42 protein-coding genes, 6 tRNA genes and 1 pseudogene are annotated in these 42,995 nt (G+C 72.5%); 32 read left to right on the top strand and 17 right to left on the bottom strand.

Going from position 1 to position 42,995, the window contains the following annotated elements:
- From ACFVQG_RS23095 to ACFVQG_RS23115, 5 genes and pseudogenes are all read right to left on the bottom strand, one after another.
- A pseudogene (locus tag ACFVQG_RS23095) lies at positions 1-237 on the bottom strand (FMN-binding protein); the annotation flags it as partial.
- 60 nt (positions 238-297) lie between these two features.
- Positions 298-1,680 (bottom strand): ferric reductase-like transmembrane domain-containing protein, encoded by a 1,383-nt coding sequence (locus ACFVQG_RS23100; RefSeq protein WP_383386475.1) that lies wholly within the window; start codon positions 1,678-1,680, stop codon positions 298-300.
- A 74-nt stretch (positions 1,681-1,754) separates the two neighbouring features.
- On the bottom strand, positions 1,755-2,054 hold the full coding sequence (locus tag ACFVQG_RS23105) for a hypothetical protein (RefSeq protein WP_383386478.1): 300 nt from the start codon (positions 2,052-2,054) through the stop codon (positions 1,755-1,757).
- A gap of 73 nt (positions 2,055-2,127) precedes the next feature.
- Positions 2,128-2,817 (bottom strand): L,D-transpeptidase, encoded by a 690-nt coding sequence (locus tag ACFVQG_RS23110; protein WP_383386480.1) that lies wholly within the window; start codon positions 2,815-2,817, stop codon positions 2,128-2,130.
- A gap of 60 nt (positions 2,818-2,877) precedes the next feature.
- Complete coding sequence (locus ACFVQG_RS23115; protein ID WP_383386483.1) at positions 2,878-3,465, bottom strand: pyridoxamine 5'-phosphate oxidase family protein; 588 nt, start codon at positions 3,463-3,465, stop codon at positions 2,878-2,880.
- Positions 3,466-3,600: 135 nt separating this feature from the next.
- On the opposite strand from ACFVQG_RS23115, the gene ACFVQG_RS23120 reads away from it, so the two are divergent.
- The 11 genes from ACFVQG_RS23120 (at position 3,601) to ACFVQG_RS23170 (ending at position 15,720) form a co-directional block, all read left to right on the top strand.
- Positions 3,601-4,794, top strand: a complete 1,194-nt coding sequence (locus tag ACFVQG_RS23120; protein ID WP_383386485.1) for an argininosuccinate synthase — start codon at positions 3,601-3,603, stop codon at positions 4,792-4,794.
- Between the two features lie 115 nt (positions 4,795-4,909).
- On the top strand, positions 4,910-6,343 hold the full coding sequence (argH, locus tag ACFVQG_RS23125; protein WP_383386488.1) for an argininosuccinate lyase: 1,434 nt from the start codon (positions 4,910-4,912) through the stop codon (positions 6,341-6,343).
- A gap of 150 nt (positions 6,344-6,493) precedes the next feature.
- Positions 6,494-7,465, top strand: coding sequence for an aldo/keto reductase (locus tag ACFVQG_RS23130; protein WP_383386490.1), 972 nt, complete (start codon positions 6,494-6,496; stop codon positions 7,463-7,465).
- 87 nt (positions 7,466-7,552) lie between these two features.
- Entirely contained in the window at positions 7,553-8,104 is a 552-nt protein-coding gene (locus tag ACFVQG_RS23135; RefSeq protein ID WP_383386492.1) for a TetR/AcrR family transcriptional regulator, read from the top strand.
- Positions 8,101-9,648: an MFS transporter gene (locus ACFVQG_RS23140; protein WP_383386495.1), complete on the top strand. Its 1,548-nt coding sequence runs from the start codon at positions 8,101-8,103 to the stop codon at positions 9,646-9,648. The genes ACFVQG_RS23135 and ACFVQG_RS23140 overlap by 4 nt, the downstream gene beginning before the upstream one ends.
- A 112-nt stretch (positions 9,649-9,760) precedes the next feature.
- Positions 9,761-10,738, top strand: coding sequence for an AAA family ATPase (locus ACFVQG_RS23145; RefSeq protein ID WP_383386497.1), 978 nt, complete (start codon positions 9,761-9,763; stop codon positions 10,736-10,738).
- The gene (locus tag ACFVQG_RS23150) at positions 10,735-11,655 is read left to right on the top strand and encodes a DUF58 domain-containing protein (RefSeq protein WP_383386500.1); all 921 of its coding nucleotides are present in this window, start codon (positions 10,735-10,737) and stop codon (positions 11,653-11,655) included. Before ACFVQG_RS23145 ends, ACFVQG_RS23150 begins: the two co-directional genes overlap by 4 nt.
- The gene (locus ACFVQG_RS23155) at positions 11,652-12,602 is read left to right on the top strand and encodes a VWA domain-containing protein (RefSeq protein WP_383386502.1); all 951 of its coding nucleotides are present in this window, start codon (positions 11,652-11,654) and stop codon (positions 12,600-12,602) included. The genes ACFVQG_RS23150 and ACFVQG_RS23155 overlap by 4 nt, the downstream gene beginning before the upstream one ends.
- Positions 12,603-12,825: 223 nt before the next feature.
- Entirely contained in the window at positions 12,826-13,788 is a 963-nt protein-coding gene (locus ACFVQG_RS23160) for a S1C family serine protease (protein ID WP_383386505.1), read from the top strand.
- A gap of 10 nt (positions 13,789-13,798) precedes the next feature.
- Positions 13,799-14,476 carry a response regulator transcription factor gene (locus ACFVQG_RS23165; protein WP_383386508.1) on the top strand — a complete coding sequence of 226 codons (678 nt, stop codon included), beginning with the start codon at positions 13,799-13,801 and terminating at the stop codon, positions 14,474-14,476.
- Positions 14,464-15,720 (top strand): sensor histidine kinase, encoded by a 1,257-nt coding sequence (locus ACFVQG_RS23170; RefSeq protein WP_383386511.1) that lies wholly within the window; start codon positions 14,464-14,466, stop codon positions 15,718-15,720. The genes ACFVQG_RS23165 and ACFVQG_RS23170 overlap by 13 nt, the downstream gene beginning before the upstream one ends.
- An 85-nt stretch (positions 15,721-15,805) precedes the next feature.
- Here the strand turns inward: ACFVQG_RS23170 and ACFVQG_RS23175 are convergent, their stop codons facing one another.
- The gene (locus ACFVQG_RS23175; RefSeq protein ID WP_383386513.1) at positions 15,806-16,480 is read right to left on the bottom strand and encodes a lysophospholipid acyltransferase family protein; all 675 of its coding nucleotides are present in this window, start codon (positions 16,478-16,480) and stop codon (positions 15,806-15,808) included.
- Between the two features lie 366 nt (positions 16,481-16,846).
- Here ACFVQG_RS23175 and ACFVQG_RS23180 point away from each other — a divergent pair, with 366 nt between their 5' ends.
- The 3 genes from ACFVQG_RS23180 to ACFVQG_RS23190 all read left to right on the top strand — a co-directional run bounded on the left by ACFVQG_RS23180 (position 16,847) and on the right by ACFVQG_RS23190 (position 19,160).
- Positions 16,847-18,031: a glycerophosphodiester phosphodiesterase gene (locus tag ACFVQG_RS23180; protein WP_383386515.1), complete on the top strand. Its 1,185-nt coding sequence runs from the start codon at positions 16,847-16,849 to the stop codon at positions 18,029-18,031.
- Between the two features lie 74 nt (positions 18,032-18,105).
- Entirely contained in the window at positions 18,106-18,621 is a 516-nt protein-coding gene (locus tag ACFVQG_RS23185) for an RNA polymerase sigma factor (protein ID WP_383386518.1), read from the top strand.
- Between the two features lie 44 nt (positions 18,622-18,665).
- On the top strand, positions 18,666-19,160 hold the full coding sequence (locus ACFVQG_RS23190) for a GNAT family N-acetyltransferase (protein ID WP_383386520.1): 495 nt from the start codon (positions 18,666-18,668) through the stop codon (positions 19,158-19,160).
- Here the strand turns inward: ACFVQG_RS23190 and ACFVQG_RS23195 are convergent.
- Both ACFVQG_RS23195 and ACFVQG_RS23200 read right to left on the bottom strand, forming a co-directional pair.
- Entirely contained in the window at positions 19,157-19,585 is a 429-nt protein-coding gene (locus ACFVQG_RS23195) for a hypothetical protein (RefSeq protein WP_383386523.1), read from the bottom strand. The two genes, ACFVQG_RS23190 and ACFVQG_RS23195, sit on opposite strands and share 4 nt — an antisense overlap.
- A gap of 1 nt (position 19,586) precedes the next feature.
- Entirely contained in the window at positions 19,587-19,946 is a 360-nt protein-coding gene (locus ACFVQG_RS23200) for a hypothetical protein (protein WP_383386526.1), read from the bottom strand.
- Between the two features lie 412 nt (positions 19,947-20,358).
- Here ACFVQG_RS23200 and ACFVQG_RS23205 point away from each other — a divergent pair, with 412 nt between their 5' ends.
- From ACFVQG_RS23205 to ACFVQG_RS23240, 8 genes are all read left to right on the top strand, one after another.
- Positions 20,359-21,393, top strand: a complete 1,035-nt coding sequence (locus ACFVQG_RS23205) for a methionine ABC transporter ATP-binding protein (protein ID WP_383386529.1) — start codon at positions 20,359-20,361, stop codon at positions 21,391-21,393.
- Positions 21,390-22,127 (top strand): methionine ABC transporter permease, encoded by a 738-nt coding sequence (locus ACFVQG_RS23210; protein WP_383386532.1) that lies wholly within the window; start codon positions 21,390-21,392, stop codon positions 22,125-22,127. Before ACFVQG_RS23205 ends, ACFVQG_RS23210 begins: the two co-directional genes overlap by 4 nt.
- A 73-nt stretch (positions 22,128-22,200) precedes the next feature.
- The gene (locus ACFVQG_RS23215; RefSeq protein WP_383386535.1) at positions 22,201-23,028 is read left to right on the top strand and encodes a MetQ/NlpA family ABC transporter substrate-binding protein; all 828 of its coding nucleotides are present in this window, start codon (positions 22,201-22,203) and stop codon (positions 23,026-23,028) included.
- A 123-nt stretch (positions 23,029-23,151) separates the two neighbouring features.
- On the top strand, positions 23,152-23,778 hold the full coding sequence (locus tag ACFVQG_RS23220; protein WP_383386538.1) for a GNAT family N-acetyltransferase: 627 nt from the start codon (positions 23,152-23,154) through the stop codon (positions 23,776-23,778).
- A gap of 117 nt (positions 23,779-23,895) precedes the next feature.
- Complete coding sequence (cbiE, locus tag ACFVQG_RS23225; RefSeq protein ID WP_383386541.1) at positions 23,896-25,125, top strand: precorrin-6y C5,15-methyltransferase (decarboxylating) subunit CbiE; 1,230 nt, start codon at positions 23,896-23,898, stop codon at positions 25,123-25,125.
- A 347-nt stretch (positions 25,126-25,472) separates the two neighbouring features.
- Positions 25,473-28,997, top strand: a complete 3,525-nt coding sequence (gene cobT / locus ACFVQG_RS23230) for a nicotinate-nucleotide--dimethylbenzimidazole phosphoribosyltransferase (protein ID WP_383386544.1) — start codon at positions 25,473-25,475, stop codon at positions 28,995-28,997.
- 188 nt (positions 28,998-29,185) lie between these two features.
- Entirely contained in the window at positions 29,186-30,430 is a 1,245-nt protein-coding gene (cobA, locus tag ACFVQG_RS23235) for a uroporphyrinogen-III C-methyltransferase (protein WP_383386547.1), read from the top strand.
- 64 nt (positions 30,431-30,494) lie between these two features.
- Entirely contained in the window at positions 30,495-31,313 is an 819-nt protein-coding gene (locus ACFVQG_RS23240) for a TrmH family RNA methyltransferase (RefSeq protein WP_383386550.1), read from the top strand.
- Here ACFVQG_RS23240 and ACFVQG_RS23245 read toward each other — a convergent pair.
- Complete coding sequence (locus ACFVQG_RS23245; RefSeq protein WP_383387073.1) at positions 31,291-32,667, bottom strand: serine/threonine-protein kinase; 1,377 nt, start codon at positions 32,665-32,667, stop codon at positions 31,291-31,293. The genes ACFVQG_RS23240 and ACFVQG_RS23245 overlap by 23 nt on opposite strands.
- 195 nt (positions 32,668-32,862) lie before the next feature.
- On the opposite strand from ACFVQG_RS23245, the gene ACFVQG_RS23250 reads away from it, so the two are divergent.
- From ACFVQG_RS23250 to ACFVQG_RS23265, 4 genes are all read left to right on the top strand, one after another.
- The gene (locus ACFVQG_RS23250; RefSeq protein ID WP_383386553.1) at positions 32,863-33,105 is read left to right on the top strand and encodes a hypothetical protein; all 243 of its coding nucleotides are present in this window, start codon (positions 32,863-32,865) and stop codon (positions 33,103-33,105) included.
- 198 nt (positions 33,106-33,303) lie between these two features.
- Positions 33,304-33,471, top strand: coding sequence for a hypothetical protein (locus tag ACFVQG_RS23255; RefSeq protein WP_383386556.1), 168 nt, complete (start codon positions 33,304-33,306; stop codon positions 33,469-33,471).
- 582 nt (positions 33,472-34,053) lie between these two features.
- Positions 34,054-34,989: a phosphotransferase gene (locus ACFVQG_RS23260; RefSeq protein ID WP_383386558.1), complete on the top strand. Its 936-nt coding sequence runs from the start codon at positions 34,054-34,056 to the stop codon at positions 34,987-34,989.
- A gap of 80 nt (positions 34,990-35,069) precedes the next feature.
- Positions 35,070-35,399: a zf-TFIIB domain-containing protein gene (locus ACFVQG_RS23265; RefSeq protein WP_383386561.1), complete on the top strand. Its 330-nt coding sequence runs from the start codon at positions 35,070-35,072 to the stop codon at positions 35,397-35,399.
- 57 nt (positions 35,400-35,456) lie between these two features.
- On the opposite strand, the gene ACFVQG_RS23270 is transcribed toward ACFVQG_RS23265, so the two are convergent.
- The 5 genes from ACFVQG_RS23270 to ACFVQG_RS23290 form a co-directional block, all read right to left on the bottom strand.
- A tRNA-Val gene (locus ACFVQG_RS23270) sits at positions 35,457-35,528 on the bottom strand.
- A 49-nt stretch (positions 35,529-35,577) separates the two neighbouring features.
- Positions 35,578-35,649, bottom strand: a tRNA-Val gene (locus tag ACFVQG_RS23275).
- A 19-nt stretch (positions 35,650-35,668) separates the two neighbouring features.
- Positions 35,669-35,740, bottom strand: a tRNA-Val gene (locus ACFVQG_RS23280).
- A 1-nt stretch (position 35,741) separates the two neighbouring features.
- Positions 35,742-35,815 (bottom strand) — tRNA-Cys (locus ACFVQG_RS23285).
- Positions 35,816-35,855: 40 nt separating this feature from the next.
- Positions 35,856-35,928 (bottom strand) — tRNA-Gly (locus tag ACFVQG_RS23290).
- Positions 35,929-36,108: 180 nt separating this feature from the next.
- Here ACFVQG_RS23290 and ACFVQG_RS23295 point away from each other — a divergent pair.
- The 3 genes from ACFVQG_RS23295 to ACFVQG_RS23305 are packed head-to-tail and all read left to right on the top strand — an operon-like array spanning position 36,109 to position 38,859.
- Positions 36,109-37,161 (top strand): chorismate-binding protein, encoded by a 1,053-nt coding sequence (locus tag ACFVQG_RS23295; protein WP_383386564.1) that lies wholly within the window; start codon positions 36,109-36,111, stop codon positions 37,159-37,161.
- A gap of 1 nt (position 37,162) precedes the next feature.
- The gene (locus ACFVQG_RS23300; RefSeq protein ID WP_383386567.1) at positions 37,163-37,984 is read left to right on the top strand and encodes an aminotransferase class IV; all 822 of its coding nucleotides are present in this window, start codon (positions 37,163-37,165) and stop codon (positions 37,982-37,984) included.
- Positions 37,985-38,037: 53 nt separating this feature from the next.
- Complete coding sequence (locus ACFVQG_RS23305) at positions 38,038-38,859, top strand: GNAT family N-acetyltransferase (RefSeq protein WP_383386570.1); 822 nt, start codon at positions 38,038-38,040, stop codon at positions 38,857-38,859.
- A gap of 126 nt (positions 38,860-38,985) precedes the next feature.
- Here the strand turns inward: ACFVQG_RS23305 and ACFVQG_RS23310 are convergent, their stop codons facing one another.
- Positions 38,986-39,492: a DsbA family protein gene (locus ACFVQG_RS23310; protein WP_383386573.1), complete on the bottom strand. Its 507-nt coding sequence runs from the start codon at positions 39,490-39,492 to the stop codon at positions 38,986-38,988.
- A 230-nt stretch (positions 39,493-39,722) separates the two neighbouring features.
- Between ACFVQG_RS23310 and ACFVQG_RS23315 the strand changes: the two genes are divergently transcribed.
- A complete protein-coding gene (locus ACFVQG_RS23315; RefSeq protein ID WP_383386576.1) occupies positions 39,723-40,178 on the top strand; it encodes a hypothetical protein in 456 nt (151 codons plus the stop codon).
- A 391-nt stretch (positions 40,179-40,569) separates the two neighbouring features.
- Here the strand turns inward: ACFVQG_RS23315 and ACFVQG_RS23320 are convergent, their stop codons facing one another.
- Positions 40,570-41,130 (bottom strand): CGNR zinc finger domain-containing protein, encoded by a 561-nt coding sequence (locus tag ACFVQG_RS23320; protein WP_383386579.1) that lies wholly within the window; start codon positions 41,128-41,130, stop codon positions 40,570-40,572.
- A 421-nt stretch (positions 41,131-41,551) separates the two neighbouring features.
- On the bottom strand, positions 41,552-41,965 hold the full coding sequence (locus ACFVQG_RS23325) for an SsgA family sporulation/cell division regulator (RefSeq protein ID WP_004002642.1): 414 nt from the start codon (positions 41,963-41,965) through the stop codon (positions 41,552-41,554).
- Between the two features lie 191 nt (positions 41,966-42,156).
- Between ACFVQG_RS23325 and ACFVQG_RS23330 the strand changes: the two genes are divergently transcribed.
- Both ACFVQG_RS23330 and ACFVQG_RS23335 read left to right on the top strand, forming a co-directional pair.
- The gene (locus ACFVQG_RS23330) at positions 42,157-42,609 is read left to right on the top strand and encodes a TIGR02611 family protein (RefSeq protein WP_383386582.1); all 453 of its coding nucleotides are present in this window, start codon (positions 42,157-42,159) and stop codon (positions 42,607-42,609) included.
- 96 nt (positions 42,610-42,705) lie between these two features.
- A tRNA-Val gene (locus ACFVQG_RS23335) sits at positions 42,706-42,777 on the top strand.
- Positions 42,778-42,995: the final 218 nt, after the last annotated feature.

Below are 42,995 nucleotides of genomic sequence, written 5' to 3' on the forward strand. Positions count from 1 at the left end.
GCCGCCTTCGACGGTGATGCGGACCTGCACCGGCCCGTACTGCGTCTGCACCACGCTCCCGGTGAGCGTGCCGCCGTCCGGGGACTGGCCCGCCGCGGTCCGCTGCGGTGCCGCGCCGCCCACCGCCGCCGGGGAGCCCGGGTCGCTGCCCGGCTTCAGCGACAGCAGCAGCACGATCCCGGACACGGTGGCGGCGGTGGTGAGCACGATCCGCCGGAGCGGGTGACTCTTCCTCATCTTGCGGGGCTCCTGATTCGCGAAGGACGTGGGCGGCAGGTGTGGGTGAGGCGGCGTCGCTCACATCTCGAACGACTCGTGATGGATGCGGCGGGCCGGAACACCCGCGCCGCGCAGCGCCTCGTACACCGACTGCGCGAAGCCGGGCGGCCCGCACAGGAAGACGTCGTGGCGTTCGATGTCCGGGACCTTCCGGCGCAGCGACTCCGCGGAGATGTCCGGGCGCGCCCCGTCCGGGCTGTTGACCGCGTACATCAGCCTGGCCCCCCGCTCGTCGGCGATCGCGGCCAACTCGTCCCACAGGGCCAGGTCCTGGGTGCTGTTGGCCCGGTACAGCAGCGTCAGGTCACCGGAGGCGCCCGGCAGCGTCTCGAACAGCGCCCGCATGGGCGTGATGCCGACGCCGCCCGCGACCAGCAGCACCTTGCCGCGGCTGCGCCGGGCGGCGGTCAGGGCGCCGTAGGGGCCCTCGGCCCAGACCTTGGTGCCGGGCTCCAGCTCCCGCAGCCGGGAGCTGTGGTCGCCGATCGCCTTGACGGTGATCCGCAGCATGCCCGGGCGGGGCGCCGCCGACAGCGAGTACGGGTGGGAGCTGAACCGCATGCCCGGCGCGAGGAACCGCCACCGGAAGAAGTGCCCCGCCTCCGCGCCCATCCGGTGCAGCTTGCGCCCGCCGATGAGCACCGACACGATCCCCGGCGTCTCCTCGATCACCGCCTCGACCCGCATCCGGTGCCGCACGTTGAGCCGGATCGGGGTGACGACCCGGTACCAGAGCACCAGCGCGGTGACGGTGCCGTACAGGCCGTACCAGAAGGTCTTCGCCAGCGGCTCCACGGCGAACTCGTGCCCGGCGGCGATCTGGTGCCAGAACGTCAGGAACACCGCCACGTACATCAGGACATGGATGTGGTACCAGGCGTCGTACGGCAGCCTGCGCCGGATGCCGCCGATCGACACCAGCCCGATGAACAGCAGCAGACCGGTCCCGATGCCCGCCTTGCCCACGTCCGGCAGCTCGGTCACCAGGCTGACGAACTGCTGCACGAGATAGCCGAGGTCCCGGCCCGCCTGCAGGGCGTACCCCCAGGTGATGAGGAAGACATGGGCGATGACCAGGCACAGCGTGTAGCGCCCGGTCATCGCGTGCCAGCGGGCCACCCGGTCCGAGCCCACCCGCCGCTCCAGCGCGGGCACCCGCGCCATCTGGAGCACCACCAGCGCCATCAGATACCCGGCGAGCAGCCCGGTGATCCGCCCCGCGCCCAGAACCTGCCCCGTCCGGTCGGCGACGGACGGGGTGTTCTGCCACCACAGCCACAACACCCCGGCCGCCCCCGCCCACAGGCCGAGCAGCAACGGGACGGCGGGGTTCCGGCGCGGGCGAATACGGCGCATCGTCTGACGCCGGGCGGCCCGGCCGCTGGCGAGCGTGCTGGTCACTGTTCCTCCGGGGCGGGGGAAAGGGTGTGTCGTGGTCCCTCGGCCCAGAGATACGTGCGGGGCGGGCCGTGCGTTCAGCCCGCCCGCCGCCGTGTGCCGCGAACGGCCTGGCTACGGGCAGGCGGGGAGACCGGCACCACCGACGTCACCGTGGATCCGGGCCGCACCGCCCGCTCCTCGCCGCCGGTGCGCAGCACCACCCCGCCCGGCCCCGAGCCCAGGAACTCCCCGCACCGCTCCCCGCTGGTGGTCACCACCCGCACGAGACGGTCCGGCGGCGCGGCCGTCGCCGTCCAGACGACCACCACCGCGACGGCGGCCAGCGTCACCCCCGACACACCGCACACGGCGGCGTACCGAAGGGACCGGGTCACCCGGACGCTCTCCTGCCGCGTCCAGTCACGCAGGGCCTGACCCGCCAGCAAGCAGGCACAGCACGGTGCCCTCTCAGTAGCGGACGACGGCGGTCGGCCCGCTCTCCGTCCCGATGGCGATGTGCGGACGCCCCGCCGGATCCGCCCACGCGAGAATCCGCCGCATCGCGTCTGCGGGCACCGACACACACCCCGCCGTCGCCCCGCGCCCGTTGACGTGCAGGAAGATCCCGGCGCCCCGGCCGCGCACCGGGTGGCGGTAGTTGAAGCCGATGACGAGGGCGTGCGCGTACTGGGTGCCGTAGGAGACGAGGTGCTCGGCCTCGGTGGGGCGGCAGTGGGCCGGGCGGGGTTCGGCCCAGCGGTTGTAGGCGGGGGAGTCGTTGTCCTGGCACCACCAGGAGTGCTGGCGTACGGGCCGGTAGGGGTACGTCGTCCCGGGCGGCGCCTTCTTGATGCCGAAGGCGTACGGGAGGTCGTACAGGCCGGTCGGGGTGGTGTGCGTGCCCTGGTGCCGGGAGCGGCCCTCGGCCAGGCCGTTCGCGCCGAAGCGGGCCGGTGCCGAACCGGTGCGCACCCAGCGGCCGTCGGTCAGGTCCCACCAGGTGACCGTGCCCGTCGTGGAGCCCGGCTCCGGTGCCACGGCGGTGATCAGCTGACGGCCGCCGCCGGTGTCCGCCATCCGGTCGGGCAGCGTGCCCGGGTCGGCGGGGGCGGCGCCGGTCAGCAGGAACACGAGGGCCACGACGGCAGCGGTGCGCATGGCACCGACGCTAGCGGGCGGTGGTCGCGCCGCCAGCCCGGCTGCTCCGGACGGGGTCGCTCAACCGCTCCGGGGCGGGAGCGGCAGGGGCAGCCCGGGCAGGCCGTCGATGCTGGTGGCGATGTGCTCCTTCTTGGCGAAGTACTCGCTCAGCGAGGCGTCGTCCTCGCGGGCGAAGCGCCTGGCATGCAGGTCGCGCTCGCTCTCGTACGCCATGAAGGGCACCGCGTAGCCGCAGCTGTCGCGGATGTGGTCGGCGGTGACGAGGATGATCGCGCGCAGGCCGTGCGAGTCCGGGTCGATGTCGGGGAAGCGGGCGAGGAGGTCGCCGAAGCGCGGGTCGTCCAGGAAGACCGGCTCGCCGCGCCCGTGGACGCGGACGATGTTCGGCGGCCCCTGGAAGGCGCACCACATCAGCGTGATCCGGCCGTTCTCGCGCAGATGGGCGACCGTCTCGGAGGTGGAGCCCGCGAAGTCCAGATAGGCGACGGTGCGGTCGTCGAGCACGACGAGGGAACCCTTGAGTCCCTTGGGGGAGAGGTTGACCGTGCCGTCGCCGGAGAGCGGGGCGGTCGCGGTGAAGAAGAGCGGCTGCTCCTCGATGAAGGCCCGGAGCCTGCCTGCTATGCGCTCATGAGTCTTTCCCATGCGGAGCATTATCCAGCTACTTGATTTGTTTGTCTAAAGAAATATTTCCCCCTGGAGGCAGGGGGCTGATTGACGAATCATGCGGGGTACTGCATACTCATGCATGTCAGCGAATGCAGTGTGAGGAGAAACCCCGTGACCGAGCGCGTCGTACTCGCCTATTCCGGCGGTCTGGACACCTCCGTCGCCATCGGCTGGATCGCCGAGGAGACCGGCGCCGAGGTCATCGCCGTTGCCGTGGACGTCGGCCAGGGTGGCGAGGACCTGGACGTCATCCGCAAGCGCGCGCTCGCCTGCGGGGCCGTCGAGGCCGAGGTCGCCGACGCCAAGGACGAGTTCGCCGAGGAGTACTGCCTCCCCGCGATCAAGGCCAACGCGCTCTACATGGACCGCTACCCGCTGGTCTCCGCCCTCTCCCGGCCCACCATCGTCAAGCACCTCGTCGCCGCCGCCCAGAAGCACGGCGCCGACACCGTCGCGCACGGCTGCACCGGCAAGGGCAACGACCAGGTCCGCTTCGAGGCGGGCATCGTCGCCCTCGCCCCCGGCCTGAAGTGCATCGCCCCGGTCCGCGACTACGCCATGACCCGGGACAAGGCCATCGCCTTCTGCGAGGAGAAGGGCCTGCCGATCGCGACCACCAAGAAGTCGCCGTACTCCATCGACCAGAACGTCTTCGGCCGCGCCATCGAGACCGGCTTCCTCGAGGACATCTGGAACGCCCCGATCGAGGACATCTACGAGTACACCCAGAACCCGGCCGCCGCCCGCGAGCCCGACGAGGTGATCATCACCTTCAAGGAGGGCGTCCCGGTCGCCATCGACGGCAAGCCCGTCACCGTCCTGCAGGCCATCCAGCAGCTCAACGAGCGCGCGGGCGCCCAGGGCATCGGCCGCATCGACATGGTCGAGGACCGCCTCGTCGGCATCAAGTCCCGCGAGGTCTACGAGGCCCCCGGCGCGATCGCCCTGATCACCGCCCACCAGGAGCTGGAGAACGTCACCGTCGAGCGCGAACTCGCCCGCTACAAGCGCGGCGTCGAGCAGCGCTGGAGCGAGCTGGTCTACGACGGCCTGTGGTTCTCCCCGCTCAAGCGCGCCCTGGACGGCTTCATCGCCGAGGCCAACCAGCACGTCAACGGCGACATCCGGATGACCCTGCACGGCGGTCGCGCCGTCGTCACCGGCCGCCGCTCGGAGTCGTCGCTGTACGACTTCAACCTCGCCACCTACGACACCGGCGACAGCTTCGACCAGGCCGCGGCCAAGGGCTTCATCGACATCTACAGCCTGTCGTCGAAGATCGCCGCCAAGCGGGACCTGGCGTGAGCGGCTGACGCCCTCTCACACGCACTAGCCTGACAGCCGCCTCCTCACTCGCCGTGGGGAGGCGGTCGCACATCGGCATCTGTCGCACATCGCCATCTTCCGAGGAGCAACGCAAGTGAGCAGCAACAGCGGTGACGTACGGCTCTGGGGCGGCCGTTTCGCCGACGGTCCCGCCGAGGCCCTGGCCAAGCTGTCCGCGTCCGTCCACTTCGACTGGCGGCTCGCGCCCTACGACATCGCCGGATCGCGTGCCCACGCGCGCGTGCTGCACACGGCGGGGCTGCTCACCGAGGACGAGCTGACCCGGATGATCGCCGGGCTCGACCAGCTCGAGGCGGACGTGGCGTCTGGCGCCTTCGTGGGCACGATCGCGGACGAGGACGTGCACACCGCCCTGGAGCGCGGCCTGCTGGAGCGCCTCGGACCCGACCTCGGCGGCAAGCTGCGCGCGGGCCGCTCCCGGAACGACCAGGTCGCCACCCTCTTCCGGATGTACCTGCGGGACCACGCCCGTGTCATCGGCGGTCTGGTCGCCGACCTCCAGGACGCCCTGATCGGCCTGGCCGAGGCCCACCCGGACGTGGCGATGCCCGGCCGCACCCACCTCCAGCACGCCCAGCCGGTGCTTTTCGCCCACCACGTCCTCGCCCATGTGCAGTCCCTCACCCGGGACGCCGAGCGGCTGCGCCAGTGGGACGAGCGCACGGCCGTCTCGCCGTACGGCTCGGGTGCCCTGGCCGGTTCCTCCCTCGGCCTCGACCCGGAGGCGGTCGCCCGCGACCTCGGCTTCGAGCACGGCTCCGCCGCCAACTCCATCGACGGCACGGCCTCCCGTGACTTCGTCGCCGAGTTCGCCTTCATCACCGCGATGATCGGGGTGAACATCTCCCGGATCGCCGAGGAGGTCATCATCTGGAACACGAAGGAGTTCTCCTTCGTGACCCTGCACGACGCCTTCTCCACCGGCTCGTCGATCATGCCGCAGAAGAAGAACCCGGACATCGCGGAGCTGGCGCGCGGCAAGTCCGGCCGCCTCATCGGCAACCTGACGGGCCTGATGGCCACGCTCAAGGCGCTGCCCCTCGCCTACAACCGCGACCTCCAGGAGGACAAGGAGCCGGTCTTCGACTCCATCGACCAGCTGGAGGTCCTGCTCCCCGCCTTCACCGGCATGATGGCCACCCTCACCGTCCACCGCGAGCGGATGGAGGAACTGGCCCCGGCCGGGTTCTCCCTGGCCACCGACATCGCCGAGTGGCTGGTCAAGCAGGGCGTCCCGTTCCGCGTCGCGCACGAGGTCGCCGGGGAGTGCGTCAAGGTCGCCGAGGCCGAGGGCAAGGAGCTGGACGGCCTCACCGACGAACAGTTCGCGAAGATCTCCGCCCACCTCACCCCCGAGGTCCGCACGGTCCTCAACGTCCCGGGCGCCCTGGCCTCACGCGACGGCAGGGGCGGTACGGCGCCGAGCGCGGTCGCCGTACAACTGGCGGAGGTCAGGACGGACGTGGCGGCGCAGCACGCGTGGGCGGACGCGAAGAAGCGCCCTTGAGGGCGGCGCCCCGGGGGCGCGGGGAACCGCGCGACAACCCACGACGCTCCCGCACTCGCCCACGCACCGCGCCAGCCGAGCCCTGAAGCGACGGTCATCGCGGGTTACTTTGGTCGCACGCCTCACCGCAGCGACCGAACGGAGCCCGCGATGCCCTTCGCCCGACTGGCCACAGCCACGACCCCGACCTGCCACATCGGCCTCGGTCTCGCCGCCGTCGGCCGCCCGGGCTACATCAACCTCGGCCGCGACCACGACCTCGGAGAGGACCGCAGCGTCGAGACGCTGCGCACCCGCACCCACGACCTCCTGGACGCCGCCTACGCGCAGGGCGTGCGCTACTACGACGCCGCCCGCTCCTACGGTCTCTCCGAGGAGTTCCTCGCCGACTGGCTGAGCACCCGCCCCGACGTCGACGACGTCGTCATCGGCAGCAAATGGGGCTACACCTACACCGCCGACTGGTCCACCGACGCCGAGCGCCACGAGGTCAAGGACCACAGCCTGGCGGCGTACGAGCGACAGCGCGCGGAGAGCGTGGAACTGCTCGGCGACCGGCTCGACCTCTACCAGATCCACTCGGTGACCCCGGACAGCCCAGCCCTCACCGACAAGGAACTGCACGCCCGGCTCGCCGAGGCCGCCGCCGCGGGGCTGACCGTCGGCTTCTCCACCAGCGGCCCGGCGCAGGCCGACGCGATCCGTGCCGCGCTGGAGGTGACGGTCGACGGCGAGCCCCTCTTCCGTACCGTCCAGTCCACCTACAACGCCCTGGAGACCTCGGCCGCCCCCGCGCTCGCCGAGGCGCGTGACGCCGGGCTCACGGTGATCGTCAAGGAGGGCATGGCCAACGGACGGCTCGCCGGGGAGAACGCCCCCTCCGCCCTGGTGTCGGTGGCCGAGGAGACCACCCTCGGCTGTGACGCCGTAGCGCTCGCGCTGATCCTGCGGCAGCCCTGGGCCGGTGTCGTCCTCTCCGGCGCCGCGACCGTCAGCCAGCTCGCCTCCAACCTGCACGCGCCGGTCGTCGACCTCGACGAGGACCAGCTCGCCCTGCTCGCCACGCTGGCGGAGGAGCCGCGGGTGTACTGGGAGCGGCGCGGACAGCTGCCCTGGCACTGAGACTCACCCGAGTGACTGACCCACGATCCGTGAGTCACGTATGCCCAGCATGAGACATGCACGTCTCATATGGTCTATGGTTGTCTCATGGCTGTCGATCGTGACCACGTACTGCGCACCGCCGCAGCGCTGCTGACCCACAAAGCCACCGCGACCATGGACGAGGTTGCCAAGGCCGCCGGGATCAGCCGCGCCACCCTGCACCGGCACTTCGCCGGGCGGGACGCCCTGGTCCGCGCGCTGGAGGCGCTGGGCATCGCCGAGTGCGAGGCCGCCCTGGACTCGGCCCGGCTGGACGGAGGCAGCGCCAGTGACGCCGTACGGCGGCTGGTGCGGGAGATCGAACCCTCGGCCGGGCTGCTCGCGTTCCTCGTCACCGAGAACCAGCTGTTCGAGGGCGAGGAACAGCACGAGGGCTGGTCCCGCCTCGACGCCAGGATCGCCGCGCTGTTCCGGCGCGGCCAGCAGAGCGGCGAGTTCCGCATCGACCTCACGCCCGCCTGGCTCACCGAGGCGCTCTACGGCCTCGTCGGCTCCGCGGCCTGGGCCGCGCAGAACGGCCGGGTCGCCGCCAAGGACTTCCAGCACATGATCGTCGAGCTGCTGCTCGGCGGAGCGCTCCGAAGAGAGGAACCATGACCAGCACCATGCGGCACGTCGACACGGCCGAGGCGGTGCGGCGCCCGGGCCGCTGGCTCGCGCTGTCCGTGCTCGTGCTCGCCGTGCTGCTGGTGGCCGTCGACGCGACCGTCCTCGGCCTCGCCACCCCGTACATCAGCGAGGACCTCGACCCGACCGGCACCCAACTGCTGTGGATCGGCGACGTCTACTCGTTCGTGATCGCCGGTCTGCTCGTCTCCATGGGCAGCCTCGGCGACCGGATCGGCCGCAAGCGGATCCTGCTCGTCGGCGCCACCGCCTTCGGCGCGGTGTCCGTGCTCAACGCCTACGCCACCACCCCCGAGCTGATGATCCTGGCCCGGGCCCTCCTCGGCGTCGCGGGCGCCACCCTGATGCCCGCCACGCTCGCCCTGATCCGCAACCTCTTCCACGACCCGCGCGAGCGCAGCCTCGCCGTCGGCATCTGGGGCGCCACCGCCTCCGCGGGCACCGCCGTCGGCCCGATAGCGGGCGGCCTGCTCCTGGAGCACTTCTGGTGGGGCTCGGTCTTCCTGATCAACCTGCCCGTGATGGCGGTCCTGGTCCTGGTCGGCGCCAGACTGCTCCCCGAGTCCCGCGACCCCAGCCCCGGCCCCTGGGACCTGCGCGGCGTCCTGCTGTCGCTGGTCGGCATGGTCGCGGTCGTCTACGCCGTCAAGGAACTCGCCGCCCACGGGCCCGGGTGGCAGCCGCTCGCGGTGGGCGCGCTGGGCGCCGCCGCCCTCCACGGCTTCGTCCGGCGGCAGCTCACCCTGCCCGCCCCGCTGCTGGACATGCGGCTGTTCCGGCACCGCGGCTTCAGCGGGGCCGTGCTCGCCGACCTGCTGACCATCCTCGGCCTGTCCGGGCTGGTGTTCTTCCTCTCCCAGTACCTGCAACTCGTCCAGGGCAGGCGCCCCTTCGAGGCGGGCCTCGCCGAACTCCCCGCCGCCGTCGGCGCGGTGGCGGCCGGGCTGGTCGCGGGCCACGCCGCCCGGCGCTTCTCGGTACGGGCCGTGGTCTCCGGCGGACTCGCCGCGGTCGGCCTGGCCCTGGCCGCGCTGACCCTGCTCGACCAGCACACCGGGTACCCGCTGCTCGGGGCCGCCCTGCTGGTCGTCGGCGTCGGCGCCGGGTTCTCCTTCACCGTCACCGCCGACGTCATCCTGACCGCCGTACCGAAGGAACAGGCGGGCGCGGCCTCCGCGGTCTCCGAGACGGCCTACGAACTGGGCGCGGCCCTCGGCATCGCCCTGCTCGGCTCCATCGTGACGGGCGTGTACAAGGGCTTCACCGCCCCCACGGGCACCCCGGCCGCCGCCCACGAATCCCTGGGCGGCGCGGTGGAGGCGGCGACGGAACTGCCCGCGCACACCTCGGCGGTGATGCTGGACGCGGCCCGCCAGTCCTTCGTGGACGGCCTGACGCTGGCGGCGGGCGTAGGGGCAACGGTCCTGCTCATAGCGTCAGCGGCGGCATGGTGGCTGCTTCGCGGCCAACGTCTGGACAGTGCCGCTCAGGGGCGCGGGGAACTGCGCGACTAGCCACCGGCGACCCGCACTCGGCCCCCCGGCCCAGCCACCCCCTTTAAGTACATTTTCGGCTCCGCCTGATGGTCTTGGCTCCACACCCCGACGACCAAAGGAGCCACCGCCCATGACCGAGGGCAAACTCCTCGAAGAGGCCCTCTTCGAGGTCAAGCGGGTCATCGTCGGCCAGGACCGCATGGTGGAACGCATGTTCACCGCGGTCCTGGCCCGCGGCCACTGCCTGCTGGAGGGCGTGCCCGGCGTCGCCAAGACGCTGGCCGCGAAGACGCTCGCGCATGTCGCGGGCGGCCACTTCGCGCGCCTCCAGTTCACCCCCGACCTGGTTCCCTCCGACATCACCGGCACCCGGATCTACCGCCCCTCCCAGGAGGCCTTCGACATCGAACCGGGCCCGGTGATGGCCAATGTCGTCCTCGCCGACGAGATCAACCGCGCTCCCGCCAAGGTGCAGTCGGCGCTCCTCGAGGTGATGGGCGAGCACCAGGTCTCCATCGGCGGCACCACCCTCCCCGTCCCCGAGCCGTTCCTCGTCCTCGCCACCCAGAACCCGATCGAGTCCGAGGGCGTCTACCAGCTCCCCGAGGCCCAGCGCGACCGCTTCCTGCTCAAGGTGGACGTCGCCGCGCCGAGCGAGTCCGAGGAACTCGCCATCCTCTACCGGATGAGCGTCGACCCGCCCCGCCCGCGCCGCGTCCTCACCCCCGAGCGGCTCGTGGCGCTCCAGCGCTCCGCCGACGAGGTGTTCGTGCACCACGCCGTCGCCGAGTACGCCGTACGGCTCGTCGTCACCACCCGGGAACTCGCGGGTCCCGACAGCCGGGTGGCGCACGGCGCGGGCCCGCGCGCCACGCTCGGCCTGGTGGCCGCCGCCCGCGCCCTCGCCCTGCTGCGCGGACGCGGCTACGTCCTGCCCGACGACGTGCACGACCTGGCCCACGAGGTCCTCGCCCACCGGCTGGTCCTCTCCTTCGACGCGCTCGCCGACGGGGTCAGTGCCGCCGCGATCGTCGACGAGGTGCTCGCCGCCGTACCCCGTCCCCTGATCAGCCCGCGCCAGGCGGCCACCGAGGAGGGCGCCGCATGAGCGACAGCACCCCCTCCCTGCGCGAACTCACCCCCGAACAGGCGCTGAAACACCTGGAGTTGCTGTTCACCCGCCGCCCCGACGGCCTCCTCCAGGGCGACCACCCCTCCCTCCTGCCCGGCCCCGGCAGCGAGGTCTCCGAGACCCGTCCCTACGTCATCGGCGACGACGTCCGCCGGATGGACTGGAACGCCACCGCCCGCACCACCGTCCCGCACGTCCGCCGCACCCTCGCCGACCGCGAACTCACCACCTGGATCGTCCTCGACGCCTCCGCCAGCATGGACTTCGGCACCGCCCGGATGGAGAAGCGGGACCTGGCCGTGGGTGCCGCGGCGGCGGTCGCGTTCCTCACCGAGCGCGCCGGGAACCGGCTCGGCGCCCAGCTCACCGGCCCGTACGGGATCCGCCGTATCCCGCCCCGCGGTGGCCGGGGCCAGCTGCTGGCGATCCTGCGGGCCGCGCTGGAGCGGCCCCGGGTGGAACCGGGCGTCCCGGAGCAGAGCCTCGCCGACGCGCTGCACGCCCTGCGGGTGCTGCCGCCGCGCGGCATGGTCGCCGTCATCTCCGACTTCCTGGAGAGCGGCTGGGAGCAGCCGCTGCGCACCACCACCCGCCGCCACCAGGTCCTCGCCGTCGAGACCGTCGACCCGCGCGAGCTGGAACTGCCCGACGTCGGGCTGCTCACCGTGGTCGACCCCGAGACCGGCCGCCGCCGTGAGATCCCCACCCACGCCCGCCGGTTCCGCGAGCGCTACGCCGCCGCCGCGCTGGAGCAGCGGGCCCTGATCCGGCAGTCCATCCGTCACTCCGGCGCCGCCCACCTCCAGCTGCGCACCGACCGGGACTGGGTGCGCGACATCGTCCGGTACGTGTCCGGCCAGCGGCGGCGGGCGGGCGCGAAGGGGGCACCATGAGTCTGCGTTCCCCCGGCTGGCTGGCGCTCCTGCTCCCGCTCGCCGGACTCGTCGCCGCCTATGTGCTGGTCCAGCGCAGGCGCGGTCGCTACGCCGTCCGGTTCACCAACCTCGACCTGCTGGACAAGGTCGCCCCCGCCCGGCCGGGCAGGCGGCGGCACATACCGGCGGCGGCCTTCTGCGGCACGCTCGCCCTGCTGGTCGTGGGCTTCGCCCGGCCGACCACCGAGGTCCAGGTGCCCAGGGAACGGGCCACGGTCGTCGTCGCCTTCGACGTCTCCGCGTCGATGGAGGCGACCGACGTCCAGCCGACCCGGTTCGCCGCCGCCCGCACCGCCGCGCTCGCCTTCGTGGACCAGCTGCCCGAACGGTTCAACGCCGGACTCGTCCCGTTCAGCGGCACCGCCACGGTCGCGGTCCCGCCGACCACCGACCGCGAGCTGCTGCGCGCCGCGATCGAGGGGTTGCAGACCGGCGCGGGCACCGCCATCGGGGACGCCGTGACGGCCGCCCGCGACGCCATCCGCACCCTCGACGAACAGGCCGACACCGAGCCGCCGCCCGCCCACATCGTGCTGCTCTCCGACGGCTCCAACACCACCGGCCGCCCGGTGGAGTCGGCGGCCAGGGAGGTGGCCGCCGACCGGATCCCGGTCTCCACGATCGCCTACGGCACCCAGGACGGCACCATCGACCTGCCCTCCGGCAACTCCGTCCAGGTCCCCGTCGACGGACCCGCCCTGGAGGACCTGGCCGCCGCCACGGGCGGCGACTACCACGAGGCGGCCACCGGAAAGGAACTCGAGGCCGTCTACGACGACATCGGCAGCTCCGTGGGCCATCGCACCGAGGAGCGCGAGATCTGGCAGTGGTTCGTCGCCGCCGCCCTGCTCACCGCGCTCGCCGCCGCCGCGACGTCGCTGCTGTGGTTCTCCCGGTTGCCGTGAACTCGGCTGCCCTGAACCCGGCTGCCGTGAACTCGGTTGCCCTGAACCCGGTTGCCGTGTATCCGGCTGCCTCGAACTCGGTTGCCGTGAACCCGGCTGCCGTGAACTCGGTTGCCCTGAACCCGGTTGCCCTGAGCACGGCCGCGGTGACCCCGCCCCGACCCGCGGTACCCGTCACCGGCCCGTCCACCGCCCCCGGTTCCACCGACCAAGGAGGCACCCCGTGACCGAAGACACCCATCCCGCGGCCCCGGCCCTCGACGGAGCCGTCCCCACCCGGCCGCCCGGCCGTACGGACCCCTCCGGGCCCGGGAGCCCGCTGGACGAACCCGTCTCCCACCCCGGCCTCGGCACCCCACGCGGCCCCGCCTTCCTCGCCGCGCCCCCACCCGCCCCACGGCACCACCCCGCCTCGACCAACCCTGTCGGCAACCCGGTCGTCACCCCCGCCCCGGCCCAGGGGAAGCCCTCGCGGCCCCTCACCGCCACCCTGCTCGCCGCCGTGCTCGCGGGCGGGTTCGCCGGGTACGCGGCCGGGGCGTGGGGGGACCAGGACCCGGCGGCCATCACCACACCGCGGGACGCGGGCGGTGACCTGGAGGCCGTCGCCGCCCGGGTGCTGCCCAGCGTGGTGTCCGTGCGGACGGCCGAGGGACAGGGATCGGGGTTCGTCTTCGACGAACGGGGCCGGGTCCTCACCAACGCCCATGTCGTGCGGGGCAGTTCCGAGGTGACGCTGGAGCTGCAGGACGGGCGGCGGCTGCGTGCCGAGGTGATCGGCGACGACCCCGCCCGCGACGTCGCCGTCCTGGAGCCGGAGACCGCCCGCGGCCTGGACGCCGCCGAACTGGCCACCGGCGTCCGGCCCGCCGTCGGGGACTCTGTGCTCGCGATCGGCTCACCGCTCGGTCTGAGCGGTACGGTCACCTCGGGGATCGTCAGCGCCCTGGACCGCCCGGTCCGCCTCGGCGACGGCGGCGGCCAGCGGCGCGCGGTGCAGACCGACGCGTCGATCAACCCGGGCAACTCCGGGGGACCCCTGGTCGACACCGAAGGCCGCGTCATCGGCATCAACACGGCCATCGCGACGTTGGACCAGCAAAGGGGCGGCTCCATCGGCATCGGCTTCGCGATACCCGTGGGCGACGCGCTGGACGCCGCGGAGACGATCATCGACGGCGGTTAGGGGGCCGTACATGAGACTGCTGGTGGTCGAGGACGAGGAGGACCTGGTCGTCGCCCTCAGGGTCGGCCTGGTCCGGGCGGGCTACGCCGTCGACGTCGCCCCCGACGTCGACACCGCGACCGAGAAGCTCGCGGTCAACGACTACGACCTCGTCCTGCTGGACCTCAACCTCCCCGACGGCGACGGCTTCGCGGTCTGCCGGGACATCCGCGCCACCCCGGGCGGCCCGCGCATCCTGATGCTCACCGCCCGCGACCGGCTCGCCGACCGGGTGCGCGGCCTGGACGAGGGCGCCGACGACTACCTCGTCAAGCCCTTCGCCCTGCCCGAACTCCTCGCCCGCATCCGCGCCCTGCTGCGCCGCGAGGACGGTGGCACCGCCGTGCTCGAGGTCGGCGAACTCCGCCTGGACACCGCCCGCTTCGAGGCCTACCGCGGCGACCGCCGACTCCAGCTCACCCCGAAGGAGTTCGGCGTGCTGCACTACCTGATGACCCGCCCCGGCCGGGTCGTCCCGGCCGAGGAACTCCTCGAACACGTCTGGGACGAGCACGCCGACCCGTTCACCAACACGGTCCGGGTCACCGTCGGCTCCCTGCGCCGCAAGATCACCGGGGAGCAGGAGCCCCTGATCGAGACGGTGATACGGCAGGGCTACCGCCTGAAGGAGACCCCATGCGACTCGTGAGACCGATGAGCCGCATGAGCCTCGTCAGCAGGCTCCGGCCCCGGCTGCCCGCCTTCACCCACACCATCCGCTTCCGGCTGACGGTCCTGTACTCCGGTCTGCTCTTCGTCTTCACCGCGCTCGTCCTCGGCGCCACCTACCTCGCCGTCGAACGCAGCGGCGAGGCCCACCCCGTCAGCAAGGAGTTCCGCGCGGAGAAGTACGTCAACAACGTCTACATGGGTGAGTTCGACGTCGTGAAGCTCCAGGAGGTGGAGGCCGCCGTCAACTACGAGACGCTCGGCAACCTGCGCAACTTCTCCTACGCCGTGCTCGGGGTCCTCGCCGTCGCCAGCCCCGTCATCGGCTGGATCCTCTCCGGCCGCGCCCTGCGCCCGGTCCGCGCCATCTCCCGTACCGCCGCCGACATTCAGGCCACCGACCTCTCCCAGCGCATCCGCCTCACCGGTCCCAAGGACGAGCTGCGCGAGCTGGCCGACACCATCGACTCCATGCTGGACCGGCTCGACGAGGCCTTCCGCGCCCAGCGCCAGCTCATCGACGACGCCTCCCACGAACTGCGCAGCCCGCTCGCCATCATCCGCGCCAACCTCGACGCCGTGCTCACCGCCGAGGACTCCGACGAGGCGGAGCGGCGCGCCGCGGCCCATGGCGTCGACCGGGCCACCACCCGCATGACCCGACTGGTGGAGGACCTGCTCGCCACCGCCCGGCGCAGCGCGCCCGCGCTCGCGGACGCCGACGTCGACCTCGCGGCGGCGGCCGGTGAGGCCTGCGAGGAGTACGCCCCCCTCGCCGCCGAACGCGGCCTCACCCTGCAGCGCCGACTGACCCCCGGCCTGACCGTCATCGGCGACCACGACGCCCTGCGCCGCTCGGTGGGCAACCTGCTCTCCAACGCCGTACGCCTGGCCCCACCCGGCACCCGCATCACGGTCACCGCGGGCCGCAGCGGCGGCTGGCTCTGGACGGCGGTCCGCGATGAGGGCCCCGGCATCCTGGACGACGACCAGACCCGCGTCTTCGACCGCTTCTGGCGAGCCAGGCCGGGCAGCGGCAACCGAGACCGCCACGCCGGACTGGGCCTGGCGATCGTCCGCCAGATAGTGGAGTCCCACGGGGGCCAGGTCCGCCTGTTCTCAAGGGTGGGCGAGGGCTCTACGTTCGTCCTGTGGTTCCCGGCCCCAGGGGAGTCCCACAAAAACGGCGGCCCTCCGGAGACGGCCGGACCCATGCCGACCTAGGGGCGCGCGGAACTGCGCGACAAGCCACAACGAAACCCGCATGCGGCGGAGAACCCGCACCCCCACCCCGTCACCCGGCGGAGCCCTACGCCGCCTTCTTCGCCTTGGTCGCGTACATGTCCACGTACTCCTGCCCGGACAACCGCATGACCTCGGCCATCACAGAATCCGTCACCGCCCGCAGCACATACCGGTCCCGCCCCATCCCGTCATACCGGGAGAACTCCATCGGCTCACCGAACCGCACCGTCACCCGCCCAGGCCGCGGCATCCCCGCCCCACCCGGCTGCAACTTGTCCGTGCCGATCATCGCGAACGGCACCACCGGCGCCCCCGTCATCAACGTCAGCCGGGCGATCCCGGTCCGCCCCCGGTACAGCCGCCCGTCGGGGGAGCGCGTCCCCTCGGGGTAGATGCCGAACATCCGCCCCTCCTCCAGCACCCGCCGCCCGGTCATCAGCGCCGCGACCCCACCGCTGGCCCCGTCCCGGTCGACGGGGATCATGCCGACCCCGGTGAAGAACCACGCCATCAGCCGCCCCTTGAGGCCCTTGCCGGTGACGTACTCGTCCTTGCCGATGAAGAACACCTGCCGCTTGGTGACCAGCGGCAGGACGATGGAGTCGATGAAGGTCAGGTGGTTGCCCGCGAGGATGACCGGGCCCTCACCCGGGATGTGCTCCAGGCCCTCCACCCTCGGGCGGAACATCAGGCGCATGATCGGGCCGAGCACTGCCTTGATGAGCGCGAAGCGGGACAACGGGCCCTCCGGTGTCAAGGGGTCGATATGAGTCTGTGCAGGTGAGGACGATACTCGCGGCCCGGTCGCGGCGCACATCGAGGGCCTTGGGTTCACCGATGTCTTACGCACTGTTGACCCGGCTTTACCTGCGGTGCCGCGCCGGGCGCCGCTCGTAACCCGCACGCCACGATGTGACGGACATCGCGCCCGGGGGACCGCCGTCCGGGTACCCGGCACCGCGACCGGCGAACCGACGGTTCGTCACCTCTTCACTCCCTCACGACATCCAGCGTCACCTCCGTGTTCCCGCGCGGGTCTCCCGCCCGTCATCACGGCACACCTACCATCGGCGCGCATCGAACGGGCGCACGGCAGGAGGGGCACATGGCCAACCAGGAGTCGCACCACAGCGGTCAGGACGGACAGCAGGCCACGGGGCGGCGGGCCCTGCTGGGCGCCGCCGTGCTCGGCGCGGGCGGAGCCGTCCTCGGGCTGTCCGGCACGGCGAGAGCCGCCTCGGACGGGCAGCGCGGTCACGGCGGCGGGCTGGGCAGCCTGCCCGTGCCGACGATCGTCGCCCACCGCGGCGCCAGCGGCTACCGCCCCGAGCACACCTTCGGCGCGTACGAGCTGGCCCTGGACATGGGCGCCGACATCGTCGAGGCGGGCGACCTGGTGGTCACCAGGGACGGTCACCTCGTCTGCCGCCACGAGCCGGAGATCGGCGGCACCACGGACGTGGCGGACCACCCGGAGTTCGCCGACCGCAAGCGGACCAAGACGCTCGACGGGGTCCCCGTCACCGGCTGGTTCACCGAGGACTTCACGCTCGCCGAGCTGAAGACCCTGCGCGCCGTCGAACGCATCCCGGCCAACCGCCCGAACAACACCCTCTACGACGGCCGCTGGGAGATCCCCACCTTCGAGGAGGTGCTGCGCTGGCAGGACGAGCAGAGCCGCAGGCGCGGCAAGCAGGTGTGGATCTACCCCGAGCTGAAGCACCCCACCTACTTCCGGGGGCAGGGCCTGCCTCTGGAGGAGCGGGTCGCGAAGCTGCTGCGCAAGTACCGCAAGGACCGCTTCAACTCGCCGGTCATCCTCCAGTCCTTCGAGCCGACCAGCATCCAGCGCCTGAACAAGCTGGTCGACACCCCGCTCGTGGTGCTGCTGTCCGGCCCCACCAGCCGCCCGTACGACTTCGTCGAGAACGGCGACCCGCGCACGGTCGCGGACCTGGTCAAGCCCGCGGGGCTGCGGGAGATCGCCTCGTACGCGCAGGGCATCGGCCCCACCCTCGACCTGGTCATCCCGAGGGACGCCACCGGACGCCTCACCCGGCCGACGACCCTGGTCGCCGACGCGCACAAGGTGGGCCTCAGGCTGCACCCCTGGACGGTGCGCAACGAGAACCCCTTCCTGCCCGCCGACTTCCGCAAGGGCACCGACGCGGACGCCTACGGTGACGTGTTCGCCGCCTACCGGACCTACTTCGCCACCGGGATCGACGGTGTCTTCACCGACCACCCGGACACCGGCCTGCTGGCCCGCGAGGACTTCGTCAACGGCTGAGTCCCCGCACCCCGTTCGGGTGTAAGCACGGCCGCCCGGGCAACCCTCGCCCGGGCGGTCCTGTCGTGTGGCACATGACGCACGACTTGCTCACGACCTGGCGCCCCCTGCTCGCCCTGCTCGCCGCGGAGGCGTCCGCCGAGGCCGGGGCCGCCGGAACCGAGGCGGGCGACCTCGAACAGGCGGTCTGGCTCCGCCTCCTGGAGCGCCTCGACACGAACGGCCCTCCGCCCGACCCCGAGCGCTGGCTGCGCCGCGCCGTCCGCTCCGAGGCGCGCCGAGGCCGCCGTACCACCCGGCTCGAACGGCCGTACGAGATCGAACCCGTCGCCGACCGCGAGGACGGCCCGGAGCAGCTCGCCCTCGCCGCCGCCCGCCGCCGCGCCCTGCGGGACGCGGTGCGCCGCCTCCCCGGCCGCTGCCCCGGTCTGCTGGAGGCGCTGCTCTCCCCGAGAGACCTCACATACCGGGAGATCGCGGGGGAGTTGGGTATCTCACAGGGCAGTCTTGGGCCGGAACGCTCCAAATGCCTGGGATGTCTGCGCCGATTGCTCACACCGGAGGTTGCGGGGCGGGGAGCACGGGGATAGGAGTGAGGGACAACAGGCGACAGGTGAGCGGGAGGCGTGCACACATGGGCATGAGCGTGACCATCTCCGAGGCGACCGACCAGGACGTCGAGCAGATCTTCAGGCTGCAGTACCTGTGCTTCCAGAGCGAGGCCGCGCTGTACGGCAACTACCGCATCGACCCGCTGGTCCAGACCCTCGACTCCGTACGTACGGAGGTCGCCGAGGACTGCGTCTTCGTCGCCCGGCTCGGCGACGAGGTCGTCGGCTCGGTGCGCGGCACCATCACCGAGGACGGCGCCGCCGCCATCGGCAAGCTCTGCGTCCACCCCCGCCTCCAGGGCCACGGCATCGGCGCCCGCCTGCTGCGCGCCGCCGAGTCCGCCCTCGCCGAACAGCGCGGTGCCGTGACGTTCCGCCTCCACACCGGCCACCGCAGCGAGAGCAACCTCAACCTGTACCGCAAGGTCGGCTACCAGGCGGTGGGCACCTCCCAGGGCGCCGACGGGGTACCGATGATCGTCCTGGAGAAGCAGGGCACCTACGCCGCGACGGCCTAGGCTTCCTGGACCGCCGCCCCGGACCGCGCCCTGCGCAGCCAGTACAGGGCCGAGACAGGCAGCAGCACCGGGATGAACAGGTAGCCCATGCCGTACTCCGACCACACGGTGGCGTCGGGGAAGGCGGACGGGTCGGCCAGGGTCCAGGTGCCGACCACCAGCACGCCCACCAGCTCGGCGGCGCAGCACACCACCGCCGCCCGCCGGGCCGTCTCCCCGCCGCGCACCAGTGTGTAGGTGATGAAGCCGTAGACCAGCCCCGCCAGCGCCGACAGCGAGTAGGCGAGCGGGGCCCGGTCGAACTCGGTGGCGATCTGGTAGACGGAGCGCGACACCGCGCCGACCACCATCACCCCGTACAGCCACACCAGCAGCATCCCCGGCCCGCTGATCAGCCGCGTGCCGTCGCTCCGTGCCGCGGTCATCTCAGCCTCCCCAGATGTCGTAGAGCCGCACCTGGAGCACGGCCAGCACCACACCGCCCGCGGCCACCGTCACCGAGCCCCACCGGGTGCGCTCCGCCAGCGACATGAACCCGGCCGCCGGGACGCACAGGAACGACCCCACCAGATACGACACGAAGATGGCCGTGCCCTGCTCCGGCTCCTCGCCCCGCGCCAGCTGCACGGTCCCGACCACCAGCTGGACCAGCGCCAGCACGCTGACCACGGCCATCCCGATGAAATGCCAGTCCTTCGTCGGCTGGTCGCGGTAGGCGGCCCAGCCGCACCAGGCGGCGAGCAGCAGCGCGGCGACGGCGGTCACCACGGTCAGGGCTACAAGCATGCAGTGACCTTATTACGGGCCTGAACACCCGCTGCCGCCGCCCCCGGGGGCGGTCGCCGGGTCCGTGGCGTCCGCCACAGTCCGTCCAGCATCCGGACTGCGATGTCCGGTCGGTGCCATACGTCTGCTTTACTGATCGCATGACCACGACGAGCTGCCGCACCCTTGCGACCGAGGCGACCATGACGCCCGGTGCTCGTTGTATGTGTCGAATGTGCGCCTTCTAGAGGGCCCCCGCACCACCCCCTGAGCCTCGCGCCCCGAAGCGAGCCGCCGCCCCGGCATGTCCGTACGGCCCATCCCGTACGTGGAGCGTGCCGCCGCGCGCACTCAGGCCTTCTGCCACGGCATCCCCTTGCACCCGCACCCGGGCACACCCACGCCCGCGTACTCGACAGTGACGGATACCCACGTGATCACCACCTCGGGCCTCACCAAGGTCTACCGCTCCCGCGGCCGTGAGGTCACCGCCCTCGACGGCGTCGACCTGCACGTCCGCGAAGGCGAGGTCTACGGCGTCATCGGCCAGTCCGGCGCCGGGAAGTCCTCGCTCATCCGCTGCGTCAACCTCCTCGAACACCCCACCTCCGGCACCGTGACCGTCGCCGGCCGGGACCTCACCGCGCTCGCCGGGCGCGGCCCGCGCGCCGGGCGTGAGCTGCGGCAGGCGCGCAGCCGGATCGGCATGGTCTTCCAGCACTTCAACCTGCTGTCCTCGCGGACCGTCCAGGACAACGTCGAGCTGCCGCTGGAGATCCTCGGCAAGTCGGGGAAGGAACGTTCCCGCAAGGCGCTGGAGCTGCTCGACCTGGTCGGCCTCGCCGACAAGGCGAAGGCCTACCCGGCCCAGCTCTCCGGCGGCCAGAAGCAGCGCGTCGGCATCGCCCGCGCCCTCGCCGGGGACCCCGAGGTGCTCCTCTCCGACGAGGCCACGAGCGCCCTCGACCCCGAGACCACCCGCTCGATCCTGACCCTGCTGCGCGACCTCAACCGCCAGCTCGGTCTGACCGTCCTGCTCATCACGCACGAGATGGACGTCGTCAAGAGCATCTGCGACTCGGCCGCCCTGATGGAGAAGGGCCGCGTCGTCGAGTCCGGCACCGTGAGTGAGCTGCTCGCCACCCCCGGCTCCGAGCTGGCCGCCGCGCTCTTCCCGGTCGGCGGCGAGGCCACCGGCGCCGACCGCACCGTCCTCGACGTCACCTTCCACGGCGAGGCCGCCAGCCAGCCGGTCATCTCCCAGCTGGCCCGCACCTACAACATCGACATATCGATCCTCGGCGCCGCCATCGACACCGTCGGCGGCCTCCAGATCGGCCGGATGCGCCTGGAGCTGCCCGGCCGCTACGAGGACAACGTCGTACCGATCGGCTTCCTGCGCGAACAGGGGCTCCAGATCGATGTCGTGGGCGACGCGCCCGTACTGGTCGAGGAAGGCGCCAAGTGAACTGGTCCGAGATGCAGCCCCTGCTGTCCCAGGCGGGCACCGAGACCCTGGTCATGGTCGGCTGGTCCACCCTGATCGCGGTCGCCGCGGGACTGCCCATCGGCGTCCTGCTCGTCCTCACCGACCGTGGCGGACTGCTGCAGAACACCGTGGTGAACAAGGTCATCGGGCAGATCGTGAACATCGGCCGCTCGATGCCGTTCATCATCCTCATGGTCGCGCTGATGAACTTCACCCGCTGGATCACCGGCACCACCATCGGCAGCGAGGCCGCGATCGTGCCGCTCGCCATCGGCGGCATCCCGTTCTTCGCCCGCCTCGTCGAGACGGCCGTCCGCGAAGTGGACCAGGGGCTCGTCGAGGCCGTCCAGGCGATGGGCGGCAACACCTGGACCATCGTCCGCAAGGTCCTCGTCCCCGAGGCGCTGCCCTCGCTGATCGCCTCCACCACGACCACGGTCATCGCCCTCATCGGCTACTCCGCCATGGCGGGCACGGTCGGCGGCGGCGGCCTCGGCGACCTCGCCGTCCGCTACGGCTACCAGCGCTTCGAGACCGGCCTGATGTGGATCACCGTGGCCGTCCTCGCCGTGGCCATCGCCGTCATCCAGTTCGCCGGTGACTGGGCCGCCCGCTCCCTGCATCGCCGGGGCGCCCGCTCCGGACCGGCCCCGGCCCTGCGCCTGCTGAGGGCGAAGGAGCCCGCGGCGGCCGACGTCGGCAAGGTCGCCTGAGCACCACCCCACCCCCAGACTCCCCGTCCACCCAAGACGGGGCCGCACCACCCCTTCAGGAAAGGCACTTTTCGTGCGTAACACCGCCAAGATCACCGCCGCTGTCCTCGCCACCGGAGCCCTCACCCTCGGGCTCACCGCCTGCGGCTCGGACCAGGACGCCGCCTCCGACCCCTCCGGCCCCCTGGTCGTCGCCGCGACGCCCGTCCCGCACGCCGAGGTCCTCACCTACGTCAAGGACAACCTCGCCGAGAAGGCCGGACTCGACCTGGAGGTGAAGGAGTTCACCGACTACGTCACGCCGAACACGGCGACCGAGGACGGCTCGGTGACCGCCAACTACTTCCAGACCGAGCCCTACCTCGAGGACTTCAACAAGAAGAACGGCACCCACCTGGTGTCCGTCGCCTCGGTCCACCTGGAGCCGCTCGGCCTGTACTCGGAGAAGGCCGACAAGGTCGACGGCCTCAAGGACGGCGCCACCATCGCCGTCCCCAACGACACCGTCACCGAGGCCCGCGCCCTGCAACTGCTGGCCGCCAACGGACTGCTCACCCTCAAGGACGGCGCCGGGACGTCGGCCACCACCGCCGACATCACCGAGAACCCCAGGAACCTCAAGTTCAAGGAGCTGGAGGCGGCCCAGACGCCGCGCTCCCTGAAGGACGTCGACGCCGCGGTCATCAACGGCAACTACGCGCTCGAGGCCGACCTCAAGCCCGCCGAGGACGCCCTCGTCCTGGAGTCCCCCGAGAACAACCCGAACGTCAACCTCCTCGTGGTCAAGGAGGGCGACGAGGACGACCCGCGGGTCAGGAAGCTCGCCGAACTCCTCACCTCCGACGAGGTCAGGAAGTTCATCGAGGACAGCTACGACGGCTCCGTCATCCCCTCGTTCTGACATCCCCGGCCCGGGGTCCGCTCCTGGACAAGGAGCGGACCCCGTGGTGCGGTTGAGTGCTTTCATGCTGCATGCTGGGCAGTTCAGCAGGACCTGACGGCCACGAAGGTTACGGAGCGGCGCATGACGAGCACCTTCCCCAACATCTCCATCAGCACGGAGCGGTTGGTGCTGCGCCCGCTGGACGAGGACGACGTCCCCGCGCTCGCCGACATGATGAACGACGAGCAGGTGGTCGCCTGGACCGACGTCCCCCAGCCCTTCACCGAGGACGGCGCCCGCACCTGGATCACCGGGCACGCCCGCACCGAGCGCGGCTCGGGGCGCGGTCTCGCCCTCGCCGTCACCGAGTTCCTCACCCAGCGCCTGGTCGGTCTCATCCAGCTCACCGCCACCGACTGGCACATCCGCGCCACCCAGCTCTCGTACGTCGTCGCCCCCTGGGCCCGTGGCGAGGGCTACGCCTCCGAGGCCGCGCTCGCCACCGCCGGATGGCTTTTCGGCGACCAGAAGTTCGAACGCGTCGAACTGCGCACCGCCGCCGACAACACCGCCTCCCAGCAGGTCGCCCAGAAGATCGGCTGCATCAGCGAGGGCGTCCTGCGCAACGCCTGTATAGCGCGCACCCGCACCCCGGACGGCGCCTGGACCGAGGTGCGCACCGACTACATCGTCTGGAGCCTGCTCCCCGAGGATCTGGAGGGCGCCGCCGACCCGGGCGGTTTCACCTCCTACTCCGACTGGAACTGACCCCCGGGCCCTATGGCCCCAAGCCGTGGACCGCCCCCACCAGGTACCCTCACGGAGCCCGGCCCTCTCCGGGCGATCCATCCCACGACCTGCGCAAGACCCAGGAGACTGACGACGATGGCCGACCGGGTCACGGTGATCGGCTGGGACGGCTCGCCGCTGACCGCCGCGGCACGCGCCGCCCTGGGCGCCACCACGCTGGTGGCCGGTGCCGCCCACCACCTGGCGCTCCCCGAGGTACCGCCCACCGCCGAACGCATCCGCCTCGGCAGCGTCGCCCTCGCCGCCCGCCGGATCGCCGCCCACCGCGGCACCGCCGTGGTCCTCGCCGACGGCGACCCCGGCTTCTTCGGCGTCGTACGCACCCTGCGCGACCCCGAGTTCGGCCTGGAGGTGGAGGTCGTCCCCGCCGTCTCCTCGGTCGCCGCCGCCTTCGCCCGCGCCGGAATGCCCTGGGACGACGCCCATGTGGTGGTCGCCCACAGGCGCACGCTGCGACGCGCGGTGAATGTATGCCGGGCCCATACGAAGGTGGCGGTGCTCACCTCGCCCGGCGCGGGACCCGCCGAACTGGGCCTGCTCCTCGACGGGATCCACCGCACCTTCGTCATCTGTGAGGAACTCGGCACCCAGCGCGAACAGGTCACCGTCGTCACCTCCGACAAGGCCGCCGACCACACCTGGCGGGACCCCAACGTCGTCATCGTCGTCGGCGGAGCCGTCGCACCCGGCCGCACCGCCGAGGGCGGCGGCTGGATCGCCGGGCGCGACCCCGGCACCGGCCCGCGCGGCTGGACGCTGCCCGCCGAGGAGTACGGCGGCGACCTCGGCGAGGGCGAGACCCAGCCGTTGCGCGCGGCCCAACTCGCCCGCCTCGGACCGCGGACCGGCGACCTCGTCTGGGACATCGGCTGCGGCAGCGGCGCCTTCGCCACCGAGTCCGCGCGCGCCGGAGCCGCCGTCATCGCCGTCGACCGCGACCCCGACGCCTGCGCCCGCACCGTCGCCGCCGCCCGCCGCTTCGGCGTCCAGCTCCAGACCGTCCACGGCACCGCCCCGCACGTCCTGGAGAACCTGCCCGAACCCGACGTCGTACGCATCGGCGGCGGGGGAGCGGCCGTGGTCTCCGCCGTCGCCGACCGCCGCCCCCAGCGCATCGTCACCCACGCCGCCACCCGCGACGCCGCCGAACTCGTCGGCCGCGATCTGTCCGAACACGGGTACGACGTGGAGTGCGCCCTGCTCCAGTCCGTGGAACTGGACACCCGGCACTGGACGGAGAAGGAACGGAGCGTCGCGTTCCTGCTCAGCGGGGTACTTCCGGACCGTCCGGACCGCTCCCCGTGATCTGGTTGTCGTACCGCGCGCGGTAGGCTGGCCGATCGTTGTACCGCACTCGGGCACCCGGCGCTTCGTAGGTCAATGTCCCGAAAACACGCCCCTTTTGGGGTGGGTGTGGTACGGCGGGACCGTGAGGGCGCGCAACGTGGCGCAGTCCACAGCGGGCCGTCGCGGATCAAGCTGTCGCGACGGTGGAACGACCGCGACAATGCCACTCAATGGCTTTGTCGCCTTTTCCGGACGGGCCGTTCGTGCCGCGGGGCACGCACGCTCGTTCTTCACTACGGGACGGTCGGTGCGCCGTTCCGGGTGAGCAGGTCGTAGAGGCACTAACCGATGGGCGAGGGGTACGCATGACCGACACCGGCCAGGTCCCGGGCGAAGGGCTGCCGGAGAACGCAGGCACGGTGGAGCAGCCGGGCGCCGCCGCGCACGGTGCGTACGCCTACCTCTCCGAGAGCCCCGCCGAGGACGAAGACCTCCTGCTGCCGGGCGCCCAGGGCGCCTGGGGGAACGAGGTCCCCCCGCCCGCGCCCGAGCCGGTCGTGGAGGCGGTCCACCAGCCTGGGGCGCATGAGGTGTCCGGGCGGGACAGCGGCTCGGTGGACCTGAGCGGGGTGCGGCTGCATGAGGCGGTGCCCGGGGACGTGGTCGCGGTCGCGGCTGCCGTGCCGATGGCCGGAGAGGTTCCGGTGCCGGTGGCTCCGGTGGCTCCGGTGGTGACAAGCGCCGCGGAGCCGCCCGTGGTGGCCGTGCCCGAGGCTCCGGCGGTCGCTCAGGCGGCGGTTCCGGTGAGCGAGGAGTCGGTGGGGCCGGAAGCCCTTGCCCCGGATGCCCTTGCCCCGGCCCCTGCCCCGGAGGCTCCCGAGGCGGTGGAGCCGGTGGCCATGGAGGTTCCGGACCCGGTGGCACCGGTCGCCGCGGCGACCCCGGTGGCGCCCGTCGCCCCGGCGGTGAGCCCGGAGGCCCCGGCGGCCCAGGCCACTCCCGTCGCCCCCGTCGCCCAGGCGGCGCAGACCGCCCCGGCGCCCCGGCGCCCCCTGCACCTCGGCCCGCCGATCCCGGACGCCTCCGCCAGCCCGGTCCGCTCGCTGGCCGACCGCGGCCCCGCGGGAGCGCCGGTACGGCAGGCCGCCGGTCCGCAGACCAGCGGCCCCGAGTACCTCGACGTCCCGCACCTGCGTGAGATGCCCCCCCAGGGCGCGGCGCCCTGGGGCGCCCAGGGCGCGCAGATGCAGGCCCCGGCCCAGCCGCAGCCGCCGGTCGACGCCGGGGCGTCGCCTGCGGAAACGGTTGTCCCGGCCACGGACGCCCACACCGAGCCGGTCGACGCCGCCCAGGCCGCGGTGGCCCGACTCACCACGGAAGCCGCCGCCGTACCGGCGCCGCAGGCCCCGGAGGCGGAGGCGCCCGCCGCCGAGCCGGTCCCGGAGGCGGTCCAGACACCGGAGGCCGCGCCCGCCGAGGAGCCCCAGCCGACCGAGCCCGCGCCCGCGGCTGAGGCCGAGGTAGAGCCCGCGCCCGTCCAGGTCCTGGAGACCGCGCCCGCACCCGAACCCGTACCGGCCCCGGAAGCCGCCGCACCCGCTGCCGCGCCCGCCCCGGACGCCGCCGCACCCGCTGCCGAGCCCGCCCCCGAGGCGCCGCAGGCCCCGGAACCCGAGCCCGCCGCCGAGGCGCCGCAGGCCCCGGAACCCGAGCCCGCCGCCGAGCCGGAGCCCCAGCAGCCCGCCGCGGACGTGGACCCCGGTCAGCAACTCGCGGAGCCCCTCTCCGGCCCGCAGCTCGCGCCGCCCGCGGAGCAGCCCCAGACCCTGCCCACGGGCCTGCCGGAGCAGCCGCCCGCACCGCTGGACGAGATCGCGGAGCCCGTGGAACCCGTCGGCCCCGTCGGCGAGTTCGTCCAGGTCGACGGCACGGTGCCCACCACCCCGCACCTCGCGCCGACCCCGCCGCACCCCATCGTCCTGCCCCCGCAGGAGCAGCAGCCCGAGCCCGTCGTCGCCACGGTCCCGGCGCCCCGCGAAGCGGACGCCGCCCCCGGACCCGTAGCGGCGGAACCCGCGCAGAACGCCGAGGACCTGGACACCAGGGCCGCCGACCAGGAGGACGGCACGGCCGAAGCGGCACCGGCGGCGCCGTCCGGCCCGGCCGCGCCCCCGTACGACGATGCCGAGCGCGAGGCCGTACTGAAGGTCATGCGCGAGCGCCGCGACATCCGCAACGGCTTCCGCGGCGACCCCATCCCGCACGAGGTGCTGCTGCGCGTCCTGGAGGCCGCCCACACCGCGCCGTCCGTGGGCCACTCGCAGCCCTGGGACTTCGTCGTCATCCGCTCCGCCGAGACCCGGCGCTCGATGCACGAACTGGCCATGCGCCAGCGCGAGGCCTACGCCAAGTCCCTCCCCAAGGGCCGCGCCAAGCAGTTCAAGGAACTGAAGATCGAGGCCATCCTCGACACCCCGGTCAACATCGTCGTCACCGCCGACCCGACCCGCGGTGGCCGTCACACCCTCGGCCGCCACACCCAGCCGCAGATGGCGCCGTACTCCTCCGCCCTCGCGGTCGAGAACCTCTGGCTCGCCGCCCGCGCGGAGGGCCTGGGCGTCGGCTGGGTCAGCTTCTTCGACGAGCGTGAGATGGTGCGGGCGCTGGGGCTGCCGGAGCACCTGGAGGTCGTCGCGTACCTGTGCGTGGGATACGTCGACGAGTTCCCGGACGAGCCCGAGCTGATGCAGGCGGGCTGGTCCAAGCGCCGCCCGCTCTCCTGGGTCGTGCACGAGGAGACGTACGGCCGTCGCGCCCTGCCCGGCGAGGAGCCGCACGACCTGCTCGCGGAGACCGTCGCCCAGATCCGCCCGCTGGACGCCAAGGCGCTCGGCGAGGCCTGGGAGCGGCAGAAGCGGATGACCAAGCCCGCCGGTGCGCTCGGCATGCTGGAGATCATCTCCGCGCAGCTGTCCGGCCTGTCCCGGCAGTGCCCGCCGCCGATCCCGGAACCCGCGGCCGTCGCGATCTTCGCGGGCGACCACGGTGTGCACGCCCAGGGCGTCACCCCCTGGCCGCAGGAGGTGACGGCCCAGATGGTCGCCAACTTCCTCGGCGGGGGAGCGGTCTGCAACGCCTTCGCCAACCAGGTGGGCGCCGAGGTCTGCATCGTGGACGTCGGTGTCGCCGCCGACCTCCCGGCCACCCCGGGTCTGCTGCCCCGCAAGGTGCGCCCCGGCACGGCCGACATGACCACGGGTCCCGCGCTCACCCGCGAGGAGGTCAAGCAGGCCATCGAGGTCGGCATCGACACCGCCCGCGACCTGGTGGCCGCCGGGAACAAGGCCCTGCTCACCGGTGAGATGGGCATCGCCAACACCACCGCGTCCGCCGCCCTGATCTCCGTGTTCACCGGCGCCGACCCGGCCGAGGTCACCGGACGGGGCACCGGCATCAACGACGAGACGCTGGCCCGCAAGACCGAGGTCGTCCGCCGCGCCATCGAGCTGCACCAGCCGGACCCGGCCGACCCCATCGGCGTACTCGCCGCGTTCGGCGGGCTGGAGCACGCCGCGATCGTGGGTCTGCTGCTGGGCGGGGCCTCCCTGCGTACGCCGGTGATCCTCGACGGCGTCAGCGCGGGCGCCGCCGCACTGGTCGCCCGCGCGATCGCACCCGAGGTCCTCGCCGCCTGCATCGCGGGTCACCGCAGCGCCGAGCCCGGCCATGTGGCCGCCCTCAACAAGCTCGGTCTGCGCCCCCTGGTCGACCTCGACCTGCGGCTCGGCGAGGGCACGGGCGCGCTGCTGGCCCTGCCGCTGGTGCAGAGCACGGCCCGGGCGATGCACGAGGTGGCGACGTTCGACTCGGCGGGGGTCACTGAGAAGTAGGCCCGGACCGCCCCTTCCGCGGGGCCCGGGGGCGGAGCCCTCGGTTTCGGGAAGGGGCGGGTTCGGGGAGAGGAAAACCCACCCACCTCGGCCACCCACCGGATCCGCGCATAAAATCCGCACGTCAGGGCCGCTTCAATGCCGCAGTGCGCCCACTGAACCACCGCTGTTCGAGGAGCCGCCCCCTCATGGCCGAACACCCCGCCTACCCCGTAGGCCTCCGCCTCACCGGCCGCCGCGTGGTCGTCCTCGGCGGCGGCCAGGTAGCCCAGCGCCGCCTCCCCGCCCTGATCGCCGCGGGCGCCGACATCCACCTCGTGTCCCCGGGGGCGACGCCCTCCGTCGAGGCCATGGCGGACGCGGGCGAGATCACCTGGTCCCGGCGCCCCTACGCCGAGGGCGACCTCGCCGACGCCTGGTACGCCCTGATCGCCACCGGCGACACCGAGGCCAACACCCGCGCCTCCGCCGAGGCGGAGCGCCACCGCGTCTGGTGCGTCCGCTCCGATGACGCCGACGCGGCCACCGCCTGGACCCCGGCGACCGGCACCAGCGAGGGCGTGACCGTGGCCGTCCTCACCACCAGCGCCAAGGGCCGCGACCCCCGCCACACCGCCGCCATCCGCGACGCGGTCGTTGAGGGCCTGCGCGACGGCACGCTCGTCGCCCCGCACCACCGCACCCGCACCCCGGGCGTCGCCCTGGTCGGCGGCGGCCCCGGCGACCCGGACCTGATCACGGTCCGCGGCCGTCGCCTGCTCGCCGAGGCGGACGTCGTCATCGCCGACCGGCTCGGCCCGCGCGACCTGCTCGCCGAACTCCCGCCGCATGTCGAGGTGATCGACGCGGCGAAGATCCCGTACGGCCGTTTCATGGCCCAGGAGGCCATCAACAACGCGCTGATCGCACACGCCAAGCAGGGCAAGTCCGTGGTACGGCTCAAGGGCGGCGACCCGTTCGTCTTCGGCCGGGGCATGGAGGAGGCACAGGCGCTCGCCGAGGCGGGCATCGCGTGCACGGTCGTACCGGGCATCTCCAGCTCGATCTCCGTGCCCGGCGCGGCGGGCATCCCGGTCACGCATCGCGGGGTGGCCCATGAGTTCACCGTGGTCAGCGGGCATGTCGCTCCCGACGACGAGCGCTCGCTGGTCGACTGGGAGGCGCTCGCGCAGCTCACCGGCACGCTGGTGATCCTGATGGGCGTCGACAAGATCGGCCGGATCGCCGAGACGCTGGTCGCGCACGGCAAGTCCCCCGACACCCCCGTCGCCCTCGTCCAGGAGGGCACCACCGCCGCCCAGCGCCGGGTCGACGCGACCCTGGCGACGGTCGCCGAGACGGTGGTCGCGCGGGAGGTGAAGCCCCCGGCGGTCATCGTCATCGGCGAGGTCGTCGGCGTGGGGCCGGGCACCGTCGCGCCCGCCGCCGAGTAACCGCGGGTAACGGGACCCGTACCGAGCCGTTGGCACCACACCCAGGACAAGGCAGTATCACTCTGTGGCCGATCTCATCACCGTCGAGGACCCCGACGACCCGCGCCTGCGCGACTACACGGGCCTGACCGACGTAGAACTGCGCCGCAAGCGCGAACCCGCCGAGGGGCTGTTCATCGCGGAGGGCGAGAAGGTCATCCGGCGGGCCAAGGACGCCGGGTACGAGATGCGCTCGATGCTGCTCTCGGCGAAGTGGGTCGACGTCATGCGCGACGTCATCGACGAGCTTCCGGCCCCGGTCTACGCGGTCAGCCCCGAACTCGCCGAACAGGTCACCGGCTACCACGTGCACCGCGGCGCCCTCGCCTCCATGCAGCGCAAACCGCTGCCGACGGCGGCCGAACTCCTGCAGACCGCCCGCCGGGTCGTGATCATGGAGTCGGTCAACGACCACACCAACATCGGCGCGATCTTCCGCTCCGCGGCGGCGCTCGGCATGGACGCGGTGCTGCTGTCGCCCGACTGCGCCGACCCGCTGTACCGCCGTAGCGTCAAGGTCTCCATGGGCGCCGTCTTCTCCGTGCCCTACGCCCGTCTGGAGACCTGGCCCAAGGGCCTGGAGTCGGTCCGCGAGGCGGGCTTCACACTGCTCGCCCTCACCCCCGACGAGAAGGCCAGACCCCTCGACGAGGCCGCCCCGCACTGTATGGACCGGGTCGCGCTCATGCTCGGCGCGGAGGGCGACGGGCTGTCCACGCAGGCGCTGGTCGCCGCCGACGAGTGGGTGCGCATCCCGATGGCCCACGGCGTCGACTCGCTCAACGTGGGCGCGGCGGCGGCCGTGGCGTTCTACGCGGTGGCTACGGGGCGGCCGGAGCTGTAGGCACGGCCTCTTCGTGCGTCTGCCCATGGCGGTGGCCGTCGCCGCCCAGGCCCTGTGCCGACTTCTGGCACCCCTGGACCAGGGCGATGCCGAGCGCCACGAGCAGCGTGACGACGACGAACACGAACAGCCGCTGACGCAGCAGCCGCGGGTTGGCGGGACGTCGGCCGCCGGTCCCCGTGCCGGGGTTGCGGGAGGTCGGGCGGCCCGATCCGCCGCGGGGGGCGGTGGAGCGGCCCGTGGTGCCGGGGCGGGCGGTGTTGCGGGACGTGTTCCGGGCGGTGTTGCGGCCGGTCGGGGTGTTCCGCTGGGACGGGGACGGCGGCTGGGAGCTCCTGGGGGCGGGCGCGCCGCCGGTTCGCGCCGGGCCGCGCGACGGGGTCGCGCCGCGGGGTGCGGGGGTGCTGCCGGGCGGCTGCGGGCGTCGCTGGGTGCGCTGCTGGTCCGGGTAGGTGTCGGCGAACCGGCTCGTGGGGCGGTCGGCCTCGGCGCTGCGGGGGGCGGGCGGGCGTCCGTCGAGCAGGATCTGGGTCTCCCGCGCGGAGATCTCCTTCAGCCGCAGGGAGAGGTCGAGGGTGGTGGGCCGCTCCTCGGGGTCCTTGGCCAGGCAGGCCCGGACCAGCGGCGCGAGCGCGTCCGGTACGCCGTGCAGGTGCGGCTCCTCGTGCACCACGCGGTACAGCATCACCTCGGAGCTGCCGTGCCCGAAGGGCGAGTCGCCGGTCGAGGCGTAGGCGAGCGTGGCGCCGAGCGAGAACACGTCCGTGGCCGGGGTGACCGTGGCGCCGCGCACCTGCTCGGGGGCGAGGAAGCCGGGGGAGCCGACCGCGGTGCCGACGTGCGTGAGGGTGGAGGCGCCGGTCGCCCAGGCGATGCCGAAGTCGATGATCCTGGGGCCCTTGGGGGACAGCAGGATGTTCGACGGCTTCAGGTCCCGGTGGACGACCCCGGCCTCGTGCACGGCGACCAGGCCCTCGGAGAGGGCGGCGCCCACCGCGGCGACGTCAGCGGCGACCAGGGGGCCGCCGTCGGCGACCTTGTCGTGCAGCGAGGGACCGGGCACGTACTGCGTGGCGAACCACGGGCGGTCGGCCTCCAGGTCGGCGGCGACCAGGCGCGCGGTGCAGCCCCCGCGGATGCGGCGGGCGGCGGAGACCTCGCGCGCGAAGCGCGACCGGAACTCCTGGTCCTCCGCCAGGTCCGGGCGGATCACCTTCAGCGCGACCCGCTGCCCCTTCTTGTCGGAGCCCAGGTAGACAACGCCCATCCCGCCCGCGCCGAGCCGTCTGTGAAGCCTGAACGAGCCGACGACGCGCGGGTCCTCGCGCCTCAGGCGCATCATCGCCATGTTCATCCCCGCTGCCCGGTCCGTGTGACGAGCCACAGCTTACGTTTCCACGGGCGCCCGCGCGCAGAGGCCGCGCCCTCTTCGACGATGGATTGTCAGTGCCGGGTGGGAGACTTGAGGAGTGGTCAGGGAGCCTGCGGGCAGGGCGGCTTGCGGGTGCGGGTGATCCCAACCGTCCGTCAGAGGAGGGGGATTGGTCCTGTGAAGGGTGACCGGGTGGAGATAGTCGTGGACGCCGGTGACACCACCCGTACGTATGAGGTGGTGGCGAGCAGGGCGGGCCGCAGGGTGGAGACGGTGGTGCGACGGGGGGTGGTCGAAGTGAGCGAAGTCACGCGTCGGGGGACGGTGGTGCGGACGGCCCGCTTCATGGCGAACCGGGTGCTGGCGCTGGTCGAACAGCCGGTACCGCGCCAGCCCCTCCGGGAAGACCCCGAGACCTAGGTCGACTTCTCCAACCAGGGGAGTAGGCGGCGGGGCGTGGCTCATCCTCCGGGAGGCCCGCCAATCGGTACGAGGGCATGACGTGCGGTGGACGCCGCGCGCCTAGATTTGAGGTCAAGCGGCGGGTGCAGCACTCGTCCCCCGAGGTCAGACACCCGCCGCTGCAGACAACATCCGATCGAGGTCAGGAGAGGGACCATGGCCCACACAGCGTCGCGGACGGTCGTCCGCGGGCGGGGTCGCCGCCATCCGCTGGTGGCGACACTCATGGCCCTTCCCCTGGCGGTCCTGCTCCTCGTCGTCTTCGACGGCTGGGAGACAGTGACCCTACAGGCGTCGTCCGTGGGCGAGATGCTGGGGCGCTGAGCGGCGACCCCAGGCCCGGAAGAGCGGTCCGGGCGGGGACATCCACCCATAACCCCGTGGGGACGGGGGTGCGGCGGACGGCAACAATGCGGGCGCAGCTGGGGAGCTGCGCCCGCATTACTTTTACGCGCGGGGTGCCTGCGGCGGCTTGCCGGTGCGGCGCCTTGCGCCGGGGGCGGGTGGGGGCCACGCCGGAGGTGCCCGTAGTGGGGCCGTGCCTCATCAGTTGTGCAACGCCTGTGGGCCGCACCTATCAGCGCCCTTGCTGGCAGCCGCCGTACCCGCCGTAGCTTGCTGGCAGCCGCCGTACTCGCCGTAGCTTGCTGGCAGCCGCCGTATCTGCGGTAGCCGCGGGCAGTCGTGCCGCTGGGGCGATGGGGGTCCCCTGACCGAGCGAAGTCGAGAGCTGGGGGAGGGGCCGCAGCGGCACCCCGCGGCGCCGGGCCGCACGACTCACCGCCGCGCCCGCACCCCACCCGCGCGGGTGGGGTGCGGGATCCGCCCCCGGCCAGCCCTCACGCCGGGCGCCCCCAACCCCGCCGACCACCCCCACGTACCCTCACGGACGGAGAGGAGCGCCCGTTGACACAGACGCCCCTGGCGGTCGCGCTGACCGTCAGAGCCGCCGCGGAGGCACACGCACGCACCCCCGCCTGCCCCTGCGGAGCGACCGGCACGCTGGCCCACCGCCCAGACGCCACCGTCGTCCGGCACGCGGAAACGGTCGCCAAGGCACACGCCCCCGGCACCAAGGCCAGCGACCTCACCCCCCGCCTCCACACGGCCGACGCCCTCCCCGCCCTGCTCCTCCCCCCACTCACCCCGACGCCGGTCCCCCTGCACGACCGCCTCGTCACGTTCTGGCCGTACGGCACCCCCGTGGACCCGGAAGACCCGGACGCGGCCCCCTGGGAGGCCGCCGCCACCCTCCTCGCCCACCTGCACCGCACCCCACCCCCGACCCTCCTGCCCCCGATGCGCGGCCCGGAGAAGGCCGCCCAGGCCGTGGCCCGACTCAAGGGCCAGGACAGCACCGCCACCGCGACCGTGGAGCGGGCCTGGGTCACGCTCCCGCCCTGGGCCCGCGCCGAGAGCCCCATGCCGGACACCACCACCCTGTGCCACGGCGACCTGCACCTCGGACAGCTCGTCCGGCACCCCACCCCGGACGGCCCCTGGCGCCTCATCGACGTCGACGACCTGGGCGTGGGCGTCCCGGCCTGGGACCTCGCCCGTCCCGCCGCCTGGTACGCGTGCGGCATCCTCCCGCCCGAGGAGTGGGACCGCTTCCTGACCGCCTACCGCGCGGCCGGAGGCCCGGCCGTCCCACCGGACGGCGACCCCTGGCCCGACCTGGACGTCCCCGCCCGCGCCCTCACCGTGCAGAGCGCGGCCCGGGCACTGGTGAAGGCGGGGGAGGCCGGGCGTGCGCTGGACGACGTAGAGCAGGCCCTCGTCGACGCCTGTGACCGTATGGCCGCCGTCCCCCCGGAGTTGACCCCGCACCGGGCGAAGTAGTGTGCAACCGACCACAGCCGGACAGAGTCTGTCCTGGCGATAACCGAAGCAGGACCGACCGGCGAGGAGTTGACCCGACCATGCAGTGTCCGAAGTGCCACGGGCAGATGAACACGTACAACCGGAATGGTGTCCAGATAGAGCAGTGCAACAACTGCCGGGGCATTTTTCTCGATTACGGCGAACTCGAGGCGCTGACCCGTCTGGAGTCCCAGTGGACCCAGCCCGCCCCGCCGCCCCCGGCCGCCCCGCAGGCATACCCGGCGCAGCCCGCCCCCCAGGCGTATCCGGCCCAGCCCGCCCCCCAGGCGTACCCGGCCCAGTCCGCCCCGGCCTGGGGCGCCCCGCACGGTGGCCACCACGGCCGCCGCGGCAAGAAGGGCTTCGGACACATGCTGTTCAGCAGCTGAGCGGTACGGACATGAGAAAACCCCCGGCCGCGGGGTGCGGCTGGGGGCTTCGGTGTGTGGACGATACTGGGATTGAACCAGTGACCTCTTCCGTGTCAGGGAAGCGCTCTCCCGCTGAGCTAATCGTCCTCGGGGTGCGATCGGCCGCTACGAGGAGAAACCGATCGTGTGTGCTGCGTGCGCGATACTGGGATTGAACCAGTGACCTCTTCCGTGTCAGGGAAGCGCTCTCCCGCTGAGCTAATCGCGCGGGGGATCCGGAGATCCAGTGGACGATACTGGGATTGAACCAGTGACCTCTTCCGTGTCAGGGAAGCGCTCTCCCGCTGAGCTAATCGTCCTTGGAGGTGGAGACGGGATTTGAACCCGTGTAGACGGCTTTGCAGGCCGTTGCCTCGCCTCTCGGCCACTCCACCAGGAGTGTAGGGGACCGGGAAGATCCCCCGCGTTCCTTCGAGCGGACGACGAGGTTCGAACTCGCGACCTCAACCTTGGCAAGGTTGCGCTCTACCAACTGAGCTACGTCCGCCTGTCGTTTCGGTCGGCGCTTCCGCGTCCCGGCGACGTGTTGAACTCTAGCGGATTCCGGGGCCAGTACAAAAACGCGTTTGTGCAGCGTGCTGCGTTGCACCTGCGGGGAGGCCAGGTCCGGGCAGGTGGCGGGAGAGGGCCGGGCCGTCCCCGAGGTGGCCGCCCTAGACTCGACAGCGTGCTCGACCTCCCTCCCCTCGCCCGCTTCGGTGACCGTCTGGCCACCGGTCTCCTCGACGTCACGGACGATCCCGCCGCCCTCGACTCCGACGGCTTCTGGGCCGTCTGCGCGGACTTCGAGGGGCGTCTGACCTGCGCTCGCTTCGCCGAGGTCCGCGAGGAGCCGGTGCCCGCGCCCGTGCCGGGAGCATGGCGCGGACCGGCGGCCGGTGACTGGTCGTCGTCCCTCGACCGCGCCGCGTACACCGCGGGCGTACGGCGGATCCGTGAGCACATCGCGGCCGGTGAGGTCTACCAGGCCAACCTCTGCCGGGTGCTGTCGGCACCCATGGCGCCCGGCGCCGACATGGACGCGCTGACCGCACTGCTGGCACGCGGCAACCCGGCACCGTACGCGGGAACGATTCGGCTGCCCGGTCACGGGGTGGAGATCGCCACCGCGTCGCCTGAGCTGTTCCTGCGCCGGGACGGGCGGGTCGTGGAGTCCGGACCGATCAAGGGCACCGGGCGGACCGAGGCGGACCTGCTGCAGAAGGACTACGCCGAGAACGTGATGATCGTCGACCTGGTGCGCAATGACATCGGGCGCGTGTGTGAGACCGGCAGCGTGACCGTGCCCGATCTGTGTGCCGTGGAGAAGCATCCGGGGCTCGTTCATCTCGTGTCCACGGTGCGGGGTGAGCTGCGGGCCGACGCCGGGTGGGCCGAACTGCTGGCCGCCGCCTTTCCGCCCGGGTCGGTCACCGGGGCGCCGAAGTCGAGCGCGCTGCGGATCATCGACGCCCTGGAGACCGCGCCGCGCGGACCCTACTGCGGCGGCATCGGCTGGGTGGACGCCGACCGGGGCGTGGGCGAGCTGGCCGTCGGCATACGCACCTTCTGGCTCGACCGGGGGGAAGCCGCGCTGCGTTTCGGGACCGGCGCGGGGATCACCTGGGGATCGGACCCCGAGGGGGAGTGGCGCGAGACCGAGCTGAAGGCGTCCCGGCTGCTCGCGGTAGCGTCGGGGACGTACTCGGGGACGTACGAGGACAGTGGAGAGGGACTCTGACGTGAAGATATGGCTCGACGGCGGACTGCAGGACCTTGAGGCCGCCCGTGTCTCCGTCTTCGACCACGGGCTCACCGTGGGCGACGGCATCTTCGAGACCGTGAAGGCCGTCGACGGGCGGCCGTTCGCCCTCACCCGGCACCTCGACCGGCTGACGCGCTCCGCCCGCGGCCTCGGCCTGCCCGACCCCGACCACGACGAGGTCCGCCGCGCCTGTGCCGCCGTCCTCGAGGCCAACCCGATGCCGCTGGGACGACTGCGCATCACGTACACCGGCGGGCACGGTCCGCTCGGTTCCGACCGTGGCGAGCACGGCCCGACGCTGGTGGTGGCGGTCGGGGCGACCGTACGGCGGCCCGACTCCACGGCCGTGATCACCGTGCCCTGGACGCGCAACGAGCGTGGCGCCCTGACGGGGCTGAAGACCACCTCCTACGCCGAGAACGTCGTCGCCCTCGCCCGTGCCCACCAAGAGGGCGCTTCCGAGGCGCTGTTCGGCAACACGGTGGGGCGCCTGTGCGAGGGCACCGGGTCCAACGTCTTCGTCGTCCTCGACGGTGAGATCCACACTCCGCCGGTCGCCTCCGGGTGCCTGGCGGGCATCACGCGCGCGCTCGTCGCCGAGTGGACCGGCGCCAAGGAGACCGACCTGCCGCTGGACGTGCTGGAGCGGGCCGAGGAGATCTTCCTGACGTCGACCCTGCGGGACGTACAGGCCGTGCACCGCGTCGACGGGAGGGAACTGGCCGGTGTCCCGGGGCCGGTGACCGCCAAGGCCATGCGCGTCTTCGAGGAGCGGGCCGGGGACGACCTCGATCCCTGAGGCCTGGCGAAACCCGGCTGACTGGGGGGACGGCATCGGGTAGAACACCCCTGATGACCACGACCCTGCGGCCGACCGAGCCGCTTCAGCGCGCCGCCGACGGGACCCGTTCACGCCGCTACCAGGTGTGCGTGAACAGCAGGCCCGTCGGGGTGATCCACCTGGGCGACTCGCCCACCCTCGGTGCCGCCGTGGCCCGGATCCGCGGCCTGCACATCGAGGAGCCGGACCGGCGCCGCGGCCGGGGCACGGTGGCCGCGCTCGCCGCGGAGGAGGTGGCGCGCGGCTGGGGCTGCCGACAGATCGAGGCCGCCGTCCCCGCGGACGCCACCGCCGGGCTGCGCCTTTTCGAGAGCCTCGGCTACGTCCCGCGCAGCCGGGGCATGGAGAAACGACTCGGCGCCGTCCCGCCCGAACTGCCCGCCGGGAGCGTCGGGCGGCCCATGTCCGAGGCGGAGTTCGGGCCCTGGTACGCGCATGAGGTGGAGCAGTACGTCCGTGCGTGGACGGAACGGGGCGTGCCCGAGGCCGACGCCCGCGCCAAGGCCCGGCGCGATCACGACAAGCTGCGGCAGGGACTCGCCAGCGAGAACATGGTCTTCAGCGTCCTGGAGCACGAGGGCACCCGGGTGGGCACCCTGTGGGTGGCGCTGGAGGAGGAGAGCGCCTACGTCTTCGACGTCGAGGCCGACGCCGCCCATCGCGGCCGCGGGCACGGCCGCACGCTGATGCTGCTGGCGGAGGCGCAGGCCGTCGCCGCGGGGAAGGCGGTCCTGGGGCTCAACGTGTTCGCCGGGAACGTCCCGGCCGAGCGGCTGTACGAGTCGCTCGGGTACGAGACCCAGGGGCGCGTCCTGTACAAGCCGCTGCTCTGAGCCGTGGACGGGTGCCTGGTCGCGGGTGCCTCGTTGCGGGTGCCCGGCGCGGGTGGCTGGTCGTCGGTGCCCGGTCGTGGGTGCCGGGTCGTGGGTGCCCGGTCGCGTGGCCGGGTGCGTCCCCGGTTAGCGCTCGGCGAGCAGGCGGTCCGCGATCTCCTCGATGCGCTCCCGCAGGCCCTCCTGGCTCTTGCCGCCGTCGAGACGTTCGCCGCCGATGACGTACGTGGGGGTGCCGGTGATCCCGATCGCCTTGCCCTCGGCCTGGTCGGCGTCCACGATCAGGATGTGCCGACCGTCGATCAGAGCGGTGTCGAACTCCTCGGCGTCCAGACCGAGTTCCCCGGCGATCTCGACCAGGAAGGGTTCTCCCTTACGGTCCAGCTCCTCGACCCGGCCCAGCACCGCCTCGACGTACGCCCAGCCCTGCCCCTGCTCCGCGGCCTCCTCGGCGGCCTGGGCGGCGGCGAAGGCGTGCTTGTGCTTCTCCAGCGGGAAGTGCCGCAGCCGCAGTTCCAGACGGTCGCCGTAGCGGGCGCGCAGGGCGCGGATGTCGTCCAGGGCGCTACGGCAGTCCGGGCACTGGAGTTCGCACCAGACGTCCAGGACGGGGGCGGGGGAGGAGTCGTTCATGCGCCCAGTCTCCCAGCCCCTGGTCGCGCGGCCCAAACGGGACCCTGACAGCTCCGGCGGGGTGGGCGGTCAGGGACCCGTGAGGGTACGGCGGTGACCGGCACCTGCGGAGGAGACGACCCGGAGATGTCCCTGATGTCCGGCCGGAGCATGGCCTGGCGGGGGGCGGGCGGTGCAGGATGGAAGGGGCGAAGCACCCGCTGCCCGACCGAGCCCGCCTGGAGGACCGGATGATTGCCGAGACCGTCTGTTCCGCTGTCGCCGCGGCGGGCCTGGGCATCGCCGCGGTCACCGCCTACCGCAAGCGATTCCTCGCGGCGGCCCGTATCGCCGCCTACTCCCTCGTGCCGCTCGGCCTGGTCATGACCGGCATCGTGGAATGGGCCGCCGACACCGCCTTCAGCCCCACGGCCTGGGCCGGTTTCGGGGTGCTCGGCGGAGCCTGGGCGCTGTTCGCCACCACCCGCGCCGTGGAGCGCCGCCGCGGAGGCACCCGCGGGGAGCGCAAGGCCGCCCGGGCGGCGGCCCGGAGCGGAGCCGTGGAGCCGAGCGCCTCGGCGCCCTCCCTGGGCGCGGGCACCCGCCAGACGGCGCGACCCCAGACCGGGGGCGGGTCCAAGTCCCGTGCGGACTCCGGGGACGACTTCAGCGACATCGAGGCCATCCTCAAGAAGCACGGCATATGAGGCCGCAGGGCATATGAAGCCCGGCATATGACGCCCGCCTGAGCTGAGTGTGGGCAGGTCGGGCTGTCACGGATTCCAGCGAACTCCCCCGGGAAGTGGGCGTGTTGATCGCGTAGGAGGTGGTGGTTACGTCATCATCGCCGCGAGATGCTGGACACTACCCAGAGCGATGCCGCGCCGCCTCAGGACGAGCCGCGTGGATGCCTCTTCGCCCTTTCCCAGCCACCGCTCATGATCTTCCTTGCGGTGATCGGGTGTCTGCTGCTTACAGCCGCGTTGCACGATCTGCTGTTGCTGTAAGCCGTACCCGCGGCCCCCGGCGCCACCCGCCGGGGCCCGCGTCGACGGTCACCCGTCGGTCCAGCGTCCGTCCGCCGGTGTCCTCGCCCGCTCAGCTCGCCGCTTCCTTGCGGCGGGCCCGGTAGGCGGCCACATGGAGACGGTTTCCGCAGGTGCGGCTGTCGCAGTAGCGGCGGGAGCGGTTGCGGGAGAGGTCGACGAAGGCGCGTCGGCAGTCCGGGGCCTCGCAGCGCCGCAGCCGCTCGCGCTCCCCGGCGACCACGAAGAAGGCCAGCGCCATCCCGCAGTCGGCCGCCAGATGGTCGGCGACCGAGGCGCCCGGTGCGAAGTAGTGCACATGCCAGTCGTAGCCGTCGTGGTCCGTGAGCTGGGGTGTGGTGCCCGCGGCGGCGACCAGATCATTGATCATCCCGGCCGCGACGCGGGAGTCCGAGGCCGCGAAGATCCCGGCGAACCGGCTGCGGATCTTGCGCACCGCGGAGAGATCGAACTCCGAGAGCACACCGACATCGCTGATTTCGTGCGTTCGTACGAACTCTTCGAGCGCGGCGACGTCCGGCAGCGCGTCCGGAGTCGCATCGTCCTCCGGCGAGGTGTTCACCAGATCCACCACGGTGTCGAGGGCGCACCGGGTGTCGTGGGTGATCAGCACGTTTTGCTCCCTGGCCTGGTGGACGGGCGGGCGCCCGCCGATGCTGGCCGATGGTAGTGGCTTCCGGACGTGCCGTACCGGTCCGGATCCGCTCCGGCCTGTGGTTGCCGTTACAACGCCAGGGGCGCGGCCGTGGTTCCCCGAGCGCGCCAGGGGCGCGGAGCGGCTCCCCCGGGCGCGACAAAGGCGGGGCGTGGCTCTCCGGGGCGCGACAAGGGCGGGGCCTAGTTCTCCGGGGCGTGGCAAGGGGTGGGGCGCGGCCTTTCCGGGCGTACGCGCACCGGCGCCGTCGGCCGCGGTGGTCCGCGGCGCGACGGCGCCGGTGTGTGCCGTATGCGGTTGTCCTGGCCCGAGCCGTCTCCCCGAGTGGACGGCGCCGGGCGGCTTGGTGGGGGCTGCCCTCCTGGCTTTCCTGGCTTTCCTAGCTTTCCGCCAGGATGTGCGACAGCTCCTGGTCGAGGTCGAAGTGCCGGTGTTCCGTGCCGGGGGGCACAGCGGCGTCGGTTCGCTTGAGGAACGACTCCAGGGCCCGCGCCGGGGCCTCGAGCAGGGCCTCGCCCTCCGGGGAGCTGAGGGCGATGCACACGACGCCCTGACCGTGACTGCGCGACGGCCAGACGCGGACGTCGCCGGTGCCGGTGGGACGGTGAAGCCCTTCGGCGAGGAGGTCGCGGGCGAACACCCACTCGACGGTCTCCTCGGCTCCGGTGTGGAAGGTGGCGTGCACGGCGTAGGGGTCGGCCGTGTCGTACCGCAGGCCTGCGGGGACAGGCAGGGAGGACTCGCTCGACACAACGAGGCGCAGGTGCAGCTCGCAGCTGACCGTGGTGTTCATAAGCGCCAGGGCCTTTCGCTCAGTGTGCGCTCGGGGATTCGCACGTCGGCGAAATCGACATGCCACCTACGGTGCCGTTGTAAACCCCTCTGAGGGTTTTGCGTGGCTTTACGTAACTCTTCCGGCGGAGAACCCGTTCGCCGGGTACGACCATTTCGGTGACGGGAATCATTCCGGTAGGGTTTGGCCGTATGAACACGGGGAGTGACGAGCCGGGCGAGGTCGCCGTGGCGTCGGGAGAGATGAAAGTGGATGGTGCGCAGGAGGAGCGCGCGCTCGGTTCACGGGCGCCGGCGTTCATCAAGGCGCGCCGTGTGCTGCATCTGAGTTGGCAGGTCGGCGTCTTCATCGTCGGTCTGGCGGTGGTGGTCACCGGGGTGATCATGCTGCCGTTGCCCGGACCGGGCTGGGTGGTGATCTTCGGCGGCATGGCGATCTGGGCGACCGAGTTCGTCTGGGCCCAGCTGGTGCTGCGCTGGACCAAGCGCAAGGTCACCGAGGCCGCCCAGCGGGCCCTTGATCCCAAGGTGCGGCGGCGGAACATCATCCTGACGTCGATCGGCCTGGTGATCGTGGCCGTGCTCGTCGGGGTCTATCTGTGGAAGTTCGGGTTCGAGATGCCGTGGAAGATCAAGGATCAGTGATCCACGGGTGCGGAAGGGCGTCCGGCGTGGGGCGGCACTGACGGCGGTGCCGGTCACAGGCACCTCCTGACATGCGGTAATGTTCTTCCTGCGCCCGGGCGATTAGCTCAGTGGGAGAGCGCTTCGTTCACACCGAAGAGGTCACTGGTTCGAACCCAGTATCGCCCACCCGGAACACCGGCCCGCCTGCGATAACCGCAGGCGGGCCGGTGTCGTCTCGCCGCGGGGATGGTTCTGTACGTCTCCCGCTCTGGGCGCATTGGCGACCCTCGCGGCCCCGGGGCCGTTGCGCTCGCCAGCTCGCCAGCTCGCCAGCTCGCCAGCTCGCCAGCTCGCCAGCTCGCCAGCTCGCCAGCTCGCCAGCTCGCCAGCTCGCCAGCTCGCCA

It is taken from the genome of Streptomyces sp. NPDC057877, assembly GCF_042796855.1.
In the GTDB taxonomy this organism is placed as follows: Bacteria; Actinomycetota; Actinomycetes; order Streptomycetales; family Streptomycetaceae; genus Streptomyces.

Bases quoted from the DNA above. Each gene is read 5' to 3' on its own strand.
- ACFVQG_RS23155 (WP_383386502.1), top strand. From the start codon at position 11,652: ATGAGTCTGCGTTCCCCCGGCTGGCTGGCGCTCCTGCTCCCGCTCGCC.
- cobT (WP_383386544.1), top strand. From the start codon at position 25,473: ATGACCGACACCGGCCAGGTCCCGGGCGAAGGGCTGCCGGAGAACGCA.
- ACFVQG_RS23170 (WP_383386511.1), top strand. From the start codon at position 14,464: ATGCGACTCGTGAGACCGATGAGCCGCATGAGCCTCGTCAGCAGGCTC.
- ACFVQG_RS23190 (WP_383386520.1), top strand. From the start codon at position 18,666: ATGGGCATGAGCGTGACCATCTCCGAGGCGACCGACCAGGACGTCGAG.
- ACFVQG_RS23110 (WP_383386480.1), bottom strand. From the start codon at position 2,817: ATGCGCACCGCTGCCGTCGTGGCCCTCGTGTTCCTGCTGACCGGCGCC.
- ACFVQG_RS23150 (WP_383386500.1), top strand. From the start codon at position 10,735: ATGAGCGACAGCACCCCCTCCCTGCGCGAACTCACCCCCGAACAGGCG.
- ACFVQG_RS23330 (WP_383386582.1), top strand. From the start codon at position 42,157: ATGAACACGGGGAGTGACGAGCCGGGCGAGGTCGCCGTGGCGTCGGGA.
- ACFVQG_RS23310 (WP_383386573.1), bottom strand. From the start codon at position 39,492: ATGAACGACTCCTCCCCCGCCCCCGTCCTGGACGTCTGGTGCGAACTC.
- ACFVQG_RS23255 (WP_383386556.1), top strand. From the start codon at position 33,304: ATGGCCCACACAGCGTCGCGGACGGTCGTCCGCGGGCGGGGTCGCCGC.
- cobA (WP_383386547.1), top strand. From the start codon at position 29,186: ATGGCCGAACACCCCGCCTACCCCGTAGGCCTCCGCCTCACCGGCCGC.
- ACFVQG_RS23145 (WP_383386497.1), top strand. From the start codon at position 9,761: ATGACCGAGGGCAAACTCCTCGAAGAGGCCCTCTTCGAGGTCAAGCGG.
- ACFVQG_RS23245 (WP_383387073.1), bottom strand. From the start codon at position 32,667: ATGAACATGGCGATGATGCGCCTGAGGCGCGAGGACCCGCGCGTCGTC.
- ACFVQG_RS23200 (WP_383386526.1), bottom strand. From the start codon at position 19,946: ATGCTTGTAGCCCTGACCGTGGTGACCGCCGTCGCCGCGCTGCTGCTC.
- ACFVQG_RS23265 (WP_383386561.1), top strand. From the start codon at position 35,070: ATGCAGTGTCCGAAGTGCCACGGGCAGATGAACACGTACAACCGGAAT.
- ACFVQG_RS23115 (WP_383386483.1), bottom strand. From the start codon at position 3,465: ATGGGAAAGACTCATGAGCGCATAGCAGGCAGGCTCCGGGCCTTCATC.
- ACFVQG_RS23220 (WP_383386538.1), top strand. From the start codon at position 23,152: ATGACGAGCACCTTCCCCAACATCTCCATCAGCACGGAGCGGTTGGTG.
- ACFVQG_RS23325 (WP_004002642.1), bottom strand. From the start codon at position 41,965: ATGAACACCACGGTCAGCTGCGAGCTGCACCTGCGCCTCGTTGTGTCG.
- ACFVQG_RS23195 (WP_383386523.1), bottom strand. From the start codon at position 19,585: ATGACCGCGGCACGGAGCGACGGCACGCGGCTGATCAGCGGGCCGGGG.
- ACFVQG_RS23315 (WP_383386576.1), top strand. From the start codon at position 39,723: ATGATTGCCGAGACCGTCTGTTCCGCTGTCGCCGCGGCGGGCCTGGGC.
- ACFVQG_RS23180 (WP_383386515.1), top strand. From the start codon at position 16,847: ATGGCCAACCAGGAGTCGCACCACAGCGGTCAGGACGGACAGCAGGCC.
- ACFVQG_RS23305 (WP_383386570.1), top strand. From the start codon at position 38,038: ATGACCACGACCCTGCGGCCGACCGAGCCGCTTCAGCGCGCCGCCGAC.
- ACFVQG_RS23185 (WP_383386518.1), top strand. From the start codon at position 18,106: ATGACGCACGACTTGCTCACGACCTGGCGCCCCCTGCTCGCCCTGCTC.
- cbiE (WP_383386541.1), top strand. From the start codon at position 23,896: ATGGCCGACCGGGTCACGGTGATCGGCTGGGACGGCTCGCCGCTGACC.
- ACFVQG_RS23135 (WP_383386492.1), top strand. From the start codon at position 7,553: ATGGCTGTCGATCGTGACCACGTACTGCGCACCGCCGCAGCGCTGCTG.
- ACFVQG_RS23165 (WP_383386508.1), top strand. From the start codon at position 13,799: ATGAGACTGCTGGTGGTCGAGGACGAGGAGGACCTGGTCGTCGCCCTC.
- ACFVQG_RS23130 (WP_383386490.1), top strand. From the start codon at position 6,494: ATGCCCTTCGCCCGACTGGCCACAGCCACGACCCCGACCTGCCACATC.
- ACFVQG_RS23140 (WP_383386495.1), top strand. From the start codon at position 8,101: ATGACCAGCACCATGCGGCACGTCGACACGGCCGAGGCGGTGCGGCGC.